At 72.9% G+C, this 54,924-nt stretch carries 52 protein-coding genes and 1 tRNA gene (1 of these 53 running past the window's edge); 38 read left to right on the top strand and 15 right to left on the bottom strand.

The window, feature by feature from the left end; translation table 11 throughout:
- The 3 genes from resB to ACZ4WV_RS04485 all read left to right on the top strand — a co-directional run.
- Window positions 1–1,655, top strand: the 3' portion of a protein-coding gene (resB, locus tag ACZ4WV_RS04495; protein WP_465742693.1) for a cytochrome c biogenesis protein ResB. It extends 124 nt beyond the left edge of the window; only the last 1,655 of its 1,779 coding nucleotides appear in the window; the start codon falls outside the window, past its left edge; it ends in the stop codon at window positions 1,653–1,655.
- 3 nt (window positions 1,656–1,658) lie between these two features.
- Entirely contained in the window at window positions 1,659–2,789 is a 1,131-nt protein-coding gene (gene ccsB, locus ACZ4WV_RS04490; RefSeq protein WP_465742640.1) for a c-type cytochrome biogenesis protein CcsB, read from the top strand.
- A 119-nt stretch (window positions 2,790–2,908) separates the two neighbouring features.
- On the top strand, window positions 2,909–3,313 hold the full coding sequence (locus tag ACZ4WV_RS04485; protein WP_465742638.1) for a hypothetical protein: 405 nt from the start codon (window positions 2,909–2,911) through the stop codon (window positions 3,311–3,313).
- Window positions 3,314–3,397: 84 nt separating this feature from the next.
- Here the strand turns inward: ACZ4WV_RS04485 and ACZ4WV_RS04480 are convergent, their stop codons facing one another.
- A complete protein-coding gene (locus ACZ4WV_RS04480) occupies window positions 3,398–4,486 on the bottom strand; it encodes a ScbA/BarX family gamma-butyrolactone biosynthesis protein (RefSeq protein ID WP_465742636.1) in 1,089 nt (362 codons plus the stop codon).
- Window positions 4,487–4,850: 364 nt separating this feature from the next.
- Here ACZ4WV_RS04480 and ACZ4WV_RS04475 point away from each other — a divergent pair, with 364 nt between their 5' ends.
- Window positions 4,851–5,510: a ScbR family autoregulator-binding transcription factor gene (locus ACZ4WV_RS04475; RefSeq protein WP_465742634.1), complete on the top strand. Its 660-nt coding sequence runs from the start codon at window positions 4,851–4,853 to the stop codon at window positions 5,508–5,510.
- 74 nt (window positions 5,511–5,584) lie between these two features.
- Here ACZ4WV_RS04475 and ACZ4WV_RS04470 read toward each other — a convergent pair whose 3' ends face one another.
- The 4 genes from ACZ4WV_RS04470 to ACZ4WV_RS04455 all read right to left on the bottom strand — a co-directional run bounded on the left by ACZ4WV_RS04470 (window position 5,585) and on the right by ACZ4WV_RS04455 (window position 9,261).
- Window positions 5,585–6,196 (bottom strand): ScbR family autoregulator-binding transcription factor, encoded by a 612-nt coding sequence (locus ACZ4WV_RS04470; protein ID WP_465742632.1) that lies wholly within the window; start codon window positions 6,194–6,196, stop codon window positions 5,585–5,587.
- A 215-nt stretch (window positions 6,197–6,411) separates the two neighbouring features.
- Window positions 6,412–6,621, bottom strand: coding sequence for an acyl-CoA carboxylase subunit epsilon (locus ACZ4WV_RS04465; protein WP_465742630.1), 210 nt, complete (start codon window positions 6,619–6,621; stop codon window positions 6,412–6,414).
- 94 nt (window positions 6,622–6,715) lie between these two features.
- Complete coding sequence (locus tag ACZ4WV_RS04460; protein WP_465742628.1) at window positions 6,716–8,317, bottom strand: acyl-CoA carboxylase subunit beta; 1,602 nt, start codon at window positions 8,315–8,317, stop codon at window positions 6,716–6,718.
- Window positions 8,318–8,766: 449 nt separating this feature from the next.
- On the bottom strand, window positions 8,767–9,261 hold the full coding sequence (locus ACZ4WV_RS04455; RefSeq protein WP_465742626.1) for a PLD nuclease N-terminal domain-containing protein: 495 nt from the start codon (window positions 9,259–9,261) through the stop codon (window positions 8,767–8,769).
- A gap of 95 nt (window positions 9,262–9,356) precedes the next feature.
- Here ACZ4WV_RS04455 and ACZ4WV_RS04450 point away from each other — a divergent pair, with 95 nt between their 5' ends.
- Genes ACZ4WV_RS04450 through ACZ4WV_RS04440 form a run of 3 tightly spaced genes read left to right on the top strand, consistent with a single transcriptional unit; the run spans window position 9,357 to window position 12,182 of the window.
- Entirely contained in the window at window positions 9,357–10,814 is a 1,458-nt protein-coding gene (locus ACZ4WV_RS04450) for a menaquinone biosynthesis decarboxylase (RefSeq protein ID WP_465742625.1), read from the top strand.
- Window positions 10,811–11,707, top strand: coding sequence for a menaquinone biosynthesis prenyltransferase MqnP (gene mqnP / locus ACZ4WV_RS04445; protein WP_465742623.1), 897 nt, complete (start codon window positions 10,811–10,813; stop codon window positions 11,705–11,707). The genes ACZ4WV_RS04450 and mqnP overlap by 4 nt, the downstream gene beginning before the upstream one ends.
- 4 nt (window positions 11,708–11,711) lie before the next feature.
- A complete protein-coding gene (locus tag ACZ4WV_RS04440; protein ID WP_465742621.1) occupies window positions 11,712–12,182 on the top strand; it encodes a diadenosine tetraphosphate hydrolase in 471 nt (156 codons plus the stop codon).
- A 153-nt stretch (window positions 12,183–12,335) separates the two neighbouring features.
- Here ACZ4WV_RS04440 and ACZ4WV_RS04435 read toward each other — a convergent pair whose 3' ends face one another.
- Entirely contained in the window at window positions 12,336–13,562 is a 1,227-nt protein-coding gene (locus ACZ4WV_RS04435) for an FAD-dependent oxidoreductase (protein WP_465742619.1), read from the bottom strand.
- Between the two features lie 111 nt (window positions 13,563–13,673).
- Here ACZ4WV_RS04435 and ACZ4WV_RS04430 point away from each other — a divergent pair, with 111 nt between their 5' ends.
- Both ACZ4WV_RS04430 and ACZ4WV_RS04425 read left to right on the top strand, forming a co-directional pair.
- Window positions 13,674–14,465, top strand: a complete 792-nt coding sequence (locus ACZ4WV_RS04430; RefSeq protein ID WP_465742617.1) for a TetR/AcrR family transcriptional regulator — start codon at window positions 13,674–13,676, stop codon at window positions 14,463–14,465.
- A gap of 8 nt (window positions 14,466–14,473) precedes the next feature.
- Complete coding sequence (locus ACZ4WV_RS04425) at window positions 14,474–14,863, top strand: VOC family protein (RefSeq protein ID WP_465742615.1); 390 nt, start codon at window positions 14,474–14,476, stop codon at window positions 14,861–14,863.
- Window positions 14,864–14,910: 47 nt separating this feature from the next.
- Here ACZ4WV_RS04425 and ACZ4WV_RS04420 read toward each other — a convergent pair whose 3' ends face one another.
- Both ACZ4WV_RS04420 and ACZ4WV_RS04415 read right to left on the bottom strand, forming a co-directional pair.
- The gene (locus tag ACZ4WV_RS04420) at window positions 14,911–15,627 is read right to left on the bottom strand and encodes an MOSC domain-containing protein (RefSeq protein WP_465742613.1); all 717 of its coding nucleotides are present in this window, start codon (window positions 15,625–15,627) and stop codon (window positions 14,911–14,913) included.
- Between the two features lie 106 nt (window positions 15,628–15,733).
- Window positions 15,734–16,474, bottom strand: coding sequence for a cyclase family protein (locus tag ACZ4WV_RS04415; RefSeq protein ID WP_465742611.1), 741 nt, complete (start codon window positions 16,472–16,474; stop codon window positions 15,734–15,736).
- A 176-nt stretch (window positions 16,475–16,650) separates the two neighbouring features.
- On the opposite strand from ACZ4WV_RS04415, the gene ACZ4WV_RS04410 reads away from it, so the two are divergent.
- The 6 genes from ACZ4WV_RS04410 to ACZ4WV_RS04385 all read left to right on the top strand — a co-directional run bounded on the left by ACZ4WV_RS04410 (window position 16,651) and on the right by ACZ4WV_RS04385 (window position 22,624).
- Entirely contained in the window at window positions 16,651–17,325 is a 675-nt protein-coding gene (locus tag ACZ4WV_RS04410; protein WP_465742609.1) for a UbiX family flavin prenyltransferase, read from the top strand.
- A 119-nt stretch (window positions 17,326–17,444) separates the two neighbouring features.
- Window positions 17,445–17,903, top strand: a complete 459-nt coding sequence (locus ACZ4WV_RS04405) for an Lrp/AsnC family transcriptional regulator (protein ID WP_030055719.1) — start codon at window positions 17,445–17,447, stop codon at window positions 17,901–17,903.
- Window positions 17,904–17,908: 5 nt separating this feature from the next.
- Window positions 17,909–18,871 (top strand): threonine ammonia-lyase, encoded by a 963-nt coding sequence (locus tag ACZ4WV_RS04400; protein WP_465742607.1) that lies wholly within the window; start codon window positions 17,909–17,911, stop codon window positions 18,869–18,871.
- Between the two features lie 52 nt (window positions 18,872–18,923).
- Complete coding sequence (gene mqnE / locus ACZ4WV_RS04395) at window positions 18,924–20,087, top strand: aminofutalosine synthase MqnE (protein ID WP_465742605.1); 1,164 nt, start codon at window positions 18,924–18,926, stop codon at window positions 20,085–20,087.
- Between the two features lie 114 nt (window positions 20,088–20,201).
- A complete protein-coding gene (locus tag ACZ4WV_RS04390) occupies window positions 20,202–21,569 on the top strand; it encodes a L,D-transpeptidase family protein (protein ID WP_465742603.1) in 1,368 nt (455 codons plus the stop codon).
- A gap of 110 nt (window positions 21,570–21,679) precedes the next feature.
- Complete coding sequence (locus tag ACZ4WV_RS04385; RefSeq protein ID WP_465742601.1) at window positions 21,680–22,624, top strand: beta-ketoacyl-ACP synthase III; 945 nt, start codon at window positions 21,680–21,682, stop codon at window positions 22,622–22,624.
- A 351-nt stretch (window positions 22,625–22,975) separates the two neighbouring features.
- Here the strand turns inward: ACZ4WV_RS04385 and ACZ4WV_RS04380 are convergent, their stop codons facing one another.
- Window positions 22,976–23,623, bottom strand: coding sequence for a TetR family transcriptional regulator (locus tag ACZ4WV_RS04380; RefSeq protein ID WP_350748046.1), 648 nt, complete (start codon window positions 23,621–23,623; stop codon window positions 22,976–22,978).
- A 411-nt stretch (window positions 23,624–24,034) separates the two neighbouring features.
- Between ACZ4WV_RS04380 and ACZ4WV_RS04375 the strand changes: the two genes are divergently transcribed.
- The gene (locus ACZ4WV_RS04375) at window positions 24,035–26,446 is read left to right on the top strand and encodes a serine/threonine-protein kinase (RefSeq protein WP_465742599.1); all 2,412 of its coding nucleotides are present in this window, start codon (window positions 24,035–24,037) and stop codon (window positions 26,444–26,446) included.
- A gap of 34 nt (window positions 26,447–26,480) precedes the next feature.
- Here the strand turns inward: ACZ4WV_RS04375 and galE are convergent, their stop codons facing one another.
- A complete protein-coding gene (galE, locus tag ACZ4WV_RS04370; protein ID WP_465742598.1) occupies window positions 26,481–27,473 on the bottom strand; it encodes a UDP-glucose 4-epimerase GalE in 993 nt (330 codons plus the stop codon).
- Between the two features lie 221 nt (window positions 27,474–27,694).
- On the opposite strand from galE, the gene ACZ4WV_RS04365 reads away from it, so the two are divergent.
- Entirely contained in the window at window positions 27,695–28,780 is a 1,086-nt protein-coding gene (locus ACZ4WV_RS04365) for a S1C family serine protease (RefSeq protein WP_465742691.1), read from the top strand.
- A 229-nt stretch (window positions 28,781–29,009) separates the two neighbouring features.
- Here the strand turns inward: ACZ4WV_RS04365 and ACZ4WV_RS04360 are convergent, their stop codons facing one another.
- Window positions 29,010–30,233: a sensor histidine kinase gene (locus ACZ4WV_RS04360; protein WP_465742596.1), complete on the bottom strand. Its 1,224-nt coding sequence runs from the start codon at window positions 30,231–30,233 to the stop codon at window positions 29,010–29,012.
- A 286-nt stretch (window positions 30,234–30,519) separates the two neighbouring features.
- Between ACZ4WV_RS04360 and ACZ4WV_RS04355 the strand changes: the two genes are divergently transcribed.
- The 11 genes from ACZ4WV_RS04355 (at window position 30,520) to htpX (ending at window position 41,780) form a co-directional block, all read left to right on the top strand.
- On the top strand, window positions 30,520–30,936 hold the full coding sequence (locus ACZ4WV_RS04355; RefSeq protein WP_465742594.1) for an NADH-quinone oxidoreductase subunit A: 417 nt from the start codon (window positions 30,520–30,522) through the stop codon (window positions 30,934–30,936).
- Window positions 30,927–31,565 (top strand): NADH-quinone oxidoreductase subunit B, encoded by a 639-nt coding sequence (locus ACZ4WV_RS04350; RefSeq protein ID WP_465742592.1) that lies wholly within the window; start codon window positions 30,927–30,929, stop codon window positions 31,563–31,565. The genes ACZ4WV_RS04355 and ACZ4WV_RS04350 overlap by 10 nt, the downstream gene beginning before the upstream one ends.
- Complete coding sequence (locus ACZ4WV_RS04345) at window positions 31,562–32,764, top strand: NADH-quinone oxidoreductase subunit C (protein ID WP_465742590.1); 1,203 nt, start codon at window positions 31,562–31,564, stop codon at window positions 32,762–32,764. The genes ACZ4WV_RS04350 and ACZ4WV_RS04345 overlap by 4 nt, the downstream gene beginning before the upstream one ends.
- The gene (gene nuoH / locus ACZ4WV_RS04340; RefSeq protein WP_465742588.1) at window positions 32,761–33,720 is read left to right on the top strand and encodes an NADH-quinone oxidoreductase subunit NuoH; all 960 of its coding nucleotides are present in this window, start codon (window positions 32,761–32,763) and stop codon (window positions 33,718–33,720) included. Before ACZ4WV_RS04345 ends, nuoH begins: the two co-directional genes overlap by 4 nt.
- Complete coding sequence (locus tag ACZ4WV_RS04335) at window positions 33,717–34,280, top strand: NuoI/complex I 23 kDa subunit family protein (RefSeq protein ID WP_465742586.1); 564 nt, start codon at window positions 33,717–33,719, stop codon at window positions 34,278–34,280. Before nuoH ends, ACZ4WV_RS04335 begins: the two co-directional genes overlap by 4 nt.
- Window positions 34,277–35,002 carry an NADH-quinone oxidoreductase subunit J family protein gene (locus ACZ4WV_RS04330; RefSeq protein WP_465742584.1) on the top strand — a complete coding sequence of 242 codons (726 nt, stop codon included), beginning with the start codon at window positions 34,277–34,279 and terminating at the stop codon, window positions 35,000–35,002. The genes ACZ4WV_RS04335 and ACZ4WV_RS04330 overlap by 4 nt, the downstream gene beginning before the upstream one ends.
- Window positions 35,002–35,376 (top strand): NADH-quinone oxidoreductase subunit NuoK, encoded by a 375-nt coding sequence (gene nuoK / locus ACZ4WV_RS04325; protein ID WP_465742582.1) that lies wholly within the window; start codon window positions 35,002–35,004, stop codon window positions 35,374–35,376. The genes ACZ4WV_RS04330 and nuoK overlap by 1 nt, the downstream gene beginning before the upstream one ends.
- Complete coding sequence (locus ACZ4WV_RS04320) at window positions 35,373–37,433, top strand: NADH-quinone oxidoreductase subunit 5 family protein (RefSeq protein WP_465742580.1); 2,061 nt, start codon at window positions 35,373–35,375, stop codon at window positions 37,431–37,433. Before nuoK ends, ACZ4WV_RS04320 begins: the two co-directional genes overlap by 4 nt.
- An 89-nt stretch (window positions 37,434–37,522) precedes the next feature.
- A complete protein-coding gene (locus tag ACZ4WV_RS04315; protein ID WP_465742578.1) occupies window positions 37,523–39,103 on the top strand; it encodes a complex I subunit 4 family protein in 1,581 nt (526 codons plus the stop codon).
- 56 nt (window positions 39,104–39,159) lie between these two features.
- Window positions 39,160–40,719, top strand: coding sequence for an NADH-quinone oxidoreductase subunit N (locus tag ACZ4WV_RS04310; protein WP_465742576.1), 1,560 nt, complete (start codon window positions 39,160–39,162; stop codon window positions 40,717–40,719).
- Window positions 40,720–40,916: 197 nt separating this feature from the next.
- The gene (gene htpX / locus ACZ4WV_RS04305) at window positions 40,917–41,780 is read left to right on the top strand and encodes a zinc metalloprotease HtpX (protein ID WP_465742574.1); all 864 of its coding nucleotides are present in this window, start codon (window positions 40,917–40,919) and stop codon (window positions 41,778–41,780) included.
- Between the two features lie 6 nt (window positions 41,781–41,786).
- Here htpX and ACZ4WV_RS04300 read toward each other — a convergent pair whose 3' ends face one another.
- Window positions 41,787–43,241, bottom strand: a complete 1,455-nt coding sequence (locus ACZ4WV_RS04300; protein WP_465742572.1) for an aminotransferase-like domain-containing protein — start codon at window positions 43,239–43,241, stop codon at window positions 41,787–41,789.
- Here ACZ4WV_RS04300 and ACZ4WV_RS04295 point away from each other — a divergent pair.
- From ACZ4WV_RS04295 to ACZ4WV_RS04285, 3 genes are all read left to right on the top strand, one after another.
- Complete coding sequence (locus ACZ4WV_RS04295; RefSeq protein ID WP_465742570.1) at window positions 43,240–44,148, top strand: DMT family transporter; 909 nt, start codon at window positions 43,240–43,242, stop codon at window positions 44,146–44,148. The two genes, ACZ4WV_RS04300 and ACZ4WV_RS04295, sit on opposite strands and share 2 nt — an antisense overlap.
- A gap of 119 nt (window positions 44,149–44,267) precedes the next feature.
- Window positions 44,268–44,693: a BlaI/MecI/CopY family transcriptional regulator gene (locus tag ACZ4WV_RS04290; protein ID WP_465742568.1), complete on the top strand. Its 426-nt coding sequence runs from the start codon at window positions 44,268–44,270 to the stop codon at window positions 44,691–44,693.
- A 3-nt stretch (window positions 44,694–44,696) separates the two neighbouring features.
- A complete protein-coding gene (locus tag ACZ4WV_RS04285) occupies window positions 44,697–45,653 on the top strand; it encodes a M48 family metalloprotease (protein ID WP_465742566.1) in 957 nt (318 codons plus the stop codon).
- Between the two features lie 35 nt (window positions 45,654–45,688).
- Here the strand turns inward: ACZ4WV_RS04285 and mug are convergent, their stop codons facing one another.
- Both mug and ACZ4WV_RS04275 read right to left on the bottom strand, forming a co-directional pair.
- The gene (mug, locus tag ACZ4WV_RS04280; RefSeq protein WP_465742689.1) at window positions 45,689–46,240 is read right to left on the bottom strand and encodes a G/U mismatch-specific DNA glycosylase; all 552 of its coding nucleotides are present in this window, start codon (window positions 46,238–46,240) and stop codon (window positions 45,689–45,691) included.
- Between the two features lie 29 nt (window positions 46,241–46,269).
- Window positions 46,270–47,268, bottom strand: a complete 999-nt coding sequence (locus tag ACZ4WV_RS04275; protein ID WP_465742564.1) for a phosphatase PAP2 family protein — start codon at window positions 47,266–47,268, stop codon at window positions 46,270–46,272.
- A 248-nt stretch (window positions 47,269–47,516) separates the two neighbouring features.
- On the opposite strand from ACZ4WV_RS04275, the gene ACZ4WV_RS04270 reads away from it, so the two are divergent.
- Both ACZ4WV_RS04270 and ACZ4WV_RS04265 read left to right on the top strand, forming a co-directional pair.
- Window positions 47,517–48,002 carry a hypothetical protein gene (locus tag ACZ4WV_RS04270; RefSeq protein ID WP_465742562.1) on the top strand — a complete coding sequence of 162 codons (486 nt, stop codon included), beginning with the start codon at window positions 47,517–47,519 and terminating at the stop codon, window positions 48,000–48,002.
- A gap of 123 nt (window positions 48,003–48,125) precedes the next feature.
- The gene (locus tag ACZ4WV_RS04265) at window positions 48,126–48,767 is read left to right on the top strand and encodes a hypothetical protein (protein ID WP_465742560.1); all 642 of its coding nucleotides are present in this window, start codon (window positions 48,126–48,128) and stop codon (window positions 48,765–48,767) included.
- Between the two features lie 86 nt (window positions 48,768–48,853).
- Here the strand turns inward: ACZ4WV_RS04265 and ACZ4WV_RS04260 are convergent, their stop codons facing one another.
- The gene (locus ACZ4WV_RS04260) at window positions 48,854–49,342 is read right to left on the bottom strand and encodes a YajQ family cyclic di-GMP-binding protein (protein WP_465742558.1); all 489 of its coding nucleotides are present in this window, start codon (window positions 49,340–49,342) and stop codon (window positions 48,854–48,856) included.
- Between the two features lie 215 nt (window positions 49,343–49,557).
- Here ACZ4WV_RS04260 and ACZ4WV_RS04255 point away from each other — a divergent pair.
- The 5 genes from ACZ4WV_RS04255 (at window position 49,558) to kdpC (ending at window position 54,787) form a co-directional block, all read left to right on the top strand.
- Window positions 49,558–49,638, top strand: a tRNA-Tyr gene (locus ACZ4WV_RS04255).
- Window positions 49,639–50,254: 616 nt separating this feature from the next.
- Entirely contained in the window at window positions 50,255–50,344 is a 90-nt protein-coding gene (gene kdpF / locus ACZ4WV_RS04250; protein WP_465742556.1) for a K(+)-transporting ATPase subunit F, read from the top strand.
- 1 nt (window position 50,345) lies between these two features.
- Window positions 50,346–52,010: a potassium-transporting ATPase subunit KdpA gene (gene kdpA / locus ACZ4WV_RS04245; protein WP_465742554.1), complete on the top strand. Its 1,665-nt coding sequence runs from the start codon at window positions 50,346–50,348 to the stop codon at window positions 52,008–52,010.
- A gap of 11 nt (window positions 52,011–52,021) precedes the next feature.
- Window positions 52,022–54,133, top strand: a complete 2,112-nt coding sequence (gene kdpB, locus ACZ4WV_RS04240; protein ID WP_465742687.1) for a potassium-transporting ATPase subunit KdpB — start codon at window positions 52,022–52,024, stop codon at window positions 54,131–54,133.
- 24 nt (window positions 54,134–54,157) lie between these two features.
- A complete protein-coding gene (kdpC, locus tag ACZ4WV_RS04235) occupies window positions 54,158–54,787 on the top strand; it encodes a potassium-transporting ATPase subunit KdpC (protein ID WP_465742552.1) in 630 nt (209 codons plus the stop codon).
- Window positions 54,788–54,924 lie beyond the last annotated feature (137 nt).

Raw genomic sequence — 54,924 nt, 5'->3', positions numbered from 1 at the left:
GGGCGCGCTGGATGTGGCGCCAGCTGACCTCGATGCGGGTCGCCCTGATCCTGCTGTTCCTGCTGTCGCTGGCCGCCATCCCCGGCTCGCTGATCCCGCAGAACGGCCAGAACCAGTTCAAGGTGCAGACCTGGAAGGCGCAGCACACCACGGTCGCGCCGATCTACGAGAAGCTCCAGCTGTTCGACGTCTACAGCTCGGTCTGGTTCTCCGCGATCTACATCCTGCTGTTCGTCTCGCTGGCCGGCTGCATCGTCCCGCGCACCTGGCAGTTCGTCGGCGTGCTGCGGGCCCAGCCGCCGGCGGCGCCGCGCAACCTGACCCGGATGCCGGTGTACGCGGCCTGGCGCACCGACGCGGACGCCGGCCGGGTGAACGCCGCCGCCCACCGCCTGCTGCGCAAGCGAGGCTTCCGAGCCCACCTGTCCGGCGACGCGGTGGCGGGCGAGAAGGGCTACCTGCGCGAGGTCGGCAACCTGCTGTTCCACCTGTCGCTGTTCGCGCTGCTCGGCGGCTTCGCCTGGGCGAGCCTGGCCTCCGGCACGGGCGGCAAGCTGATGGTCGAGGGCCAGGGCTACTCCAACACCATCACCCAGCTCGACGACTTCAGCGGCACGCGGTTCTACGGCAACCAGGACCTCGACCCGTTCTACCTGAAGCTCGACAGCTTCACCTCGAAGTTCCAGACCCAGGGCGACCAGATGGGCGCCGCCCGGCAGTTCACCGCGAACGTGGAGTACTACCAGGGCAGCGACGAGTCGAAGCTGAAGAAGGGCGCGATCGAGGTCAACCACCCGCTGGAGATCGGCGGCAGCAAGGTCTACCTGATCGGCCACGGCTACGCCCCGGTGATCACGGTCAGGAACGGCAACGGCGACGTCGTCTACCACGACGTGGTGCCCTTCCTGCCGCAGGACGCCAACCTGACCTCGACCGGTGTCGTGAAGGTCTCCGACTACGGCACGGGCCCGGACGGCAACCGGACCCAGCTGGGGTTCTCCGGCTTCTTCCTGCCCACCGCGCCGGTGAGCTTCGAAGGCACCGGCCCGATCTCGCTGTTCCCCGGTGACGCTGCCCCGGAGCTGGTGCTGAACGCCTTCTCGGGCGACCTGGGCACCGACTCCGGCCTGCCGCAGAACATCTACCAGCTGAACACCCGCAAGCTCACCCAGCTGACCCAGGACGGCCAGCCGGCCAAGGCGGCGCTCAAGCCCGGCCAGGGCTGGACGCTGCCGAACGGCTACGGCAGCGTCACCTTCGAGGGCTACAAGCAGTGGGCGAGCTTCAACGTCTCGCACCGCCCCGGCAACGCGATCGCGCTGACCGGCGCCGTGCTGGCGATCCTCGGCCTGATCGGCTCGCTGTTCATCCAGCGCCGCCGGATCTGGGTGCGCGCGGTGGCCCTGCCGGGCGGCGGCACCCAGGTGGAGCTTGCCGGTCTGGCCCGCAGCGAGTCGGCGAAGATCGCCGAGGAGCTGGCCGAACTCGCGGTGGACCTCCAGGACGACGCCCCGGCGTCCGAGGACGACCGGACACCGGAGGAACCCGCGTCGGAAGACCCGGCGCCGGAGGCATCCGCGCCGGAGGACCCCGCAGCAGCAGACCCCGCAGCAGAGGACCCCGCAGCCCCTGCCGACCAGGACTCCAAGGAGTAGACGGTGCATCTCGCCTCGGGGGTCGACCCACAGCTGGCCGACCTCTCCAACAAGCTGATCTATTCGGCGATGGCGGTCTACACGATCGCCATGTTCGCCCACATGTTCGAGTGGACGTTCGGCAGCAAGGGCGCGGTCGCCGTCCGCTCCAAGGAGCAGTCGGGCAACCTGGCCGAGACCGTCGCCGCCGCGGAGCCCAAGGCCGCCAAGAAGGTCACCGTCACCGTGGCCGGGGCCCAGGGCGGCACCACCACGCTGACCCGCACCGTCCTGGCGGGCGAGGGCGCGACGGTGGTCACCGGCGGTCGCGGCGACGACGAGGTGGACGGCCCGGGCGCGGCCGGCACCAGCGAGCGGGGCGACCTGGCCGGTCGCATCGCGATCTCGCTGACCGTCCTGGCGCTGCTGCTGCACGGCGGCGGCATCGTCGCCCGCGGCCTGTCGGTGTCCCGCTGGCCGTGGGGCAACATGTACGAGTTCTCCTGCGCCTTCGCCTTCGCCATGACGGCCGCGTACCTGGTGCTGCTGGCCGCGCGGAAGAACGTCCGCTGGCTCGGCCTGCCGGTCACCGTCGCCGTACTGCTGACGCTGGGCATCGCGACGCAGGTGCTGTACACCGACTCCGAGCAGCTCGTCCCGGCGCTGCACTCGTACTGGCTGGCGATCCACGTCTCCACCGCCATCCTGTGCGGCGGCGCCTTCTACGCGGCGTTCATCGCCACGCTGCTGTACCTCGGCAAGGACTCCTTCGACAAGCGCACGGCGGCCGGCCTGACCACCGGTCCGCTGGGCACCTCGGCCTCGATCTGGCGCCGGCTGCCCGCCGCCTCGACCTTCGACAAGCTGTCCTACCGGATCAACGCCCTGGTGTTCCCGCTCTGGACGTTCACCATCATCGCGGGTGCGATCTGGGCCGAGGCGGCCTGGGGCAAGTACTGGGAGTGGGACCCGAAGGAGACCTGGTCGTTCATCACCTGGGTCGCCTACGCCTGCTACCTGCACGCCCGCGCGACGGCCGGCTGGAAGGGCCGCAAGGCCGCGTACCTGGCGCTGGCGGCCTTCGCCTGCTGGCTCTTCAACTACTACGGCGTGAACATCTTCGTCACCGGCAAGCACTCCTACGCGGGGATCTGACCGGGGCGCGCACCCACCGGCCCGGCGTCCCGCGAGAGATGGCCGGGCCGAGGTGCAACAGGGGTAGTTCGTGTCGGCCGTCCGTGCCGGTACGGGGAGGAACGAGGAGGAATCGCGCAATGGAGTGCGACGAGGTCATGCTGACCGTCCGAATCACCGCCGCCGAGCGCATGTTGCTCCGCCGGCTCGCCCAGGGACACCGCAGCGACGTGTCCGAGGTGGTGGCCGACGCTCTGCTGGACATCATCCCCACGCTCAGCGCACCGGGGGACGCCCACCGGCTGCTGAGCGCCCTCGCCACGCCCGCGCCGTGCGCGCTGACGGTCTGGCTGCCGACGCCGCTGGCCGACCTGCTGGTGCCCGGAGCGGCCCGGATCGCCCAGATCACCGACGTCCGGATCGAGTCGGCCAGCGCGGCACTGGGCGCGGCGCTGCGGCTCTGGCTGGCCCAGGACCCGGTCCGGCTGGCGGCCAACCTCAGTGTGATGCACGCCGGCCGGCCGGCCGCCCTGGTGGCGGCCTGAGCCTTGGGCAGTGGGGCGGGGGCTCTGGGGCCCGGCGGGGACCCGCCGGGCCGGGGCCGGTGCCCGGCCCCGCGCCCGCCCGCGTCAACTCGCCAGCGGCAGCAGGCCGGGCGCGGCGGGGCGGCCGTCGAAGGCGTCCCGCCGCACCGGCATCCGCGGGCCGTCGACCGGTTCGGTGAGCAGCCGGCACTCGGCCGCCGTCCGCCCGTCCTGGACCAGTCGGACCTGGACGGGCGTGCGCCGGCCGTCCGGTGTCCGCTCGCGCACCGCCCGGACGAAGCAGGGGCGGTCCAACTCGATGTAGCGGTCGAAGGAGGTCACCAGCTCGACCGGGACCACCGGCTCCGGGTGGTGCAGCCGTTGGGCGGCCTGCCGGGCGGCCTCCAGCACCAGCATCCCGGGCACGTGGTCCGGCTCCTGGTCGAACAGCACCGGGTGCCCGGCGTCGGTCCGCAGCAGCCAGGTGTCCGGCCGCAGGGTCGGGCTGAGCACCACGTCCGCGGGATGCGCCCGGCCGACGAGCTCGGGCGCGGCGGGCTCCGGGGGCCGGGGCGGGGTGACGGCCTGCCGCCCGGGGCCGCGCAGCCGCTCGTACGAGGCGGGGCTGAGCACCCGCAGCTGGCCGGAGCCGTGGCCGATCCGCAGGCCGTCCCGGGTGATCTCGGCGTGCACCCGCAGGGAGGCCAGCCGGCCGTGCCGCATCCGGACCTCCTCGCAGTCGACCGCCAGCATCAGCGAGGTCGGCCCGGCGGTGACGCCGAGGCCCGGCAGGCCCGCCTCGCCGAGCACGTAGCCGAGGTCCTCCATGACGAAGTGGTGGCCGCGCGGCACCCCGAAGCCGGCGTGGCCGACCAGCAGGCCGGCCTGGCGGACGGTCTCGGCCATCAGCACCGGGTCGTGGTAGCGGTCGCCGGGCAGCCGGTAGAAGCCGTGGAGCCGGGGCCACTGGGCACCGAGCAGGAAGGCGTACGGGCCGGTGGCCTGCCAGCCGGTGAGGAGGACCTCGGAGACGGAGGTGCGGTGCACTAGGTGCCGGGAGACGGTCCGGTCGTGGAAGTCGTAAGCGGGGCCGGGGCGGCCGGCCGGGCCGGGGCGGGTGGCGGTGCCGGGCTGGGCGGTCATACCGGGCTGGGCGTACGGGCCGTCGGCGTCCGGCTCTACGGTCAATGGCATGGCTGGCCCGCTCCAGGGTGTCGGTCGAGCGGCCGCCACGGACGCCCACAGCAAAACATACATACCACCCGGTTTCTGTTCTGCGACCGGGGCCCATCCCTGCCGCCTCGCCGGTCCGACCACGCTACCGGGCCGCTGGTCTGGGGGAATGCCCGAAACGGGGGATGGCAGACCTTGGGCGGGGAGCCCTCCCCGCTGAACGGCGGGGTCGACAAGGGCGCTAGATTAGATACCAACCATGCGGTTTAGCGGTTGCGCTGTCCGCATGGCGCAGTCCGCCCACGAGGCGTCGCCTCCCACAGGGCGGATCGACAGCAGCCGGACGGGGCGGGGGAGCGCCGTCCGGCCGAGTCCGGAGGGGTCAGTGGTCAAGCAGGAACGCGCGGAGCGGACCAGGCAGGCCGTCCTGCTCGCCGCGGCGGACACCTTCGCGCGAGTCGGCTTCGAGGCCGCCAGTCTCGTCGACATCAGTCGCCGGGCCGGAGTGAGCAAGGGCGCCCTCTACTTCCACTTCGTCTCCAAGCGGGCCCTGGCCGACGGCGTACGGGCCGCCGCCGGGCGGGCGGTCGGCTCGGCCGCGCTGCGCGCCCTGCGCACGGAGGGCCCGGCCGTCCAGGGGCTGATCGACTTCTCGTACGAGCTGGCCCGGCTGCTGCGCGAGGACGTGGTGGTGCGGGCCGGCGTGCGGCTCGGTCGTCCCTGCCCGCGCCCGAGTGCCGCCGCTGCCGCTGCCGTGGACGGCGCTGCCGTGGACGGTGCCCACGCGCTGCCCGCCGGTGACGCCTGGCGCAGCCTCACCGCCGTCGTCCACCGGCTGCTGCACCGCGCCGTGGAAGGCGGCGAGCTACGCCCCGGGGTGGACCGGCGGGCCTGCGCCGAGCTGCTCGGCTCGGCGATGGCGGGCCAGGTGCTGCTGGCCGCGGAGGAGGCCGGCCGGCCCACCCCCGAAGCCGTGCGCCGGCTCTGGTCGGCCGCGCTGCCGGCGCTGGTGACGGCGGAGCGCTGCCCGGACTACCGGGTCTGATCCGCCGGGACCAGTGGGTGTGCTCGGCCCGGACTGCGCGGACCGCCAGGATCGCCCGGCCGGAGCCGCCGGGCTCAGACGCCCTCGGCCACGTTCAGCCGGGCGAGCGCGTGCGGCTGCACCAGCCCCGGCAGCAGCAGCGTCCAGAGGTCGGCCATCCGCTGGACCAGGTCCTGCCGACCGGCCAGCACCTGGGAGCTCAGCTGGATCCCGGTGACCGCCCCGGTGATCACCCCGGAGGCCGCCGCCAGGTCGATCCCGGGGTGGAGTTCCCCGGCGTCCCGGGCGCTCCGCAGCAGCTCGCGGACCAGGTCCATCCAGCCCTGGTAGGCGGCGATCTGCGGCTGGGTGAAGGTGCCGTGCTCGATCGTCAGCCGGATGCTGCCGCGCAGCAGCGGATCGTCCTGGAGGGCGTGGGCGAAGGCGTAGCCGAGGTCGATCAGGGTCTGTACCGGGCTGTCCGAGGAGGGCTCCCAGGAGGCGATCCAGGCGCCCTGGCCCTCGATCACGGCGAGCGCCAGCTCCTCCTTGGAGTGGAAGTGGAAGTACAGCGCGCCCTTGGTGACGCCCGCCCGGTCCAGGATCTCGGCCATGGTGGCGGCGGCGTAGCCCCGCTCGTCGAAGACCTCGGCCGCCGCGAGGAGCACCGCCTGGCGGGTCGCCAGCGCGCGGGCCTGTCTGGCCATCGCAGCCTCCCTGGATAGTTCTCTACCTCGGCAGCGGCCGATCCTATGGGGGCCGACGGGGCGACGGGCGCATACCGTCCAGTAGGTATCCTACCGAGCCGCTTCCGGCCGTCCGGCCGGGTCGGCGGGCCTTCGCGGCTGCGCGGACGGCTCGACGGCCGGCCCCCCGCATCGGGTGACCGGCCGTCGGAAGCCGTCGGAGAGCCGTCGGGCCGTCAGGCGGCCTGCTGCCAGCTGACCGGCGAGTAGTAGGCCGGGCGGCGCTCCAGCCGCTGCCAGTTGGCGATCGGCTCGACCGGCGCGATGGCGGCGGCCTGCTGGACCGTGGCCGCGCGGGCCATCAGAACGGCGGTCAGGGCGGCGAGTTCCTCGTCGGAGAGGCTGCCGCGGACGATGCGGACGAGGGGTTCGGCGGAAGCGGTCATGTCCTGGTTTCTCCCCCGGTGAAGTGGTGTGTGGTGTCGCTCGGTACGGCCTGCCGCGTGCCGCCTCGTGCGGGTGGCGCGCGTCGTGTGGGTGCTACATCGGCGGGTTGCCGTGCTTGCGGCTGGGCAGGTCGGCGTGCTTGGTGCGGAGCATCGCCAGGGAAGCGGCGATCACCTGCCGGGTCTCGGCCGGGTCGATGACGTCGTCCACGAGGCCGCGTTCGGCCGCGTAGTACGGGTGCATCAGCTCGCTCTTGTATTCCTTGATCTTCTGGGCGCGCATGGCGTCCGGGTCCTCGGCGGCGTTGATCTCGCGGCGGAAGATGACGTTGGCGGCGCCCTCGGCGCCCATCACCGCGATCTCGTTGGTCGGCCAGGCGTAGGACAGGTCCGCGCCGATGGAGCGGGAGTCCATGACGATGTAGGCGCCGCCGTAGGCCTTGCGCAGGATCAGCGAGATGCGCGGCACGGTGGCGTTGCAGTAGGCGTAGAGCAGCTTGGCGCCGTGCCGGATGATGCCGCCGTGCTCCTGGTCGACGCCGGGCAGGAAGCCCGGGACGTCCAGCAGGGTGAGCAGCGGGATGTTGAAGGCGTCGCACATCTGGACGAAGCGGGCGGCCTTCTCGCTGGCGTTGATGTCCAGCACGCCGGCCAGCGACTGCGGCTGGTTGGCGATGATGCCGGTCACGTGGCCGTCGATCCGCGCCAGCACGCACAGCACGTTGGTGGCCCAGCGCTCGTGGACCTCCAGGTACTCGCCGTGGTCGACGATCTCCTCGATCACCTTGCGCATGTCGTACGGACGGTTGCCGTCGGCGGGCACCAGGTCCAGCAGGCTGTCGTTGCGGCGCTCGACCGGGTCGTCGGTCACGACGGACGGCGGCATCTCGCGGTTGTTCTGCGGCAGCAGCGAGAGGAGGTAGCGGACCTCCTCGATGCAGGACTGCTCGTCGTCGTAGACGAAGTGGGAGACGCCCGAGACGCCGGCGTGGACGTCGGCGCCGCCCAGGCCGTTCTGGCTGATCTTCTCGCCGGTCACCGCCTGGACGACGTCCGGACCGGTGATGAACATCTGCGAGGTCTCGCGGACCATGAAGACGAAGTCGGTCAGCGCGGGGGAGTACGCGGCGCCGCCGGCGCACGGGCCGAGCATCACCGAGATCTGCGGGATGACGCCGGAGGCCTTGGTGTTGCGCTGGAAGATGCCGCCGTAGCCGGCGAGGGCGGTGACGCCCTCCTGGATGCGGGCGCCGGCGCCGTCGTTCAGCGACACCAGCGGGGCGCCGGCCGCGATGGCCATGTCCATGATCTTGTGGATCTTCTGCGCGTGGGCCTCGCCCAGCGCGCCGCCGAAGATCCGGAAGTCGTGCGCGTAGGTGAAGACGGTGCGCCCGTGCACGGTGCCCCAGCCGACGATCACGCCGTCGGTGTGCGGCTTCTTGGCCTCCAGGCCGAAGCCCTGGGCACGGTGCCGGCGCAGCGGCTCGACCTCGTGGAAGGAGCCTTCGTCCAGGAGCAGCTCGATGCGCTCCCGCGCGGTCAGCTTGCCCTTCGCGTGCTGGGCCTCGGTGGCCTTCTCGCTCGGGCCCCGCCGTACCTTCTCGCGGAGCTCGTGCAGCTCGGCGACCCGCCCGTGGGCGTCGGCCGGGACCTCGGGGACCTCGCCGCCTACCGGCGCCTCATGCACAACCGTCATCTCGAACCACTCCAAGGGTGAGGGAACTGTCCGACAGCCAACGTCTGCGTGCCCCCAGCTGCGAATCACTTTCTTCACTTATGACTGTACGAGGGGCCGTGCGCTGGTTTCGGCGTCGATTCCGTACAAGGTCGAGTTCGTTTAGCTGTGAGGGCTGGACAGAAAGGGCCGGGCCGAGGTCTCCGCGCTCAGTGCGGGGTCGAGTACGGAGAGTTGTCGTCGGGGCGATGCTCAGATGATCTGATCATGAAGAAAAGCGCAGGTCAGGGCTGTCTGTCACCAATGTAGGGCGGTCATCTCGGGCGGCGGTCAAGCGGCGCTCGAGTCCGGCGCCGCAGCGGGCCCGACGCGTGCTAGCGCCCTCCGAGTCGTAGGGAAGCGCCAAAAACACCGCAGCCCACCCGAGCGGCCCCGGGTGGGCTGTCCGAGGGAGCGTCCGACCGCTCCGATCAGCTCCTTCGACCGTCCTCCGGCTCGTCCCCGCCCCGCAGCTCCTCCTCGCGGCGGCGCAGATCGGCCTCCCACTGCCGGAGCATGTCCTCGTGCTCCTGGGCGCTCCCGTTGTCGTTCCCCTTCAACGGGTCGCCCGTGGGCCGGTCATTTGCGGGCCGGTCGCTCCCGGGTGCCTCGCTCTCGGGTGCCTGGGGCCTGAGCGAGGCGAGGAACTCCGGATCGTCGTCCGGTGCCAGCGGACGCCCGCGCCGCGCGGAGCCGGCGGCGGGCTGCCCCGGGTGGCCACCGGGCGCCCCCGCCCACAGGAAGCCGCGCCGCCTGCCGGCCACCAGCCAGGCGATCGGGCCCAGGGGCGGGAACAGCAGCACGACGATCAGCCAGATCGGCTTCGGCAGGTGCTTCACCTCGTCCTCGGGCGTGACCAGGCAGTCGATGAACGCCCACACCCACAGCGCGAGCGGAAGGACGATGGTCAGAAGAATCCTCAGCACGGCTGCGATCTCCCCCCGGCGACGGCGGTTGGCGGCGGGCGCCTTCCGGGGCCCTTGACGCAAGCCAGGCTATCGGGTGGCGGATACTGACAGGCATGGCATACGACGATCTCCGCTCGTTCCTCCGGGCCCTCGACCGTGAAGGCGACCTCAAGCGCATCAAGGTGGAAGTGGACCCCCACCTGGAGATCGGCGAGATCGTCGATCGCGTGCAGAAGGCCAAGGGCCCGGCGCTGCTGTTCGAGAACGTCAAGGGTTCGTCGATGCCGCTGGCGATGAACGTCTTCGGCACCGAACGCCGCCTGGCCAAGGCGCTCGGCCTCAAGGGCCCGGAGGACATCTCCGAGAAGATCGCCGGTCTGCTCAAGCCCGAGCTGCCGCAGGGCTTCACCGGCTTCCGGGACGCCTTCGGCAAGCTCGCCTCGATGGCGCACGTCCCGCCCCGGCACGTGAAGTCCGGCGACGCCCCGGTGCAGGAGGTCGTGCTCACCGGCGACGACGTCGACCTGGACTCGCTGCCCGCCCTGTTCACCTGGCCGCTGGACGGCGGCTCCTTCTTCAACCTGGGCCTCACCCACACCAAGGACCCGGACACCGGCATCCGCAACCTCGGCCTCTACCGGCTCCAGCGGCACGACCGCCGGACCATCGGCATGCACTGGCAGATCCACAAGGACAGCCGCAACCACGCCGCCGTCGCGGCCCAGCGTGGTGAGCGCCTCCCGGTCGCGATCGCCTTCGGCTGCCCGCCGGCCGTCACCTACGCGGCCACCGCGCCGCTGCCCGGGGACATCGACGAGTACCTCTTCGCCGGCTTCATCGCGGGGGAGCGGGTCCGGATGGTCGACTGCAAGACCGTCCCGCTACAGGTCCCGGCCGACGCCGAAGTGGTGCTGGAGGGCTGGCTGGAGCCCGGCGAACTGCTCCCCGAGGGGCCCTTCGGCGACCACACCGGCTTCTACACGCCGCAGGAGCCGTTCCCGGCGCTCACGATCGACTGCGTGACCATGCGCCGCCGTCCGATCCTGCAGTCCATCGTGGTCGGCCGCCCGCCGACGGAGGACGGCCCGCTGGGCAAGTTCACCGAGCGCTTCTTCCTGCCGCTGCTGAAGATCATCATCCCGGACATCGTCGACTACGACCTGCCCGAGGCCGGCGGCTTCCACAACTGCGTGATCGTCTCGATCGACAAGAAGTACCCCAAGCACGCCCAGAAGACGATGCACGCCATCTGGGGCGCCCACATGATGTCGCTGACCAAGCTGATCATCGTGGTGGACTCCGACTGCGACGTGCACGACTACCAGGAAGTCGCCTGGCGCGCCTTCGGCAACGTCGACTACAGCCGGGACCTCACGGTGGTGGAAGGCCCGGTCGACCACCTCGACCACGCCTCCTACCAGCAGTTCTGGGGCGGCAAGGCCGGCATCGACGCGACCAGGAAGCTGCCGGAGGAGGGCTACACCCGGGACGGCGGCTGGCCGGAGATGGTCTCCTCGGACCCGGCCACCGCCGCGCTGGTGTCCCGTCGCTGGAAGGAGTACGGCCTGTGAGCACGGCCGCGGTCGAGACCCCGGGGCGCACGAGGGCGTTCCTGCGCCTGGTGATGATCGAGCACTCGGTCTTCGCGCTGCCCTTCGCCTACACCGCCGCGCTGACGGCGATGTTCCTCGCCGACAAGCGGGTGCACTGGGGCGAGTTGTTCGTCGTCACGGTGTGCATGGTGGGCCTGCGCACCTTCGCGATGGCCGCCAACCGGATCATCGACCGCGAGATCGACGCCCGGAACCCGCGCACGGCATCGCGCGAACTCGTCACCGGGGCGGTCTCGTTGCGGACCGCGTACGTCGGCTCGGCCGTGGCGCTCGTGGTCTTCCTCGGGGCGGCGGCGATGCTCAACCCGCTGTGCCTGGCGCTCGCGCCGGTCGCGGTGGTGCCGATGGTGGTCTACCCGTACGGCAAGCGGTTCACGGACTTCCCCCAGGCGATCCTGGGCCTCGCCCAGGCGATGGGCCCGGTGGGCGCCTGGCTCGCCGTGACGGGCAGCTGGTCCTGGGAGGCCGTCGTCCTCGGCGTGGCGGTCGGCATCTGGATCGGCGGCTTCGACCTCATCTACGCCTGCCAGGACGTCGAGTCCGACCGGCACGGCAAGGTGCGGTCCGTCCCGGCGCGGTTCGGCATCCCGGCGGCGATCTGGGGCGCGCGGGTCTGCCACGTCCTCACGACGCTCCTGCTGGGCTGGTTCGCCGTCCTGACGCACGCGGGCGCGGCCTTCTGGACCGGCCTCGTGGTCGTCGCGGGCGCGTTCGTCTACGAGCACACCATCGTGAAGCCGAACGACCTGTCGAGGCTCAACCGGGCGTTCTTCCAGACCAACGGCTTCGTGGGCATCTCGCTGTTCTGCTTCGCGCTGCTGGACCTCATCCTGCGCGGCATCGGGATCTGATCCCGTGACGGCCGACTGGCGGGCCGACCGCATCGGTACCGCGCTGCGGGGTGCGAACCCCACCGTGCTGCGACGGCTGGATGCCGGCTTCGCGGTCATCGGGGACGTCCAGTTCCTGCCCGGCTACTCGGTCCTGCTCACCGACACGCCGGGCGCGGAACGGCTCACCGACCTGCCCCGCCCGCGCCGCCTCGCGTACCTCGCCGACCTCGACCGCCTCGCCGAGGCCGTCGAACGGGCCTGCCGCGCCGCCGATCCGGCCTTCCGCCGGGTCAACATCGAGATCCTCGGCAACAAGGACCCGTTCCTGCACGCCCACGTCTGGCCCCGCTACGACTGGGAGCCGGCCGAGATCGTCCAACGGGCCGTCTGGCTCTACCCGCCCACCCACTGGCAGGACCCGCGGCACGCCCTCGGCCCGGCCCACGACGCCCTCCGCGCCGCCCTCACCGCCGAACTGGGCGCGCCGGCCTGACCGCTCACCGCCGCTGCCCGGCTTTCCGCCGGAGCGCGCCGGCCGGATCCGGGCGGCGCGCACGGGAAGTCGGCCGAGTCGACTTCCCGTGCGGTGTCCCGGTGCCACGCGTTCCCGGCTTCCGGCCCTGTCCGCCGGCCCGGGGCCGTCCCCTTAAGCGGCCGGCCGCCGGGCGAAGTCCGGCGCGTGCTCCGGGCGCGGGCCGATCGCGATCATCCGGGAGAGGCCGAGCCGTACGGCCGGGACGTGGCGGGCGAGCAGCGCGAACCGGACGGGCGGTCCGATCCGGCGCCCGCTGATCACCGGGCTGAACATGACGCCGTGCAGGGTTCGCTGCATCCGCTGCAGGACCACGGTCGGCCACTGGCGCCGCCGCTGCACCCGGGCGAGGGCGGCGGGCGTCGGCCGGCCGTGGCGCAGCGGCTCGGCGAGCAGGGTGGCGGCGGCGACGGCGTCCTGGATGGCGAGGTTGATGCCCACGCCGCCGGCCGGGGACATCGCATGGGCGGCGTCGCCGATCAGCAGTAGCCCGTCCGTGTACCAGCGGTCGAGCCGGTTGAGCCTGACGTCGAGCAGGTGGACGTCGTCCAGGCCCGCCAACTGGTCCACGCGGTCGGCGTACTGGGGGAACAGCCGGGCGATCCGCTCGCGGAACCGCTCGATGCCCTCGGCGCGCCGCTGCGCGTCGGCCCCCTTGGGCAGGAAGTAGCCGATCTGGAAGTAGTCGTCGCGGGTCAGGCTGATGGCCATCTCCCCGTGTCCGAAGCCGGGGGTGAGGCTGGGCGGCACGGCCTGCTCGTCGGCGTGCCGGGGCAGCCGGAACCACCAGACGTCGAAGGGCACCGGGTACTCCTCGGGCACCAGCCCGGCCACCCGGCGCAGGGTGGAGTGCCGTCCGTCGGCGGCGACGGTCAGGGCGGCCCGGATCTCGCCCTCCTCGCCGTCCCGGGTGCGGTAGTGCACGCCGACCACCCGGCCGCCCTCCCGGATCAGGCCGGTCGCCTCGGTGTTCATCCGGATGGTGAAGGTGGGCTCCTGCTGCGCCTGCGTCACCAGGAAGTCGAGCAGGTCCCACTGCGGGATCATCGCGATGTAGTTGTACGGCGCGGGGAGCTTGTCGAAGGCGCTCAGCGCGACCGGTCCGACGCCGGGCACCGACACCACCAGGTTGCCGAGGCGGCTCTGCGGCAGCTCGGCGAACTTCCGGCCCAGGCCGAGTTCGTCCATCAGCCGCACGGTCGAGGCGTGGACGGTGTCGCCCCGGAAGTCCCGCAGGAAGTCGCCGTGCTTCTCCAGCACGGTCACCTCGACGCCCGCCCGGGCCAGCATCAGGCCCAGCACCATCCCGGCCGGTCCACCCCCGGAGATGACGACGCTCATGGCTCTCTCCCCTCGCTCCGTGAGTTCCCGATCGCCGGTGATTCCCGCTTGGAACTCGCATATACAGAATCTTTGGAACCGTCTCAGGTGTCAAGTTGTACGATGGCTCACATGGAGGATCTGGTCACGGCCGCGCTCAGAGCGGCGAAGGAGCGGAGCCAGGACGTCGCGGACGTCCCGCTGACGGCGATCGCGGCTGCGGCCGGCATCTCCCGCAGCACGCTGCTGCGGCGGCTCGGCGGTTCCCGGGCGTCCCTGGACGAGGCGGTGCGGGAGGCGGGCGTCGACCCGGGCGGACGGCCGCCGGTCCGGGAGCGCGCGATCGAGGCGGCGGCCCACCTGGTGGCCGAACGAGGCCTCGGCGGGATCACCCTGGACGCGGTCGCGGACCGCGCCGGGTGCTCGCTGCCCAGCCTCCACACCGTCTTCGAGGGCCGGGACGGCCTGCTCGCCGCCGTCTTCCTGCAGTACGGCCCGCTGCCCGACCTGGAGGCGCTGGCCGCCGACCCGCCCGAGCGGCTGGAGGACGCCGTCCGGGCGCTCCACCGCAACTTCCTGACCGCCTTCTGCGACGAACCGCGGATCATGCCGGCCGTCTTCGCCGACCTGCTCAGTCGCCCGGACGGCCCCGCCGCCCGGATGATGGCGGCCAACCTGCCGCGGATCGTCGACGGCCTCGGCCGGCTGCTGCTGCCGCACATCGAGGCCGGACGGCTACGGCCGCTGCCGCTGCCGGTGCTGGTGCAGCTGCTGCTCGGCCCGATGCTCAACCACGTCCTGCTGCGGCCGGTGCTCGAACCCGCCCTCGGGGCCGGACTGCCCTCGCTGGAAGAGACCTCCGCCCTCTTCGCCGAGGCCTACCTGCGGGCGGTCACCCCGTCCGGGGCGGACGGAACACCCTGAGGAGAAGCATGATCGGCAGACTGCAGTGCCTGGTGCTCGACTGCCCGGACCCGGCCGTACTCGCCCGCTTCTACGCCGCCGTGCTCGGCGGCGAGGTCGACCGCCCGGACCGGCGCTGGTCGCTCGGCGCCGACTGGTCCACCCTGCACCTGGACGACGGCACGGTGCTCTGCTTCCAGGCCGTCCCCGACCACCGCCCGCCGCGCTGGCCCGACCCGGCGCACCCGCAGCAGGCACACCTGGACATCGACGTGCCGGACCTCGACGCCGCCGAACCCCAGGTGCTCGCCCTGGGCGCCGTCCGCCTCCGCGACCTCGGCGGGTGGCGGGTCTACGCCGACCCGGCCGGCCACCCCTTCTGCCTGCTCGGCGGTCAGCCGCTCACCGTAGGCCCGTAGGCCCGTGAGCCCGTAAGCCCGCAGGCCCGGAAACGCGGGACCCCGGCTCAGTCCAGCAGCAGCCGGTCGCCCAGGCGGAGCCGGCCGGGGGCGGCCACCTCGGCCAGTGCGTCCAGGCGGCCGTCGTGGGCGTGGACGAGCGCTTTGAGGATCTCGGGAGCGTGGGGCAGTCCCGGCTGGGGGGCCGCGGTCATCGCGCAGCGCTCACTGGAGGTGACGAAGGTGAGGCCGGCGCCGCCGGGGGCCTCGGCGCGGGCCCGGTGGCCGAGCCAGCGGTCCTCGACGAAGGGCGGGGTGCCGGGCGGGGTGCGCAGCACGATGTTGGGGCGGAACCGCCGCTCGTCCACCACGGCGAAGGGGACGGTCTCGCGGACCCAGTCCAGGGTGGCGGTGGTGAGGAGGCTGACCGGCAGTCGGTCGAAGTGCGAGACGGCGTCCTCTCGGGCGAGTTCGACGTCCCCGCGCTGGAGGTAGGCGCGCAGGAAGGCGGCGGGCCGGTCGACCGGGCGGCCGAGGGGGTCGAACAGTTCGGGCCCGTCGATCCGGTGGCCGAGGCGGGCGGTGAGCCGGAGCAGGCCGTCCATCCGGCGGAAACGGCGGGTGGTCTTGCCCGAGCCGAGCCTGCCGGAGGAGTCGCGGACGGCGTAGAGGCGGTCGCCGGCCAGGCCGCGCCCGTCCACCTCGACGGAGTGGAGCCGCTCGCCGCCGGTGGATTTCACGGGGTAGCGCCAGAGTCGCTCGATCACTCCGATGATCTCAGCCATGGCCGGACAGCGTAGTGGCGCCACCCGGGGATGGTCTAGACCAAGTCCCGCGCCGGGGCGGCCCGGTGGCTCAGCAGGGCCGACCCCTCGACGAAGGCCCGTCGGCTCAGCCCAGCCGGGCCACCGCCCGCACCGGCGCGCCGTCCGCCGCCTGCAACCGCAGCGGGAACAGCGACACCTCCACCGGCCGCCCCGCCTCCTGCGCCTCCAGCAGGGCCCGCAGGTCGGTCAGGTTCTCGGCGATCACCCCGCCGCCGTCCGCCCCCAGCAGCACCCGGTGGGCGGCCAGCGTCGGCTCCTCGGCGGGCTGGTCGTGCTCGTCGGTGAGGTCGGCGAGCAGCGCCGCCACCGCGAGGTCGTCCGGGCCCGGGTCGGGCGTCGGGTCGACGCTCAGCGCGTCCACCCCGACCGTACGGACCCCCGAGGCGACGATCGCCTCGGCCGCCTCGGCGGTGAGGCTGGGGTGGGCGAGGTAGGCGTCGGTGCCCCAGTGCCGGACCCAGCCGGTGGCCAGCAGCAGCACCGAACCCTCGCCGCAGCGTTCCAGCGCGGGCGCCAGCAGCTCCGGGGTGATCGCCGCCCGGGGCTCCAGCCCGCGCAGGTCGGCCACCACGGCCGGCCCGGTGAAGCGCTCCAGCGGCAGCCCGTCCAGCGTCGGCCAGGTGACGTCCACGTGGTACGGCGCGTCCACGTGCGTCCCGGACTGCGAGCCGAGGTGCAGGGCCAGCACGTTCACCCCGGCCGTCGCGGTGGTGAGCGCGGGCTCCAGCAGGACGGTCGGATCGCCGGGGTAGACCGGCATCGCGGTGGTCACCTGATGGGTGAGGTCGACGAGGGTCGCTGCCATGCGCCCCATCCTCCCAGGACGTGCCCACTCCCGGGGCCGTTCCACCCCGGCCGTCCATCCCTCCCCGGCCACGCCCGCCGCTGTGGCTACTCCCGCCACTCCGGCCACTTCCGCCACCGCGGCCGTGCGGCGCCCTGGGGGCGAACCCCCAGGTGAAGGCGGGATAGAAATGCCCCATGGGAAATGCGAAGCGTCAGCCGTGGGTGGTCGGGGTCTCGGGAGCGTCGGGGACGCCGTACGCGGCCTCGGTGATCCGGGCGCTGCTCGCGGCCGGCGAGGCGGTGGACCTGATCGTCAGCCGGGCCGCCCGGCTCACCATCCTCGACGAGACCGGCATCTCCTTCCGGGACGCCCACTGGCGCACCGACCTCGCCGCCTGGCTGGGGACGGAACGGGGCCTGGACGACGTCCGCTACTGGCCCGCCGGCGACTTCGCGGCCGGCCCGTCCAGCGGCTCCTACCCCGCCAAGGGCATGCTGGTGGTGCCCGCGACCACCGGCGCGGTGGCCGGCATCGCCCTCGGCCTGAGCAAGGACCTGTTGCAGCGGGCCGCCAGCGTCACCCTGAAGGAGCGCAGGCCACTCGTCATCTGCGTGCGCGAGACACCACTCAACGGGGTGACGTTGAAGCACTTGGTGGAACTCGACGCGCAGGGCGCGGTCGTCCTGCCCGCTTCGCCCGGTTTCTACGCCGGCGGCTCCACCGTGCGCGAACTCGTGGATTTCGTGGCCGGGCGGGTGCTGGACGCCGTCGGTGTGCCGCATTCCCTGTACCTGCGCTGGGAAGGGGAGTTGGGGGCGGCGGCTCGCGCGGCCGACGCCGGCGGGGCCGCTCCGGCTGAGGGGGAGTAAGGAGAGCGAGGGCAGGAGAGTATGTTCTCTGCGATATCCGGGTCGGTCAGCGCACGTCGCCTTTGAATCCGGATAATGATCTGTGGGTCTGGTGAGGTTCGGAAGGACGCGGACGGTATATGGACACGGTGGACAGACAGCTCATCCAGGCGCTCCGGGAGAACGGCCGTGCGTCCTACGCCGAGCTGGGCCGGTTGGTCGGACTCTCCGGCCCGAGCGTCACGGACCGGATCAACCGCCTGGAGCAGGCCGGGGTGATCACCGGCTACCGCGCGACGGTCAACCCGGCCTCGCTCGGCTTCGGCGTCACGGCCCTGATCGGCCTTCAGCTGACCGACGCGGCCGACCACGAGGACGTCGCGTTCCGGCTGAAGGACCTCAACGAGGTCGAGGACTGCTGGTTCATCGCCGGCGACGACTCCTACATGCTCAAGGTCAGGGTGGCCGACGTGGCCGGCCTGGAATCGGTGGTCAAGCGGATCTCGGGCACGAAAGGCGTGGCCCGGACCCGCACCACCGTCGTACTCTCCACCAAGTGGGAAAATCGGGTGAGTGAGCTTCCTCCCGTAGGAGAGTGACGTACATGGCACTGGTCGGTCTGGAGGAGCTGCGCGCGGCCCGGCAGCGGATCGCGGGGGTGGCCGTGCGCACCCCGCTGGTCCCCGCCCCGTGGGCGGCCGAGGGGGAGCGGCGGCTCTGGCTCAAGCCCGAGAACCTCCAGCCGACCGGGGCCTTCAAGACCCGCGGCGCCTACAACCGGCTGGCCGCGCTCACCGCGGAGGAACGCTCCCGCGGCGTGGTCGCCCAGTCCAGCGGCAACCACGCGCAGGCGGTGGCGTACGCGGCCGGGCTGCTCGGCATCAAGGCCGTGATCGTGATGCCGGACACCTCGCCCGCGGTGAAGGTGGAGGCGACCCGCTCGTACGGCGCCGAGGTGATCGTGGTGCCGCCCGGCGAGCGGGACACCCTGCCCGGCGAACTGGCCGAGCGGCACGGCTATGTCTGGGTGCCCCCGTACGACGACCCGTTCATCCTCGCGGGCCAGGGCACGGTCGGCCTGGAGATCGCCGAGGACGCCCCGGCCGAGCTGGACACCGTCCTGGTGCCGGTCAGCGGCGGCGGCCTGATCGGCGGGACGGCGGCCGCACTCAAGCTCACCCGCCCGGGCATCCGGGTGATCGGCGTCGAACCGGAGCTGGCCGCCGACGCGCAGGCCAGCCTGCGGTCCGGGCGCCGGGTGGAGTGGCCGGTCGCCGACACCTACCGGACCATCGCGGACGGGCTGCGCACCCCCGCGGTCGGCGTGCTGCCGTACGAGCACCTCACCGCCTACGTGGACGACATCGTCACCGTCACCGAGGACGAGATCCGCGCCACCGTCGCCGTGCTGGCCCGCCGTGGCCGGCTGGTCGCCGAGCCCTCCGGCGCGGTCGCCCCGGCCGCGTACTTCCACCGCGCCGCCGAGACCGGCGGCCAGACGGTCGCGGCCGTGGTCAGCGGTGGCAACATCGACCCCGCACTGCTCGCAGAGCTGCTGTCGGCATAGGCGTAGGCTCATTCCGGCAAGGATTCGAATGTCGGAGGAGGCGGGTCACCGCATGGACGCAGGGCTCAAGCGCGAGCTGGAGGCGAAGGTCTACGCGGGTGAGCGGCTGACCCGCGAGGACGGGATCGCGCTCTACGAGAGCGACGACCTGGCCTGGCTGGGCGGACTGGCCCACCACGTGCGGACGAAGAAGAACGGCGACGTCGTCCACTTCAACGTCAACCGCCACCTCAACATGACCAACGTGTGCAGCGCGTCCTGCGCGTACTGCTCGTTCCAGCGCAAGCCGGGCGAGAAGGACGCCTACACGATGCGCATCGAGGAGGCCGTCCGCCTCGCCAAGGCGATGGAGAGCGAGTCCCTCACCGAGCTGCACATCGTCAACGGCCTGCACCCGACCCTGCCCTGGCGCTACTACCCGCGCTCGCTGCGGGAGCTGAAGGCGGCCCTGCCGAACGTCTCGCTGAAGGCCTTCACCGCCACCGAGATCCACTGGTTCGAGAAGATCAGCGGCCTGTCCGCCGACGAGATCCTGGACGAGCTGATCGACGCCGGCCTGGAGTCGCTGACCGGCGGTGGCGCGGAGATCTTCGACTGGGAGGTCCGCCGGCACATCGTCGACCACGACACCCACTGGGAGGACTGGTCGCGGATCCACCGCCTCGCGCACGCCAAGGGCCTCAAGACGCCCTGCACCATGCTGTACGGCCACATCGAGGAACCCCGCCACCGGGTGGACCACGTGCTGCGGCTGCGCGAGCTGCAGGACGAGACCGGCGGCTTCCAGGTCTTCATCCCGCTGCGCTACCAGCACGACTTCCACGACTCCAAGGACGGCGTCGTGCGCAACAAGCTGATGGCCCGTACCGAGATGGCCACCGGAGCGGAGGCGCTGAAGACCTTCGCGGTCTCCCGGCTGCTCTTCGACAACGTGCCGCACGTCAAGGTCTTCTGGGTGATGCACGGAGTGACCACCGCGCAGCTGGCGCTCAGCCACGGCGCGGACGACATGGACGGCTCGGTGGTCGAGTACAAGATCACCCATGACGCGGACAACTTCGGCACCCCGAACAAGCTGGGCCGCGAGGACCTGCTCGGCCTGATCCGCGACGCCGGCTTTCGCCCGGTGGAGCGCAACACCCGCTACCAGGTCATCCGCGAGTACGACGGCCCGGACCTGACGCGCCGCGAGACCCCGCAGACGATGCGTCTCTGACCTGCGAACACGCGCCGCCCGGACCGCACCCGCGGCCCGGGCGGCGGCGTCTTCACGGCCCCCGCACCGGGGCCGGGTTTACCAACGGGTACGGCGTTTGGCAGGATCGACGGCATGTCCGGTTCTCATCGCGCCACCGAGTACCCGCCGTACGAGCCGATGCAGGAGCCGGTGTACGGCGGGGTGCCGCCGCAGTCGCAGGAGGCGCCGTACCGCGCGTACGAGCCGTACCGGCAGCCCGCCCCGCAGGACCACCACGGCGAGTACCCGCGGGACCAGCACGCCCCGCAGACCGCTGACGGGTACTTCGCCGCGTACGACGAGCCGTTCCAGCCGTACGCCGCCGAGCCGGAGACGGTGTACCAGGAGCCGTTCCACGGGCAGCCGGAGTACGGGCAGCCGGAGTACGGACGGCCGACGTACGAGCAGCCGTCGTACGAGCAGCACGACCAGTACGAGCAGCACGGGCAGTCGGCGTACGGGCAGCCGGTCCACGAGGAGCCGGCATACGACGAGCCCGCATCGCTCGCGTCCGGCTACGAGCAGCCCGCCCACGAGCAGCCCGCCCCCCTCGCGTCCGTCATCCCGGCCGCGGCCCCCGTGCCCGGTGGCCGGGCCGCCGCGCGGGGCCGGAGGCGCAAGGCCAAGCAGAAACGTCACGGCAAGGCCGTGATGGCCGGCACCGCCCTGCTGGTCGCGGCCGCCGCCGGCTGGTACACCGTCGGCCAGGACGAGGCCAAGCCCGGCATCGCGGCCGCCGACGGCCCCGGCCCCGAGGGCGTCAGCAAGCCGGACCAGCCCGGGGCCGCCCCCGCCGCCGTCCAGGCCGCCACCGACCGGCAGTCCGCGCCCCAGGCCGCCGGCCGCGGCGAGGCCCGCCCGGACGCCTCGCTGGCCGCGATACCCGGCCTCGGCGCCGCCTTCACGGCGAAGATCCCCGCCGAGACCACCCAGGTCCTGGTCGCCTCGGGCGCCGACAAGAACACCGACAAGAACACCGTCGTCCTGTGGACCCGCACCCCCGAGGGCCGCTGGCTGGCCGGCGAGACCTGGAACGGCCACAACGGCAAGAACGGCTGGACCACCGACCACAACGAGGGCGACCTGCGCAGCCCGATCGGCGTCTTCTCGCTCACCGACGCGGGCGGTCACAACGCCGACCCGGGCAGCAAGCTCCCGTACGACAAGGACCCGAGTTTCGTCGTCTCCGGCACCGGCTTCTTCGGTGACCAGCTGGCCGGCTCCTTCGACTACGTGGTCGCGATCAACTACAACCGGGTCCCCGGCAACTCCCCGCTGGACCCGCGCCGCCCGATGGGCGCCAAGAAGGGCGGCGGCATCTGGCTCCACGTGGACCACGACGGCCCCACCCACGGCTGCGTGTCGATCCCCGAGGACAAGATGGCCCAGCTCATCCGGACCCTCGATCCGGCCGCCCACCCGGTCATCGTCATGGGCGACGCCACCACCCTGGCCGCCTGACCTCGGTGTACGGGGGGCGGGCCGCTTGTCGATCTCCTACAGATCGCCGGGGCGGATCCTGTAGCCGGTCATGCCCGGCTGACCAACCAGTAACCGGGTTCCATGGCAGTATGAGCGGTTCACGCATTGTGGCACTCGGCCACTACCAGCCCCCCAAGGTCCTCAGCAACGACGACCTGGCGGTGCTCGTCGACACCGACGACCAGTGGATCCGCACCCGGGTGGGCATCCGCACCCGGCATATCGCCGAGGGCGAGACCCTCGTCGACCTCGCCACCGAGGCCGCGCAGAAGGCGCTCGCCCACAGTGGCCGGACGGCCGACGACATCGACCTGGTCGTGGTGGCCACCTGCACCGCCGTCGAGCGCAGCCCCCACACCGCCGCCGCCGTGGCCGCCCGGCTGGGCGTGCGCTCGCCCGCCGCGTACGACATCAACACGGTCTGCTCGGGCTTCTCCTACGCGCTCGCCACCGCCGACCACGCGATCCGGGCCGGTGCGGCCCGCCGCGCGCTGGTGATCGGCGCCGAGCGGATGTCCGACACCCTCGACTGGACCGACCGCTCCACCTGCGTGATCTTCGGCGACGGGGCGGGCGCCGCGGTGGTCGAGGCCCAGGCGGAGGGCGCCGAGCCCGGCATCGGGCCGGTGGTCTGGGGCACCGAGCCGGAGAAGGGCGACGCCGTGGTGATCACCGGGTGGGACCCGGTGATCAGCCAGCAGGGCCAGTCGGTGTTCCGCTGGGCCACCACCCAGCTCGCCCCGCTCGCCCGGCAGGCCTGCGAGCGGGCCGGGATCGACCCCTCCGAGCTCAAGGGCTTCATCCCGCACCAGGCCAACCTGCGGATCATCGACGCGATCGCCGCGAAGCTGGGCCTCGGTGACGCCGTGGTGGCCCGGGACGTGATCGACTCCGGCAACACCTCGGCCGCCTCCATCCCGCTCGCCTTCTCCAAGCTGGTCGAGCGCGGCGAGCTCTCCCCGGGCGATCCGGTGCTGCTCTTCGGCTTCGGCGGCGGCCTCGCCTACGCCGGCCAGGTCGTCCGCTGCCCGTGATCCGCCCGCTCGTCTCCGGGCGCTCGTCTCCGGGCGCATGACCGCCCCGAGGGGCACAACCGCCCCGAGCCGAAGGGCGCGCCGGTGCCGAAAGGGAGACGCGACAAACGAGGTACGAGCGCCGGAGCGCCGACCGTAGGCACCGGGTCCGAGCGCCCCGGAGGCGAGCGGGCGAACAGCAGTCATGCCGGTGGGCGGGCACCCTGTGTGAGGGGTGCCCGCCCACCGGCATGTCTGGCGCGCGTGCGGTACGTCGGCGGACCTCCCCCGAGGACACGGCCGCCGTCCGTCGTACCCCGGACAGGAGGCCGGGGCTGCGCGCGGAGCGGATGGTGGATCGAACGGATGGTCCTACTTGGGCGCCTTCTTGCCGGTGACGCCCAGGTACACCAAGGGAGCGAGGTTGGGCTTGAGGTCCTTGACCTTGACGCCCCAGGAGGTGAAGGCCTTCTGGTGTTCCGCCGCCGAGGCGAGCAGGGAGACCAGGGCCCCGGAAACGGCGTTCGGATCGAGCGCCTTGTCGGCCTGACCCTTCGCCTGGAGATCCTTGACGGCTTCCGCGAGTGGCTTGGCGACCGCGTTGAGGACGGTCATGCGGATCTTGAAGAACCGCTTGTCCCCTTCCGCGGCACCGAGCGTGACCACTCGGAGAATGGCGTCGTTCTTGCGCCAGAAGGCGAGGAATCCGTCGACCAGTTCTTCCGAAGTGGTCGGTCCGGACTTCCCTGCCCAGGACTTTCCGGCCACCAGCTCTTTGAGGGTGTCGGCGTCCTTGGCCATTTCCTCGGCGATTTCGAGGACTGCGCCCTCGACATCCGGGAAGTACTGGTAGAAGGTCGCGGGGGAGGTACCCGCCATACGGGCGACGTCGATGACCTTGACGTCCCGATAGGGCGACGTGCTGAGCATCTCGCGGAGGCAGTCGAGCAGCTTCTGCCGCGTCTCCTGTCCGCGTCGCCCGGCGACGCGACCGTCGACGGTGCGAACTTGTCCTGTCATGCCGTCAGCTTACCGTGGCACGATCTTGGCGCGATTCGGTGATGCGACTATTACTCCGCACGGGGGTTGCTATAGCGGCAGGAACCACTTCGGACGGATATTCACGGTGCTCCGAGGTGCTGTTGTAGCCCCCCCGTGTGCTTATGACCTCATAGCGTGACGGCGAGTCCGCTGAGGGACGATCGGATGACAGAGCGTGACCATTCGTCCGGAGCGGAAATGGACGGTCCGGGCCCGCGAGCGCAAGTCCCGGCCGGAGCGGGCGTCAGAATCCGGCCGTTCCGTCGTCGCTGACCGGGCCCCGCCCTGCGGGCCGCTCCGAGCGGGGGAGGTTGGAGATGCGCCGGGCGGCATTGGAGAATCGGCACCGGCACCACGCGGCGGGTGCGGAAACGGGGAGGTGGCAGCGGAGTGGACCAGCTGACGGCGCACGATCCGAGGCGGATCGGGCCCTTCGAGGTGCTGGGGCGACTCGGCGCGGGTGGGATGGGGCTGGTCTACCTGGCGCGCTCAGCGTCCGGGCGCCGGGTGGCCATCAAGACCGTCCGGGGGGAGCTGGCCGAGGACGAGCTGTTCCGGGTCCGCTTCGCGCGGGAGATCGCGGCCGCCAAGACGGTCGGCGGTTTCTACACCGCGGCCGTGGTGGACGCCGACGCGGACGCCCGGGTGCCCTGGCTCGCCACCGCCTACATCCCGGCGCCCTCGCTGGAGGACCTGGTCGAGGAATGCGGCCCGCTGCCGGTGGACGCCACCCGCTGGCTGGTCGCGGGCATCGCCGAGGCGCTGCAGTCCATCCACGGCGCCGGGCTGATCCACCGCGACCTCAAGCCCTCCAACGTCCTGGTGGTCGAGGACGGCCCGAAGGTGATCGACTTCGGCATCGCCTCCGGGGTCTCCAGCACCCGGCTCACCATGACCAACGTCGCGGTCGGCACCCCGGCCTACATGTCCCCCGAGCAGGCCCGGGACAGCCGGACCGTCCGGGGCGCCAGCGACGTCTTCTCGCTCGGCTCGCTGATGGTCTTCTGCGCCACCGGGCACCCGCCGTACCGCGGCTCCAACCCGGTCGAGACGGTGTTCCAGCTGCTGCGCGAGGAGCCGGACCTGACCGGCATGCCGCCCGAGCTGATGGACCTCGTCCGCGCCTGCATGCAGCAGGCGCCCGAGCGCCGGCCGACCCCGGCGCAGATCCAGGCCGAGCTGGCCCCGCACCTGTTCTCCCGGGACGACGCCTCCGGCGAGGCCGGGGACTGGCTGCCCGCCAACGCGTTGGAGCTGATCGAGCGCAGGCGCGGCCGCCGCCCGAGCGCGCCGCCGCCCCGCCCGTACTCCGGTCCGGTCGAGCCCCAGCCGCCGCAGCCGCAGGCCCCGCCGCCGCAGCCGTCGCCGCACCCGTCGATCCCGCCGCAGCTCCCCGGGCCGGGCGACCCGAACCACCGTCCCGGCGGGGTGCAGGCACCGCCGGCCGGTCCGGTGCACAGCGCCCCGCGCCCCGGGCAGGCCTCGGACGGCGAGATCCCGACCGCGAAGATCGCCTCCAAGAACAAGCACCGGGCGCCCACCGGCGGGGGCGCGGTCGAAGTCCAGCTGTCCGGCGCCTCGGTACGGATAGGCCCGGGGCCGCGGGCCGAGCACGAGCAGCCCGGCCCGTCCACCGCCCCGGCCGAGACCGACTGGGTCCGCCGGACGGCGACGACCACCGGGGTGCCCAACCCGGCCCCGGCCCCGGCCGCACGCTGGCGCCCCTGGCGCTTCCGGATGTCCAACGACGTCTGGGGCACCCCGGTGGTCGCCGACGGCACGCTCTTCGTCTCCAGTTTCGAGGTGCACGCGCTGGACATCGCCTCAGGCGAGCGCCGCTACAAGACCCGGGACGTCGCCTGGGCGCTCGCGGTGGACGCCGGCCGGGTGCACGCCGCCGACGGCCCGCACCTGTACACCGTGGACGTCGCGGACGGCACCGAACGCTGGCGCACCTCGCTGGACGGCTGGGTCTACTCGCTCTCCGCCGCCGACGGCGTGCTCTGCTGCGGCGTCCGGGGCGGCGGCGTCCAGCTGCGCGCGGCCGCCACCGGCGCCGAGCTGTGGCGCGCGGACGACGCCCAGCAGGACTACGAGAACCCGCAGTCCGGCCCGGTCCTGGTGGCGGGCGCCGCCTACTACTACGGCGCCGGGCGGCTGCGCTGCGTGGACCCGCGCGGCACGGGCCTGCGGTGGTCGTTCCCGGTCGGCGAGGACGTGCCCTCGCACCCGGTCGAGCGCGGCGGCGTCCTGTACGTGACGGCCGGGACCCGGGTGTACGCGCTGGACGCGGCCAGCGGGGCCGAGCGCTGGCGCTTCGAGGCCCCGGTGGTGCTGTTCACCCCGCCGACGCTGGACGCCGACGCGGTCTACGTGGCCGACTACCTCGGCACGGTCTACGCGCTGGACGCGGCCACCGGCCTGGACCGCTGGCGCGGCGTCACCGGCAGCCGGCAGGGCGCCGAGCCGGTGGTGGTCGGGGACGGCATGGTGCTGCTGGGCAGCGGCGAGGTGCTGTACGCCTTCGAGGCGGCGGGCGGCCGGGAGCGCTGGCGCTACACCGCGCGCGGCGAGATCGTCGGCTCGCCGGCGGTGGCCGACGGCCTGGTGCACCTGGGCAGCCGGGACCACTCCCTGCACACCCTGGACCTGGCGACCGGTCAGCTGCGCTGGGAGCTCGGCACCAAGGGCGAGCTCACCGGCTCCCCGGTGGCGGTCGGCGGGCGGGTCTTCGTCGGCTCCAAGGACCGCTGCGTGTACGCGCTGGACGCCTACTACGGCACGGCGGTGCCCGCCCGCTGAGCGGGGCGGACACCGCCGTGCCGGTGGTCCAGGCTCAGGCCTGGGCCTTGCGGGCCTCGGGGTGGCGGCTGCACCAGCCCTCCCAGGCGGAGGAGACCATGTCCGCCACGTCGTGGACGGCGCTCCAGCCCAGCTCGCGCCGGATCAGCTCGGCGGAGGCCACCACCCGGGCCGGGTCGCCGGGGCGGCGCGGCGCCGTCTCGGGGGTGGTGTCGTACCCGGTGACCTTGCCGATCACCTCGATCATCTCCTTGACGCTGACGCCCTCGCCGCGGCCGATGTTGAGCACCAGCGAGGTCTCGCCGGCCGGGTCGGCGGCCAGCCGCTTGGCGGCCGCCACGTGGGCCGAGGCGATGTCGGAGACGTGGATGAAGTCGCGGACGCAGGTGCCGTCCGGGGTCTGGTAGTCGTCGCCGAAGACCAGCGGTGCCCGGCCGGCGGTGAGCCGCTCGAACACCATCGGGACCAGGTTGAACACCCCGGCGTCGGAGAGCTCCGGGGAGGCGGCGCCGGCCACGTTGAAGTAGCGCAGGGCCACGGTAGACATCCCGTGGGCCTTGCCCACGGCGGCGACCAGCCACTCGCCGGCCAGCTTGGTCTCGCCGTACGGGCTCATCGGGGCGCAGGGGGTCGACTCGGTGACCAGGTCCACGTCCGGCATGCCGTAGACGGCGGCGGAGGAGGAGAACAGGAAGCGCTTCACGCCGCCCTCGACCGCGGCCTCCAGGACCGTCTGCAGGCCGATCACGTTCTCGCGGTAGTAGCGGAACGGCTGCTCGACCGACTCGCCGACCTGCTTCTTGGCGGCGAAGTGCAGGATGCCCTCGATGCCGTGCTCGCGGATCGCGGCGTCCAGCACCGTGCGGTCCAGGGTGGAGCCCTCGATCAGCGGGACACCGGCCGGCAGCCGGGAGGCGTCGCCGGTGCTGAGGTCGTCCAGGACGGCGACGCGCTCGCCGGCGTCGAGCAGCTGACGGACGACGTGCCCGCCGATGTATCCGGCTCCGCCGGTGATCAACCAAGTCATGCGGCAATCCTAGGCGTTCGCATTCGGTCGGCCTTCTCGGGCGAGTCCAGCCGACAATCCGGACAAATCGGTGGAATGCTGACAAAGATTTCCGTGCTCTCATGCCCGCGCCCTCGGCGTGGTGACGAATCGGAGGCCGCCAGGTGAGCCGCAAGAAGGAACACAACCGCCCGCTGCCGGCCGGCCCGAGGCCGACCGGGCCCAAGGCGGCTCACCGGCGGCTGCTCCTGCCGGGCGCGGTCGCGGCACTGACGGCACTGGCACTGGTCGGGTGCAGCAGCTCGACCTCCTCGTCCTCCTCCACCGCCGCCTCCCCCTCCGCCGGCTCCAGCACACCCGCCTCCGCCGCCCCCAGCTCCCAGCCCGGCGGCGCGAACCAGCTGCAGGACGCGTACCAGACGGTGATCGCCAACGTGCTGCCCTCGGTGGTGCAGATCACCACCGGGGAGAGCCTCGGCTCCGGGATCGTCTACGACGACAAGGGCGACATCGTCACCAACGCCCACGTGGTCGGCTCGGCGAGCACCTTCACCGTCACCCTCGCCAACAGCACCAAGGCGCTGGACGCCTCCCTGGTCGCCAGCTACCCCGACTCCGACCTCGCGGTGATCAAACTCAGCAGCCCGCCGAGCGGCCTCAAACCGGCCACCTTCGGCGATTCGAGCAAGGTCGAGCTCGGTCAGATCACCCTCGCCATGGGCAGCCCGCTCGGCCTCTCCAGCAGCGTCACCCAGGGCATCGTCTCGGCGACCGGGCGGACCGTCACCGAACCCCAGGGCGGCGGCTCGCCGGGCGCCACCATCGGCAACATGGTGCAGACCTCCGCCGCGATCAACCCGGGCAACAGCGGCGGCGCGCTGGTCAACCTGAACAGTCAGGTGATCGGCATCAACACCCTCGCGGCGACCGAGCCGCAGGCGGGCGGCGCGGCCGCCCCCGGCATCGGCTTCGCCATCCCGGCGTCCACCATCACCAACATCACCGACCAGCTGATCAAGCAGGGCAAGGTCACCAACTCCGGCCGGGCCGCCCTCGGCATCACCGCGCGGACCAGCTTCAACCAGCAGTTCCAGCCGGCCGGCGCGGCGATCGTGGCGGTCACCCCGGGCGGTGCGGCCGCCGCCGCGGGCCTGCAGCCCGGCGACGTCATCACGAAGATCGGCGACACCCCGGTCGACTCGCTGAACGCGCTCACCACCGCGCTCGCCTCGCTCACCCCGGGCAGCAAGGTCACCGTCACCTACGTCCGGGACGGCAACACCAAGACCGCCGATGTCACCCTCGGCACCTTGGAGACCAGCCCCTAGCCCGCCCGAAGCTCCCGGCCTGCCCGAAGCCGCGAAACTCGCAGCCTGCCCGAAGCCCCGAAGCCCCGAAGCCCCGAAGCCCCGAAGCCCCGAAGCCCCGAAGCCCCGGCGCGCCGCCGGGCCCGCACGCCGCGCAAGGGTGCCGCGGGCCGGCCGCCGCGCCGGACCGGCGCCGGGACCCCGTCCGCTGCCTCGACGGGGTCCCGGCGCTTCGTCCCGTCCGGGGCGGTCAGCGGCGGGCGGTGCGGGTGCGCCAGGGCAGCTCGACGGTCACGGTGGTCGGTCCGCCCTCCGGGCTGTCCACCAGGAACACCCCGTCCACCGCTCGGATCCGCTCGGCCAGCCCGGCGAGTCCGCTGCCCGGGTACGGGGCGGCGCCGCCCCTGCCGTCGTCCTGGACCAGCACCATCAGCTGGTCGTCCGAGCGCCAGACCTCGACCGAGGCGGTGCGCGCACCCGCGTGCTTGGAGGCATTGGTCAGCAGCTCGCTGACCGTGAAGTAGGCGATGCCCTCGACCGCGGAGTCCGGGCGCTCGGGCTCCCCACCCCGCCCGGTCAGGTCGACGTGCACCCTGACCCCGCCGGGGACGGTGCAGCGGGCCGCGACCGCGGACAGCGCCGCGTCCAGGCCGCGGTCGGTGAGCACCGCCGGGTGGATGCCCCGGGCCAGGTCGCGCAGCTCCTGCAGCGCCAGCTTCACCTCGCCGTGCGCGTTGTCGACCATCCGGGCGGCGGCCGCCATGTCCTCCTCGGACTCCACCTCGCGCAGCCGCTCCTTGGCCATGCCGAGGTCCATCGCCAGCGCGACCAGCCGGGCCTGGGCGCCGTCGTGCAGGTCCCGCTCGATCCGGCGCAGGTCCGCGGCGGCGGTGTCGACCACGGTGCCGCGGTCGTCCTCCAGCTCGCGCACCCGCTCCGCCAGGGCGCCCGGGAAGAGCAGCGTCTCGATCAGGATCCGGTCGACCGCCACCAGCGCGCGCACCACCCAGGGCAGCACCGGCCACAGCACCACGACGGACACCAGGGACAGCGTGAAGCTGAGGATGCCCCACGGCAGCATCAGCACGTTGTAGAGCGTCGAGCGCCAGCTCAGCAGGTCGGTGAGGTGGGCGATGGTGAAGCCGCTCGTCCCCGGCCGGCGCGGCCGCACCGGCTCCGGGTCGTCGATCGCCGAGCCGTACGCCGCCCGCGCCCGGCGCCGGCCCAGCCCGCCCAGGGCGCGGGAGACGGCCAGCCCGCCGGCCAGCAGCGGCAGGCCGACCACCGTGACGGACAGGCCCAGGCCGACCGAGAGGGTGGTGACCGCCAGGACGAAGCCGGCGATGCCGAGCGGCAGGTTGAGCATCAGCCGACCGATCTGGTGCCACATCCGTGCGCCGTACAGCGGCGGGCGTTCCATCCGGGCCTCCTGCTCCTTGATGGCGTCCACGGCGCGGCGGTGCAGCGGCTTCATCGGATCATCCGTCCCTGTCGGTCGTGCTGGCGGACCAAGCTTCCCGAATGGGGGGCGGGCGGTGCCATGGGGGTGATACGTCTTCCCGGGCGGGGGTTATCCCCACCCCCTGCCCGGCTCCCGTGACGCACCGGGGTGTCCACCGGCCGTCTTGCGGAGCGGGCGGGGTTCGGACCGAGCCGAGCAATCCCCTTAGACTCACGCATTGGCCAGGGTTAAGCGCGTGCGAGGAAAGTCGTAGAACTGTCTTGAGGGGCGGATTCACGGCCGAGGTGGAGGCGAAGGCATGGAGGGGCAGCAGGCGGCTGCCGTCGCGGCCGACCCGGCGGTCGGCAGCGGCTACTTCGACGCGTACGCCGCGATGGGCCTGCTGGCCGTCATCGGCGTGCTCTTCGTCACCGTGGCGTTCACCGCCAACCGCCTGCTGCGGCCGGTGGTCTACTCACCCGAGAAACTCCTCGCCTACGAGTGCGGCGTGGACCCGGTGGGCGAGGACTGGGCGCACACCCAGGTCCGGTACTACGTGTACGCCTTCCTGTACGTGATCTTCGCGGTCGACGCGATCTACCTGTTCCCGTGGGCGACGGTCTTCGCCAGTGCCGGGTACGGCGCCGGAACGCTGATCGAGATGTTCCTCTTCATCGGGTTCCTCGCGGTCGGGCTGCTCTACGCCTGGAAGAAGGGCGTTCTGGAATGGACGTGACGCACACCCACTCGCACGGCGACCAGGGCGGCCCCGTCCCGCTCGGCCTGCCGGACCCGTCCCGGCCCGGCGCCGTCGAGCGCCGCGGCCTCGGCCCACTGGCGCGGCTCGCGCCCGACCCGGTCAAGGTCGTGCTGAACTGGGGCCGCCGCTACAGCCTCTGGTGCTTCAACTTCGGCCTCGCCTGCTGCGCGATCGAGTTCATCGCCGCGTCGATGGCCAAGCACGACTTCATCCGGATGGGTGTCATCCCGTTCGCGCCCGGGCCCCGTCAGGCGGACCTGATGATCGTCTCCGGCACCGTCACCGACAAGATGGCGCCCGCCGTCAAGCGCCTCTACGAGCAGATGCCCGAGCCGAAGTACGTCATCTCCTTCGGCGCCTGCTCCAACTCCGGCGGCCCCTACTGGGACTCCTACTCGGTGACCAAGGGCGTGGACCAGATCATCCCCGTCGACGTCTACGTGCCCGGCTGCCCGCCCCGGCCGGAGGCGCTGCTCCAGGGCATCCTCAAGCTGCAGGAGAAGATCGCCGCCGAGTCCCTGCCCGGCCGCTATGCCCCGCCCCCGGCGGCGCTGCGGCGTCCGCTGGTCGTGGGGCCGGGTTCGCCGGAAGGAGGAGCCTCGTGACGTCCGCCGAGCAGTACGCGGCGTCGGTCGGGGAGTGGGCGACCGGCGCCGAGGCGTACGGGCTGATCACCGTCGACGTTCCGGCCGAGCGCTGGATCGAGGCGCTCACCAACGCCCGGGACGTCCTTGGCCTGGCGTTCTTCGACTGGCTGAGCGCCGTCGACGAGCTCGCCGACGGCTTCTCGGTGGTCGCGCACCTGGCCGCCGCCGAGGCGCCCGGCGTGCGCCACCTCGCGCTGCGCACCCGGGTGCCGCGCGACGGGGCCGCGCTGCCGAGCGCCGTCACGGTGTACGCGGGCGCCGCGTGGCACGAGCGCGAGACCCACGAGATGTTCGGGATCGACTTCCCCGGGCACCCCCACCTGGTCACCCTGCTGCTGCCGGACGGCTTCGAGGGCCACCCGCTGCGCAAGGAGTTCGTGCTCGCGGCGCGGGTCGCCAAGGACTGGCCGGGCGCCAAGGAACCCGGCGAGTCCGACCACGGCGGCGGCCCGGCCCGGCGCAAGATGCAGCCGGCCGGTGTGCCGGACCCGAACGAGTGGGGGCCGCTCAAGGGCACCCTCCCGCCGGTCGCCGAGCGTCCGGCCCGCGGTGCGCGGGCGGCGGGCGCGGCGGGGCGGGCGCCCCGGGCGGCCGCCGCCGGTGCTGCTGGTGCGGCCGGTGCCGCTGCTGCGGGTGCTGCTGCCGGTGCTGCTGCCGGTGCCGAGGGCGCGCCCGCCGTGCGGGCGGACCGGCCGCGACGGACGCGGTCGGTGTCGGAGGGCTCGGCGAGCCAGGCGGGTGCCGGAGCCCCGGCGGCCGCTGACGCTCCGGCCGCTCCGGCTGCGCCGGCCGCCGAGGGCGCCCCGCCGGTGCGGGCGGACCGGCCGCGACGGACCCGTTCGGTGTCCGACGGGTCGGTCAGCCAGACGGCCGACGAGTCCGCTGAGCCCGCTGAGCCCGCTGAGCCTGCCGCGTCCGCTGAGCCCGCTGGGCCGGCGAAGCCCGCCGAGTCCCCGGCCGGGCCCAAGGCCCCCGCCCGGCCCCGCTCCTCCGACGCGCCCTGGCACAACCCGGTGCCCGCCCACGGCGAGAAGCCGTCGGGCGAGCAGCCGGGAGAGCCGGACGAGCGGGGCGAGCCGGACCAGCCGGGCGAGTCGGGCGGACAGCAGGACGGGAACGCGGCCGGAGCGGCCGACCAGGACGGAGACGGCACGTGAACCTGCTCGACACGGTGCTCCGCTGCGTCGCCACCCTCGTCGTCTTCCTGCTCTTCCCGCTGATCATCGGCCAGACCGAGCACAAGGTCATGGCGCACATGCAGGGCCGGCTCGGCCCGATGTACGCGGGCGGCTTCCACGGCTGGGCGCAGCTCGTCGCCGACGGCGTGAAGTTCGCGCAGAAGGAGGACATCGTCCCGGCCGGGGCGGACCGCCGGATCTTCCAGCTGGCGCCCGCCGTCTCGCTGCTGCCGTACCTGTTCGTGCTGCTGGCCGTCCCGGTCGGCCCGAACGGCTTCGTCGGCCAGGCGATCGACGCCGGTCTGTTCTTCGTGCTCGCCGTGATGGGCGTCGGCGTGATCGGCAAGCTGATGGCCGGGTGGGCCTCGGCGAACAAGTTCTCGCTGCTCGGCGGCCTGCGCACGGCCGCGCAGCTGATGTCGTACGAGCTGCCGATGGTGCTGGCGGCGGCCTCGGTGGCGATGGCCGCCGGCACGCTGTCGCTGCCCGGGATCCTGGACGCCTGGCAGTGGTACTGGCTGCCCTGGCAGGTCATCGGCGCCTTCGTCTTCTTCACGGCCGGTCTGGCCGAGCTCCAGCGGCCGCCGTTCGACATGCCGGTCGCCGACTCGGAGATCATCTTCGGCGCGTACACCGAGTACACCGGTCTGCGCTTCGCGCTGTTCCTGCTGTCCGAGTACGTGGGCATCCTGGTGGTGTCCGCGCTGACGGCGGTGCTCTTCCTGGGCGGCTGGCACGGGCCGATGGCCGACCAGCTCGGCTGGCTCTGGATGCTGCTCAAGACCTTCGCGCTGGCCTTCGTGGTCATCTGGCTGCGGGTCACCTACCCGCGTCTGCGCGAGGACCAGCTGATGCGCTTCGCCTGGGTGGGCCTGATCCCACTCGCGCTCGTTCAGCTGGCCCTCACCGGCATCATCAAGGTGGCGATCTCATGAGTTTTCCCGGTGTCGGCCTGGCCAAGGGGCTGGCCGTGACGCTGCGGACGATGACCAGGAAGAGCGTCACCGCGCAGTACCCCGACGTGCAGCCGGTGCTGCCGCCGCGGTCGCGCGGCGTCATCGCGCTGCTGGAGGAGAACTGCACGGTGTGCATGCTCTGCGCGCGCGAGTGCCCGGACTGGTGCATCTACATCGACTCCCACAAGGAGACGCTGCCGGCCGCCGAGCCGAACGCCCGGGCCCGCACCCGCAACGTGCTGGACCGCTTCGCCATCGACTTCTCGCTCTGCATGTACTGCGGGATCTGCATCGAGGTGTGCCCCTTCGACGCGCTGTTCTGGTCTCCGGAGTTCGAGTACGCGGAGACGGACATCCTCGAGCTGACCCATGAGCGGGACAAGCTCCGCGAGTGGATGTGGACCGTCCCGGCGCCGCCGGCCCTGGACCCGGCGGCCGAGGAGCCGAAGGAGATCGCCACCGCGCGCAAGGCCGCGGACAAGCTGGCCGCCGCGGCTGCCGCCGCCGCGGTGCCCGAGGAGGAGGGTGACGAGGCATGACCGCCGCTGCCACGCTCCTCGCGGCGACCGGCTCCTTGGAGCCGGCCGCCCGTTCCTTCCTGTCCCCGACCGGTCAGGAGATCGTCTTCCTGCTGGTCGGCATCGCGGTGCTCGGCTCGGCCGTCGTCGCCGTGACCACCAGGCAGCTGGTGCACGCCGCGCTCTGGCTGGTGGTCGCGCTCGGCGGGCTGGCGGTGGAGTTCCTGCTGCTCACGGCCGAGTTCATCGCCTGGGTGCAGGTACTGATCTACCTGGGCTCGGTAGTCGTCCTGGTGCTGTTCGGACTGATGCTCACCAAGGCGCCGATCGGGCGCTCGCCGGACGCCGACTCCAAGAACCGCTGGGTCGCCCTGGTGGTGGCGTTGGCCTCGGCCGGGACGCTGGTGACGCTGGTCGTCGACGCCTTCCGGACCTCCTGGATCGACCTCGGCCAGGGCGGCGGCTCCGCCTCCGTCACCGGGGCCAGCCTGTTCCGGCACTGGGTGCTGCCCTTCGAGGCGCTGTCCGTGCTGCTGCTGGCGGCGCTGGTCGGCGCGATCGTGCTGTCGCGCGGCTCCAAGCGGCGGGTGCCGGCGCCCCGGGCGGGCCGGGTGCGCGCCGGACGGCCGGTCGGGTCCAACGGGACGGTCGCCGCGACCGCGCCGCGCACCGCCGCCCCGGAGGCCGCCGATCCGTCCGCGTCCGCTGCCCCGCCCGCGTCCGCTGCGTCGGAGGAGAGCTGATGCACCTCGCCTACCCCGTCGTCCTCGCCGCGCTGCTGTTCAGCGTCGGCGTGTACGGCGTGCTCGCCCGGCGCAACGCCGTCCTGGTGCTGATGTCCGTCGAGCTGATGCTCAACGCCGTCAACCTCAACCTGGTCGCCTTCGACGCCTGGCTGCGCGACTCGCTGCACGCCGGGCAGGCGCTCACCCTGTTCACCATCACCGTCGCCGCCGCCGAGATCGGACTGGGGCTCGCCATCGTCCTGCTGCTGTTCCGCGCCCGGGGCACCTCCGACATCGACCGGGCCACCGCGCTCGGCGACCCGGCCGAGACGCTCCCCGTCGAGGAGGCGCCGAACGGAGCCGAGGCGCTGAAGGGCGGGGCCACCGCATGAACCTCGCCCTGCCCGCCCTCGTCCCCGCGCTGCCCGCGCTGGGCGCCGCCGCGACGCTGGCCGTCGGCAAGAAGGCACCCGGGCTGGCCCGACCGCTGGCGATCGTCCCGGTCGCCGTTTCGGCCGTGCTCGCCCTGGTCGTCGGCCTCCAGCTCGGCACCGGACAGACCCTGGACGCCGCCACCCGGCTCACCCCCACCGGCGGACCGGACATCGCGCTCGCCCTCCACCTGGACGGCTTCAGCTCGCTGATCTCCGTACTGGTCGGCGTGGTCGCCACCTGCGTCCAGGTCTACTCGACCGCCTACCTGAAGTCGGACCCCCGCTACCCCTCGTACGCGGCGCTGGTCTCGCTGTTCACCGCGGCGATGTTCCTGGTGGTCTACTCGGGCGACCTGATCGTGCTGCTGGTCGGCTGGGAGGTCATGGGCGTCTGCTCGTACTTCCTGATCGGCCACCACTGGGAGACGGCGGACGCCCGCTCGGCCTCGCTCAAGGCCTTCCTGGTCACCAAGCTCGGCGACGTGCCCTTCCTGTTCGGGATCTTCCTGCTCGGCGCCGACGCCGGCAGCTTCCGGGTCCCGGACGTGCTGGCGGCCGCGGGGGAGGGCAGGCTCAGCCACCCCACGCTGACCGCCTTGCTGCTGCTCGCCGGCGTGGCCGGGAAGAGCGCGCAGTTCCCGCTGCACACGTGGCTCCCCGACGCGATGGCCGGTCCGACGCCGGTCTCCGCGCTGATCCACGCCGCCACCATGGTCGCGGCCGGCATCTACCTGGTCGCCCGGCTCCTGCCGGTGTTCCTGCTGTCGGGCGCGGCGCTGGCCGTGCTCGCGGTGATGGCCGCCGTCACGATGATCGGCTCGGCGCTCTGCGCCCTCGCCCAGGACGACCTGAAACGCGTGCTCGCCTACTCCACCGTCGGCCAGCTCGGCTACATGGCCGGCGCGCTGGCCAGCGGCGACCGCGAAGCCTCGGTGTTCCACCTGGTCAGCCACGGCGCGTTCAAGGCGCTGTTGTTCCTGGCCGCCGGTGTGGTGATCCACGCCGCGCACACCAACTCGCTGTCCGCGATGTCCCGGATCCCGGGGCTGCGCAAGCGGGTGCCGGACGCCTACTGGACGATGGGCATCGCGCTCGTCGCCCTGGCCGGGCTGCCGCCGTTCTCCGGCTTCTTCAGCAAAGAGGCGGTGCTGACCGCCGCCGAGCACGCCGCCAACGGAGAGGCGCTGACCAACGGGCTCGGGCCGGCCTCGGCGGTGCCGGAGGCGGCCGGGTGGATCGTGCTGATCTCGGCCGCGCTCACCGCGCTGCTCACCGGCGCGTACGCGACCCGCCTGTTCCTGGTCGCCTTCCACAGCCCGACCGGCGCCGCGACGGCGGCTCCGGAGGTGCTGCCCGCCGCCGACCGGGCCACCGTGGTGGCCGACCACGAGGCCGACGCGCCGTACTCGCCCGAGCTGGACGAGGCCGACCCGGCCACCGCCGAACCGCCCGCGATGCGCTGGCCGCTCTGGGTGCTGGCCGTCCCGACCATGGGCTTCGGGGTCGCCGGGCTGCGCTCCGACTGGCTGCCCGCACTGCTGGATGGCGGCTCGCTGCGCCCCACCGGCGTCACCGCGGTGACCGGCACCGGGCTCGCCGTGGTCGGGGTGCTCGCGGCCTACGGAGCCTGGCGCTCCTCGACCGGGCGGCTGGCGGCCGGCCGGCCGGCCCCCGCCCCGGTCGGCCGGGTGCCCGAGCAGGCCGGAGCCCCGGCCGTCGAGGTGATCACCGCCGACCCCGGCCGCACCCTGCTGGGCCCGCTGTTCGGCCCGGCCCGGCACGGCTTCGGCGTGGACCGGCTGTACGACGCGCTGTTCGTCCGCCCGGTGGCCTCCGCCGCCCGGCTGGTCCGCTTCCTCGACCGCGAGGTCGTCGAGGGCTACGTGCAGGGCAGCGGGATCGGCGCCAACCTGCTCGGCCGGGCCGTCCGGCTCGCGCAGACCGGCAACGCGCAGACCTACCTCAGCGCCCTGCTGGCCGGAGTCGTCCTGCTGGCCGTCCTGGTGGCGGTGTAGCCGGTGTCGATCTCCTCCGTCTCCGCCTTCCGGTCCCGCTCCTCCCGCTCCCGCCCCTCCCGCTCCCGCACCGCCCCTAGGAGCCCCCGATGAACGCGGTCCTCATCGCCCTCCTGGTGCTGCCCCTGCTCGGCGCCGCGCTCACCCTGGCCCCGGTGTTCGGCCCGGACCGGGCCGTCGCCGACCGGCGGGCACTGCGGCTGAACTCCGTCGTCACACTCGCGGTGTTCCTGCTCGCCGTCGCCCTCGCGGCCGGCTTCGACCACGACCACCCGGCCCGGATGCAGGCCACCACCGACCTGTCCTGGATCCCGGCCCTGCACGTGCGCTTCCACCTCGGCGTGGACGGCGTCTCGCTGCCGCTGATCGTGCTGACCGCCCTGCTCACCTTCCTCTGCGCGCTGTACTCGGAGAAGCGGCTGCCGGGCGGGGAGACCGGGGGCACGGCCCCCGATGAGTCCCGCCCGTCCGCGCAGGCCTTCGTCGGCCTGTTCCTCCTGCTCGAAGTCGGCATGCTCGCCACCTTCGCGGTGCTGGACCTCCTGCTCTTCTTCCTGGCCTTCGAGATCGTGCTGATCCCGATGTACTTCCTGATCGCCCGCTGGGGGAGCGGCGCGAAGGTCCCGGCCGCCAACCGGTTCATCCTCTACACGCTGCTCGGCTCGGCCCTGATGCTGCTCGGCTTCCTGCTGGTCGGCAGCAAGGCCGGCACCTTCGACATGCAGGCCCTGGCCGCCGCGCACGGCAGCGGACTGAGCCACACCACCCAGGTGATCGCCGCCCTGGCGATCCTGGTCGGCCTAGCGGTCAAGGCCCCCGCCTGGCCGCTGCACAGCTGGCTCCCCGACGCGCACACCGCCGCCCCGACGGTGGGCTCGGTGCTGCTCGCCGGCGTGCTGCTCAAGATGGGTACCTACGGTCTGGTCCGCGTCCTCCTCCCGGTCGTGCCCGACGGCACCACCACGCTCGCCCCCTACCTGGGCGCCTTCGCGGCCGTCGGCATCGTCTACGGATCACTGGCCTGTCTGGCGCTCGCCCGCCCCGGATCCAAGGGCGACCTCAAGCGCCTGATCGCGTACTCCTCCGTCGGCCACATGGGCTTCGTGCTGCTCGGCATCGCCTCCCTCACCCCGGTGGGTGTCAACGGGGCGCTGTTCGCCAACATCGCCCACGGTCTCATCACCGGTCTGCTGTTCTTCGTCGTCGGCGCGCTCAAGGACCGCTACGGCACGGCCGACCTCGACACCCTCTCCGGCACCACCGGCGCGGCCCTCTACGGCCGGGCTCCCCGGATCGGCGCGCTGCTCGCCTTCGCCGCCGTCGCCAGCCTCGGCCTGCCCGGGCTGGCCGGCTTCTGGGGTGAGGTGCTCGCGATGTTCGGCGCCTTCCACCCCGCCGACGGGCTCTCGCGCCCCGCCTTCGTCACCTACATGGTCCTGGCCGGCCTCGGCACCCTCCTCACCGCCGCGTACCTGCTGATCGTGGTCAGGCGCGTCTGCATGGGCGACCCCCGGCAGCCCGCGCCGGTCGCCGACCTCGCCGACCTGCGCCGGTACGAGGCCGTCAGCTGGACACCGCTGGCCGCGCTCACCCTGCTCGCCGGTCTCTGGCCCGCGCTCCTGCTCGGCCTGTCCGACCCCGCGGTCAAGCACCTCCTCGGGGGTGGCTGACCGTGCTCGCAGCCCACACCGCCGCACTCGGACCTCACTCCACGGGGCAGCACACTGTGACCTCCCTCGCCGTAGCCAACCCGGGCAGCCTGATCCAGTCCGTGGACTGGGTGGCGATCGCGCCGCCGCTGATCGCCGCCGTGGCCGCCCTCGCCGTCCTGGTCACCGACCTGTTCCTGCCCGAGCGGCACAAGAAGTGGCTCGGCCGCCTCACCGCGGCCGGACTCGCCGTCGCCCTCATCGCGCTCCTTCCCCTCACCGGGGGATCACCCCGGGCGACCTTCTGCGTGCAGAACGTAACAGGAGGCACTGACAATCCGGCGGCCGGCGGCTGCTCGTACGTCGCCGACCACTTCGCGCTGGTGTTCCAGCTGCTCGCGCTCGGCGGCGCGTTGATCGCGGCGCTGCTGTCGGCTCACACGGTCGACGACGAGCGGTTGCCCCGCGGCGAGTACTGGTTCCTGCTGCTCTCCAGCGCCACCGGCGCCGCCCTGCTGCCCGCCTCCCGCGACCTCGCCACCATGGTGATCGCCCTGGAGGTCACCTCGCTGCCCGCCTTCGCGCTGGTGGCGCTGCGCCGGGACGGCCGGGGCGCGGAGGCGGCGCTCAAGTTCTTCGTCTCCTCGGTGACCGCGACCGCCGTGATGCTGCTCGGCATCGGCTTCGTCTACGCGGCGAGCGGCAGCCTGCACCTGGGCGCCGTCGCCCAGGGCCTGGAGCACGCGCCCGGCCAGCTCAGGCCGCTGGCCGAGGCGGGGGCCGTGCTGACGCTGGTCGGCTTCGCCTTCAAGGTCGCGGCCGTCCCGTTCCACTTCTGGCTGCCCGACACCTACACGGGTGCCCCGCTGCCGGTGGCGGGCTACCTGTCGGTGGTCGGCAAGGCGGCCGGTCTGTCCGGCCTCGCCCTCGCCACCACCATCGCCTTCCGCCCGTACGCCCACACCTGGGGCCTGGCGCTCGCCGTGCTGGCCGCCGTCACCATGACGGTCGGCAACGTCGGTGCGCTGCGGCAGCGCTTCGACACCCGGTACAGCGCGGTGCGGCTGCTCGCCTGGTCCTCGATCGGCCAGGCCGGCTACCTGCTGGTGCCGCTGGCCGCGGCCGGCTACGCACCGACCGGGGTCGCCCCGCTCGGCGCGACCGCCGCCTACGCGCTGATCTACGGCGTGGTGAACCTCGGCGCCTTCGCGGTGGTCGCCGCCGTCGGCCGCCGGGCCGGGACCAGCGTGGACGACTTCCGCGGCCTGTTCGCCCGCAACCGCTGGACGGCGCTGGCGCTGGCGTTCTTCCTGCTCTGCCTGGCCGGGCTGCCGCCGGGCGTGGTGGGTCTCTTCGGCAAGGTCGTGGTGTTCCGCGCCGCGGTGGACGCCGGGCTGGGCTGGCTGGCCGTGGTCATGGCCGTCAACGTGGTGGTCGCCCTGTACTACTACCTGCTCTGGACGGCCCGGCTGTTCGCCCCGACGGACGCCGCGCAGCAGGCCGGGACCGAGGACGGCGCCGGGCGCCGGCTTCCCCTCAGCCTGACCGCCACGCTGGGGCTGACCGCCTCGGCCGCCGTGGTGCTCTCGGTCGCGCCGCAGCTGGTCCTCCAGGTGACCGGCGGCACCCTGTTCTGAGCCGCCCGGGCGACGCCCGGAGGTGGTACGGACCGGGCCCCGGACGGCTTTGGGCCCCGACCGGTGCGGCGCGTAGGCAGGCCGCCGCCGGGTGTCACGTCGGTCACAAGGGAACAAGCTCCCGGGCCCCACCCGTTGAGCGGGCAAGAGGGACGAGGCAGAAAGGGCTTCCCCACCGCACCACTGGAGGGCCTGACGTGCACAGCCGGCACAACGGACTGAGGACCGCCGTCCTGCTCGGGGGCCTCTCGGCGCTGATCCTGGTGATCGGCGCCTTCTTCGGCCGGACCGGCCTCCTGATCGCCCTTCTGGTCGCGCTCGGGACCAACGCGTACGCCTACTGGAACAGCGACAAGCTCGCGCTGCGGGCCATGCGGGCCCGGCCGGTCAGCGAGTTCGAGGCGCCCGGGCTGTACCGGATCGTGCGCGAGCTCTCCACCTCCGCCCGCCAGCCGATGCCCCGCCTCTACATCTCCCCGACACCGGCCCCCAACGCGTTCGCCACCGGCCGCAACCCGCGCAACGCGGCGGTCTGCTGCACCGAGGGCATCCTGCAGATCCTGGACGAACGCGAGCTGCGGGGCGTGCTCGGGCACGAGCTGAGCCACGTCTACAACCGGGACATCCTGATCTCCTCGGTCGCCGGGGCTCTGGCCTCGGTGGTGATGTTCCTGGTGAACTTCGCCTGGCTGATCCCGTTCGGCCGGGAAGAGGACGACGACGGACCGGGGCTGTTCGGGACGCTCGCGATCATGATCCTCGGCCCGCTCGCCGCCGGGCTGATCCAGCTGGCGGTCAGCCGTTCCCGCGAGTACCAGGCCGATGCCGACGGGGCCCGCCTCACCGGCGACCCGCTCGCCCTCGCCGGCGCCCTGCGCAAGCTCGACGCCGGCACCCGCCGGCTGCCCCTCCCGCCCGAGCCCCAGCTGCAGACCGCCAGCCACATGATGATCGCCAGCCCGTTCCGCCCCGGCGAGGCCGGCGCCCGGCTGTTCTCCACCCATCCGCCGATGGCCGAGCGGATCGCCCGACTGGAGCAGCTGGCGGGCTACCGGGGCTGAGAGCGCTCAGCCCGCCATCCCCTCGTACGCCCTCCGCAGCCGGTGGACGCCCTCCACCACCGCCGCCGGGCTCTCGGCGGCGGCGTAGCTGAGGCGCAGGTGCGGGGCCGGGGGTTCGGCGGCGTGGTAGGGCCGACCGGGGGTGACCTGGACGCCGCTGCGCACGGCCGCGGCGGCGAGGGCGGTGTCGTCGGTGCCGTCCGGGAAGCGCAGCCAGAGGTGGTAGCCGCCGGGGCGGTAGTCGCCGAGCACGCCGGGGATCTCGCGGTGGAGCGCGGCGACGGCGGCGGTGCGCCGGTCGCGCAGTTCGGCGCCGAGCGTGCGCAGGTAGCGGGCCCAGGCCGGGTCGGAGACCAGTTCGAGGGTCGCCTCCTGGAGCGGCCGGGGCACGAAGAAGCTGTCCACCACCTGGGTGGCCCGCAGCCGGGCGAGCGCGGGGCCGCGCGCGGTGAGGGCGCCGACCCGCAGGTTGGGGGAGGCGGCCTTGGTCAGGGAGCGCAGGTGCACCACGACCCCGTCCTGGTCGTCGGCGGCCAGCGGGCGCGGCAGCGCCGGGGCGTCCGCGTGGACCAGCAGCCGGGCGAAGTCGTCCTCGACCACGAAGGCGCCGGCCGCCCGGGCGATCCGCAGCACCTCCGTCCGCCGCCCGGGGGAGAGCACCGCGCCGGTCGGGTTCTGGAACAGCGGCTGGCAGACGAACACCCGTGCCCGGGTGGCCTCGAAGGCGTCGGCCAGCAGGTCCGTCCGCACGCCGTCCGCGTCGGTCGGGACGGGCACCGGTCGCAGTCCGGCCGCCCGGACCACGGCGAGGATGCCCGAGTACGTCGGCGACTCGACCAGCACCGGGGAGCCCGGCGCGGCCAGCGAGCGCATCGCCACCGTCAGCCCGCCCTGCCCGCCGGAGGTGATCAGGACGTCCCCCGCGCCGACCGGCCCAGCCGGGCCGCCGATGTCGCGGGCGAACCAGCCGCGCAGCTCGGTGAGGCCGTCGGTGGGCGGGCGGTCCCAGGCGCCCGGGCGGCGGCCGGCCCGGGCGAGGGCTCCCGCGAGCAGCCGTTCGGGCAGCATCGAGGCGTGCGGGTAGCCGCTGTTGAGGTCGATGACGTCCGGCGGCGGCACCCGGAGGGTGGCGAAGACGGGGGCGGCCAGCAGGTCGCGCGGGCCGTGGTCGGCGCTGAGGGCGATCTGCTGCCAGGAGAGGTCGCCCGGCCGGGCGGCCGGTGCCGCCGGGGAGGCCGGCGCCGCGGCGAAGGCCGCCGCCCGGAACACCCCTGCGCCGGGCCGGGAGACCACCAGCCCCTCGGCCACCAGGACGGCGATGGCCCGGGAGACGGTCACGGGGCTGACCTGGTGGCGTTCCATCAGCACCCGGCTGGACGGGAGCTTTCGACCCTCGGGGTAGCGCTCGACCTCCCGCCGCAGACTGTCGGCGAGTTCGGCCACGCTGCTACGCTCGTTCATGACGGCACAAGATAGCGCTACCCTGCCGCGGGCGGTAGCACCTCAGCACAGCCCCGCCTCCGGCACCGCCCTCGCCGCCCTCGGGGTGGCCTCCTTCTCGCTCAGCTTCCCCGCCACCGCGTGGTGCCTGACCGGCTTCGGCCCGTGGACCTCGACCGGTCTGCGCGGCGCCCTGGCCGGGGTGCCGGCCGTGCTCTACCTGCTGGCCACCGCCGCCCCGCGGCCGACCCGACGGCAGTGGCCCGGCCTGCTGGCCGTCTCCGGCGGCTGCGTCCTCGGCTTCCCGCTGCTGACCACGCTCGCCCTGCGGACCTCCTCGACCGCCCACTCGGCGGTGGTCATCGGCGTGCTGCCGCTGGCCACCGCGGTGGTCGCGGCGCTGCGCACCGGGCGCCGGCCGTCCCGGGCGTTCTGGGCGGCGGCGCTGGCCGGGGCGGCGGCCGTGCTCGCCTTCACCCTGCTGCAGAGCCACGGCCGGCCGACCGTCGCCGACCTCTACCTGTTCGTCGGCGTGGTGGTCTGCGCGGTCGGCTACGCGGAGGGCGGCCGGCTCTCCCGGGCCATGCCGGGCGCCCGGGTGATCGCCTGGGCGGTGGTGGCCGCGCTGCCCGCGATGCTGCTGACCTCGGCGGTCGGCCTGGCCACCGAGCCGCTGCGGGTGGGGGCGAAGGCGCTGGTCGGGCTGGCGTACGTCGCCGCGGTCTCGCAGTTCGGCGGGTTCGTGCTCTGGTACCGGGGGATGGCCGGGATCGGTGTGCCGAGGGCCAGTCAACTGCAGCTCGCGCAGCCGCTGCTGACCCTGGTCTGGTCGGTGCTGCTGCTGGGCGAGGACCTGCCGGCGGCCGCGCCGGTGACGGCCGTGGTGGTGCTGGTCTGCATCGCGGTGACCCAACGGGCCCGCGCCTAGCGGCCCGCCGGTGCGTCCCGGGACCCTCGTCCGGAGCCGTTCGGGGCGATCCCCCGCTCGATAGGATGAGCCCCGCGCCCCGTCGGTCCGGGCGCGGCATCCGGAGGGAGTGGGCCGCCATGGCAGACGAGGGGCACGCTCCGGCGTCCGGGGACGCGCCGGCCCGACGGCGCGGGCAGGGCGAACTGGAGGCGCAGGTGCTGGAGGTGCTCCAGCAGGCGCCCGCCCCCGTCACCGCGGGCTGGGTCCAGGAACGTCTGGACGGCGACCTGGCGTACACCACGGTGATGACCATCCTGTCCCGGCTGCACGCCAAGAACGCCGTCTCCCGGAGCCGCTCCGGCCGCTCCTACCGCTGGCAGGCTTCCGCCGACGCCGCCGGACTGGCCGCGCTGCGGATGCGCCGGATGCTCGACGGCGAGGCGGACCGGGACGCCGTCCTGGCCAGCTTCGTCAGCGCGCTGCTGCCGCACGACGAGGAACTCCTGCGGGCGCTGCTGGACGCCGCGTCCGCCGATCCGGCAGTGGCCGACCGCGAGAGCTGACCCGTGGGCTTCTTCGTCTTCCTCCCGCTCGTCCTGCCGCTGACCGCGGTCCCGATCGCCCGGCTGACCGAGCAGCACCTGCACCCGCGCGGCGCGGCCCGGCTGATGACCGTGATCAGCGCGGTGATGGCGTTGTGCAGCGCGCTCTGCCTCGGGCTGATCGGCGTGGTCGGCACCGCGCAGATCCCCGGCAACCCGTTGCCGGACAGCTGGTCCGACCCGGAGGTGCGGCACGCGCTGCCGTACCCCGAGACGGTCGGCACGGCCGCGATGTGGCTGCTGGCGGTGGTCGGCCTCGCCTGCGCCCGGACGATCGTGCGGCACCTGCGGGTCCGCGCCCGGGGCCGGCGGGCGCTGGCCGGGCTGCCCGACGGACCGACCGGGGCCGGCGACCTCGCGGTGCTGCCGGACGCCAGCCCGTACGCCTACGCACTGCCCGGCTCGCCCGGGCGGGTGGTGGTCTCCACCGGCATGCTGGACGGGCTGGCCGAGGACGAGCGCGCGGCGCTGCTCGCGCACGAGCGGGCGCACCTGCGCCACCGGCACCACCGCTACCTGCTGACCACTCAGCTCGCGGCCTGCGTCAATCCCTTCCTGCGGCCGCTGCAAGCCGCGGTGGCGTTCAGCACGGAGCGCTGGGCGGACGAGGAGTCGGCCCGGGCGGTGGGGGACCGGCGGGTCACCGCGCGGGCGGTGGCCCGGGCCGCGCTGGTCTCGCACGCCGCCCCGGCGCCCGGCTTCGCGGCCTTCGCCGCCCCGGCCGCCGCGCCCGGCCCGGTGCCCCGGCGGGTGGCGGCACTGCTCGGCCCGGTGCCGACGGACCGCAACTGGCCGCCGGCCAAGTCCCCGGCCGGCCTGGCGGCGATGGTCGCCGCGGTCGGTACGGCGGCCTCGGCGCTGTGCGCGCTGAACGCGGCGGTGGCCCTGCTGGTGGTGCTGAAGGCCGTCACCCCGCTCTGAGACGGAGGCGCCCGCTCCGCGGCGGAGCCGGTGGCTCAGCCCCCGGAGGACTCCAGGCTCTCCCGGAGCTTGCGGAACTCCGCGGCCAGCGCGTCCAGCGGGTAGTGGGCGTTGAGCCCGCTCGGGTTGGGCAGCACCCACACCTCGGTGTCGCCGATGCCCTCCGGCTGGCGTCCGATCGTGACCTGCCGCCGGCCGAAGGCCGTCCGGTAGGCGCCGATGCCGAGCACCGCCAGGACCTTCGGCCGCAGCCGCAACACCCGCTCGGTGAGCGCCGCGCCGCCGGCCCGCAGTTCCTCGGCGGTGAGCTCCTCCGCCTTCGCGGTGGTGCGCGGGGCGACGTTGGTGATGCCGAGGCCGAGCGCGAGCAGTTCGCCCTGCTCGTCGGGCCGGAGGCGGCGCTCGGTGAAGCCGGAGCGGTGCAGGGCCGGCCAGAAGCGGTTGCCGGGGCGGGCGAAGTGGTGCCCGGTGGCGCCGGACCACAGGCCCGGGTTGATGCCGCAGAACAGCACCCGCAGGCCCGGTCCGGTGACGTCCGGGATGGTGGTGTCCTGGGCGGCCCGCAGTTGCTCGGGCGTGGGCCTCATCGGCGGCTGATTCGGCAGCGGCTGGGCGTTCACGCCGCCAAGTCTGCCCTGGGCGCGGACGGCGCCGTACGGCGGTCGCACAGCCACCGCAGCCCGAAGACCACCACGGCCGCGTACGCCCAGCCGGCGAAGACGTCCACGATGAAGTGCTCGGCGCCGTAGACCAGGGTGAACGCCATCGCGAGCGGATAGGCGACCAGCAGCGCCCGCAGCCAGGGCCGGGCGGTCGGCCAGAAGAAGAACAGCAGCATCGCCGGGTAGGCCGAGTGCAGCGAGGGCATCGCGGCGACGTCGTTGGCGAACTGGCTGCCGTTCTCCAGCAGCGAGTCGGCCTGCGGTAGCCCCAGGGCGGAGATGGTCTCCCAGACCACCCGGTGCAGCGGCGGCAGGTCGCCCTGCTGGGCGACCAGCCACGGCGGGTCCGCCGGGTAGAGCAGGTAGGTCGCGAAGCCGGCGAAGGTGAGCGTGAAGTAGCAGGCGAGCAGGTGCCGGAACCGGCGGTGGGCGCGCCGCCAGAGCACCGCGAGCAGCACGAAGACCACGAGGAAGTGCGAGAGGTAGACGGCCGTCGCCGCGTAGTCGTACCAGTGCGGTGAGCCGGGCGTGTAGAGCGCCTGTTGGAGCCGTACGGTCCAGGTTCCGCCGAATCCGAGCAGTTCGTCGGCGCGCAGTTGGGGCAGCCAGTGCGGGGCCCACGGGGTGTGCGCGCCGTAGCCGCGCAGCAGCGAGTACGCCCAGACCACGGCCATGACCGGTACCCAGTCGCGCAGCACCAGCAGGAAGCCGCGCCAGCCGTGCCCGCTGTGCACGGCGGCGGTGAGCAGCGCGCCGATCAGCCAGAGGAACACCACGTCGTTGGCGAAGGCCATGCCCTGGGTGCTGACGAACCAGACGAGGGCGGTCAGGTAGGCCGGCCACGCCAGGAGCCGGAGTCTCGCCAGCCCGCCGTGGCGGTTGCGATCGGTCAGGGGACGCAGTCGCCCGGCCCGTGCCGGTGACGGCGGGGCCGGGCTGAGCAGCTTGGTCATGCTCACCGAAACTACCAACGGAAGCTTGAAAGTCTCTGGGTGAACGATGACCGGCTCGTAAGAAAGACCCACGGTTGGGTCAATTCGCCCGGTTTCGGCCCCGACGCCAGGCTCCTGGGGAAGCCGGCGCGGAAGCCGCTCCGGCGGTGGGGCCGTTCGCGGGCTTCACCCTGCTCCACGGGCTCCGCACGGGCACGGAATCATAAATTCCGCGCGGACTGTCAGTGCGGTGGGACACCATGGCCGGCATGTCCTATGAACTCCAGGCGCTGATAGGCACGTTGGAGCTGCTGAGGGTAGCGGCGGCGGAAGTCCCGGTGGCCCGGGTGGTGCCACTGGCGCAGGGGCTGGCCCTGATCCCGGTCACCTCCGTCGTCCTGGCCGCGCTCCAGGGCGACGACGAGGTGGCCAAGGCCGGTGGCGGGGCGGGCTTCGGGTGGCACTCGGACGGCTTCGAGCTGCGGCTCGCCGCCTGGTCGAAGGCCGGGCCGATCGCCTGCGTCGATGCCGAGTACTCCGGCGGGAGCGGCACCCAGCGCGCCGCCGTCTGGGAGGACGGCCGGGTGGTCCTCGGCCCGCTCGCCGGCGGCGAAACCGAGCCGGGCCAAGAAGGCACCCCGATCTCGCGGGCGCTGCGGTGGCTCGGCGCGGACGTCACCCCGGGACGGGTGGACGAGTTCGACGCCGTCGGGCTGGCCGCCCACCGCAGCACGGCCGACTGGGCGGCGGCCTGAGGGCGCGCCACCGGACGACGCGCCACCGGACGGCGTATGTGCGGTGGCTGTGACCGCGTAGACGGCCGCACGGTGTGAGGAGGCGATCTCGCCCTGCCCCCGCACTGAGAGGAAGCAGCACTCATGCGTGCCACTCGGATGGGCCCCGTGCTGACCGCAGCGCTCGCGCTGACCATGGTCGCCACGGCGTCCGCCACTGCCGCAGGCTCTGCGGCCGCGGCCCCCCGTACCCCCGTCCCCGTCGTTCCGGCCTTCCCCGCCGTTCCCTCCGCGCCGGACACCCTGCCGATCACCGTCCCCGGTGCCATGCCGGCCGCCGTCCCGGCGCCACCGAGCACGCTGCCGGTCGCCGACCCGGCACTGCCGACCGTCCCCTCGCTGCCCGACGCCCCCACGGTGCCCGACGCCCCCGACGTCCCCGCCGCGCCGGACACGAGCGCAACCCTCGGGGCGGTGGACGACCTCGTCAAGCTGGTCACCGACCTGACCTCGACGGTGTCCTCCACCGTCCCCGACCTCGGCGGCGTCGTCCAGCAGCTGATCGCCACCCTGCAGTCCATCCTGCAGGGCCTGCTCGGCGGCCAGCTCTCCAGCCCGTCGTCGGCGGCCACCCAGGCCGCGCCCAAGGCCCCAGGCACCACGGGCACGTCCGCGACCAAGCCCGCCGACCCGGCCGCCGTGGCGAAGCTCCAGCAGCAGCTCGACACCCTGCGCGCCCAGGCGCAGGCCCTGGCCGCCGCCCACCCCCGCCCCGCCGCCGGCTGACCCCACCCGCGGACATCGAACGGCCCCGCCCCGAACCCGGGAGCGGGGCCGTTCGATGCCCGTCCGACCGTCCGACCGGGTGGACGTCAGCGGTAGTTCACGTACTGGATCGCGAAGTCCAGGTCCTTGCCCTTGAGGAGGGCCTGGACGGCCTGGAGGTCGTCGCGGCTCTTGGAGCTGACGCGCAGCTCGTCGCCCTGGACCTGCGCCTTGACGCCCTTCGGGCCCTCGTCCCGGATGATCTTCGCGACCTTCTTGGCATCCTCCGTGGAGATGCCCTCCTTCACGTTGGCGAAGATCTTGTACTCCTTGCCGGAGAGCTGCGGCTCGCCGGCGTCCAGAGCCTTCAGCGACAGGCCGCGCTTGATGAACTTCGTCTGCAGCACGTCGAGGATGGCCCGTACGCGCTCCTCGCCGTTGGCCTTCATCTCGATCTTCTCGCCGGAGCGGCTGATCTCGCCGCCGACGCCCTTGAAGTCGAAACGGGTGGCGATCTCACGGGAGGTCTGGTTGATCGCGTTGTCGACCTCCTGCCACTCGACCTTCGAGACGATGTCGAAACTGGAGTCGGCCATGGGTGTTGGTCTCCTTGATGCTCTGGCTTCACTTGCGCGGCCCGTCCCACCGGACGTCCGCCGCCCCAGCCTATCCAGCACCACCCCGGCGCGGCCCGTGACCGCCGCGCGGCGGTCCTTGATCGTCGGGCGCTTATCGAGTGGCGAACCACCCCCTGGCATCAGGTATGGTTTACCACGTCGAACGGGGCGATGCCCCGGGCGGCGAACATCCTGGCTGGTTGCCCGAGCGGCCAAAGGGAGCAGACTGTAAATCTGTCGCGCAAGCTACGCAGGTTCGAACCCTGCACCAGCCACAGGATAGAGAACAGCCCCTGATCTGCGGAAACGCGGATCAGGGGCTGTTCTGTTTGCCCGGGTGGTGCGGGGGTGGCGCTGGGCGGGGGCCCGGGCGGTGCCGGGGAGGCGGGTTATTGCGCATTGCTTGCAATTACGGTGGGCAGGCAGCAGAGTGGTGGGCCGGGGGGTGGGAGTCCTTCCATCGAGCTGATCGTCTTCCCAACCGGCGCCCGCCGGGACAACGGCTCGCCCCACCCCCGCCAGCAGCCCAGGCCGTGTGCCGTGACCGGGCCCCGGTGCGACCGTCTTGCGCCGGGGCCCGACGCATGTCCGGAGCGGCCTCGCCCCCCGGTCGGCCGCCGCGACGGCACGGCTCGCGTGCGGTGCACGTCAAGGTCCCGTCAACGCGGGGCCTTCCCCCGTATGGACGGCGTCAGGGCCCCCTGTACGCGCCCTTGACGGCTGATGTGCTGCCTGTGCCGGTCGTCCGCCGGTGCCGCGCGCAGCCCCTCGGCCCGTCCGCGGCTCTCCCGAAACCACGCTGGTGGAGCCCATGTCCGATCTCATCCACGTCGGTGTCACGGTCGCCGTGTTCGCCGTCATCGCCCTGATCGCACGGGGGGTGGAGAAGCTGTGAGCGCCGAGAACATCACAGGTCTGGTGGTGGCCGTCGCCCTCATCGGCTACCTCGTCGTCGCGCTGATCCACCCGGAGAAGTTCTGACATGAGCTCCCCTCTCGCGGGCTGGTTGCAGGCCCTGGCCCTGGTGGCCGCGCTGGTCCTGTGCTACCGCCCCCTGGGCGACCACATCGCCCGCGTCCTGACCAGCTCGAAGCACCTCAGAGCCGAGCGCGGCATCTACAGGCTGATCGGCGTCGACGGTGACGCCGATCAGCGCTGGCCGGTGTACCTGCGTTCGGTGCTGGCCTTCTCGGCGGTCTCCGTCCTCTTCCTGTACGGCCTGATCCGCCTCCAGGGCTACCTGCTGCTGAACCTGGGTGTTCCGCGGATGCCGGGGCACCAGGCCTGGAACACCGCGATCTCCTTCGTCACCAACACCAACTGGCAGTCCTACGGCGGCGAGTCCGCGATGGGCCACCTGGTGCAGATGGCGGGCCTGGCGGTGCAGAACTTCGTCTCCGCCGCCGTCGGCATCGCCGTCGTGGCGGCGCTGATCCGCGGGTTCACCCGGAACCGGACGGACCGGCTGGGCAACTTCTGGGTCGACCTGGTGCGGATCAACCTGCGGCTGCTGCTGCCGATCGCGATCGTGTTCGCGCTGGTCCTGGTGGCGAACGGCGTGATCCAGAACTTCCACGGCTTCCACGGGATCACGACGCTGGCCGGTGACCCGCAGAGCATCCCGGGTGGTCCGGTGGCCTCGCAGGAGGTCATCAAGGAGCTCGGTACCAACGGCGGCGGCTTCTTCAACGCGAACTCGGCGCACCCCTTCGAGAACCCGACCGGGTTCACGAACTGGCTGGAGATCTTCCTCATCCTGCTGATCCCGTTCGCCCTGCCGCGGACCTTCGGCCGGATGGTCGGCGACAACCGCCAGGGTTACGCCGTCGCGTCCGTGATGGCGGTCTTCTGGGTCGCGTCGGTGGCGCTGATCACGTTCTTCGAGTCGCAGCACCACGGCAGCGCGTTGCAGGCCGCCGGGGCCGCGATGGAGGGCAAGGAGCAGCGGTTCGGCATCGCCGCGAGTTCGCTGTTCGCGGCGTCGACGACGTTGACCTCGACGGGTGCGGTGGACGCTTTCCACGACTCGTTCACGCCGCTGGGCGGCGGGGTCACGGTCTTCAACATGATGCTGGGCGAGATCGCGCCGGGCGGTGTGGGCTCGGGCCTGTACGGGATGCTCGTGCTGGCGATCGTGGCGGTGTTCGTGGCCGGGCTGATGGTCGGCCGCACTCCGGAGTACCTGGGCAAGAAGCTCGGCGGGCGGGAGATGAAGTTCGCCTCGCTGTACATCCTGACGACGCCGGCGCTGGTGCTGGCCGGTACGGGTGTGGCGATGGCCCTGCGGGGTGAGCGGGCGGGGATGCTCAACTCGGGCGCCCACGGCTTCTCGGAGGTGCTGTACGCGTTCACCTCGGCCGCCAACAACAACGGTTCGGCGTTCGCGGGCATCACCGTGAACACCGACTGGTACGACACGGCGCTCGGTCTGGCGATGGTGTTCGGCCGCTTCCTGCCGATGGTGTTCGTGCTGGCGCTGGCGGGCTCGCTCGCCGGGCAGCAGCCCGTCCCGGCCACGCCGGGCACCCTGCCCACTCACAAGCCGCTGTTCGTGGGGCTGCTGTCGGGCGTCGTCCTGATCGTCGTCGGCCTCACCTACTTCCCGGCCCTGGCTCTCGGGCCGATCGCGGAAGGTCTCACCTCCTGATGTCCACCTCCATGCTCGATCCCGCACCGGCCGAGAAGGCCGAGGCCGAGACCGCCGCCATGCCGCACCGAGTCTCCGGCGGTCTGCTCGACCCGAAGCTGATCATCGCCTCGCTGCCGGACGCGGTGCGCAAGCTCGACCCCCGGGTGATGGTCAAGAATCCGGTGATGTTCGTGGTCGAGGTCGGCTCGGTCGTCACCACCGTCTCCGCGCTCGCGGATCCGTCCGTGTTCGCCTGGGCCATCACCGTGTGGCTCTGGCTCACCACGGTGTTCGCCAATCTGGCGGAGGCCGTCGCGGAGGGCCGGGGCAAGGCGCAGGCCGACACCCTGCGCAAGACCAAGACCGAGAGCGTCGCCCGGCGGCTGACGAACTGGCCCGCCACCCAGGACGAGGAGGAGGTCTCCGGGACGGCGCTGCGGCTCGGCGACCACGTCGTGGTGGAGGCCGGGCAGGTCATCCCGGGCGACGGTGACGTGGTCGAGGGTGTCGCGTCGGTGGACGAGTCGGCGATCACCGGTGAGTCCGCGCCGGTGATCCGGGAGTCCGGCGGCGACCGCTCCGCGGTGACGGGCGGCACGAAGGTGCTGTCCGACCGGATCGTGGTGAGGATCGCCTCGGAGCCCGGCAAGTCGTTCATCGACCGGATGATCGCCCTGGTCGAGGGCGCCGCCCGGCAGAAGACGCCGAACGAGATCGCGCTGAACATCCTGCTGGCCTCGCTGACCGTCGTCTTCCTGGTCGCGGTCGTCACGCTCCAGCCGATGGCCACCTACGCGGGCGCCCCGCAGCCGACGATCGTCCTGGTCGCCCTGATCGTGGCGCTCATCCCGACCACCATCGGCGCGCTGCTCTCCGCGATCGGCATCGCCGGCATGGACCGCCTGGTGCAGCGCAACGTGCTGGCGATGTCGGGGCGCGCGGTCGAGGCCGCCGGTGACGTCAACACCCTGCTGCTCGACAAGACCGGCACCATCACCCTGGGCAACCGCCAGGCCGCCGAGTTCCTGTCGGTGAGCGGCGTCTCCACGGACGAGTTGGCCAGTACCGCCCAGCTGTCCTCCCTCGCGGACGAGACGCCCGAGGGCCGCTCGATCGTCGTCCTGGCCAAGACGGAGTACGGTCTGCGGGCCCGCGTCCAGGGCGAGTTGACCCACGCCACCTGGGTGCCGTTCACCGCCCAGACCCGGATGTCGGGCGTGGACCTGGACGAGGCCGACGGGGTGCGCCAGGTCCGCAAGGGCGCGGCCGCCGCCGTGTCCGACTGGGTCACCGGCAACGGCGGCCGGGTCACCGACGAGATGTCCACCCTGGTCGACGGCATCTCCGCCGCCGGTGGCACCCCGCTCGTGGTGGCGACGAAGATCGGCGACGCTCCGGCCCGCGTCCTCGGGGTCATCCACCTGAAGGACGTGGTCAAGGAGGGCATGCGGGAGCGGTTCGACGAGCTGCGCCGGATGGGCATCAAGACCGTCATGATCACGGGCGACAACCCGCTGACCGCCAAGGCGATCGCGGAGGAGGCCGGCGTGGACGATTTCCTCGCCGAGGCCACGCCCGAGGACAAGATGGCCTTGATCAAGAAGGAGCAGGAGGGCGGCAAGCTCGTCGCGATGACCGGCGACGGCACCAACGACGCCCCCGCCCTCGCCCAGGCCGACGTCGGCGTCGCGATGAACACCGGGACCATGGCGGCCAAGGAGGCCGGCAACATGGTCGACCTCGACTCCAACCCGACCAAGCTGATCGAGATCGTCGAGATCGGCAAGCAGCTGCTGATCACCCGCGGGGCGCTGACCACCTTCTCCATCGCCAACGACGTGGCCAAGTACTTCGCGATCATCCCCGCGATGTTCGCCGGGGTGTACCCGGGCCTGAGCCACCTCAACGTCATGGGCCTGCACAGCCCGCAGTCCGCGATCACCTCGGCGGTGATCTTCAACGCCCTGGTCATCATCGGCCTGATCCCGCTCGCGCTGCGCGGCGTGAAGTACCGCCCCTCCGACGCCAGTTCGCTGCTGCGCCGGAACATCGGGGTGTACGGCTTCGGCGGCCTGGTGGTGCCGTTCGTCGGCATCAAGCTGATCGACCTGATCGTCCAGTTCATCCCCGGCCTCAGCTGACGCGCCGGAAGGAGGGAGAACACCATGTCCAAGCCCCTGCCGACGACCGTCCGCACCTACGTCACCGCGCTGCGCGCGCTGCTGGTGCTCACGGTGATCCTCGGTGTCGCCTACCCGCTGCTGGTCACCGGGATCAGCCAGGTCGCCTTCAGCGACCGGGCCAACGGCTCGATCGTGAAGTCCGACGGCAAGGAGGTCGGTTCCAGCCTGCTCGGCCAGAACTTCGACCTCCCGAAGAAGGACCCGGACGACCCGAAGGAGGAGGCCCGGCCGGACCCGAAGTGGTTCCAGCCCCGGCCGTCCGCCAACGACCACGCCGGCGACAACTCCGGTGCCTCCAACCTCGGCCCGAACAGCGACGACCTGCTGAAGGCCGTCGACGACCGCCGCGCCGCCGTCGCCGCCTTCGACGGCGTCGACCCCGCGAGCGTGCCGGCCGACGCGCTGACCGCCTCCGGCTCCGGCCTCGACCCGCACATCTCCGTCGCCTACGCCAAGGAGCAGGTCAACCGGGTCGCCAAGGAACGCGGCCTGCCGGCCGACACGCTGAACCGGCTGGTCGACACGCACACCGAGGGCCGCTCGCTCGGCTTCCTCGGCCAGGAGGGCGTCAACGTCGTCCTCCTCAACAGGGCACTCGCCGAGCAGAAGTGACCGGGCGGTGACACCACCGCGGACGCGCGGGTGACCGGCCCGGGGGGGGGGGGGGGGGGGGGGGGGGGGGGGGGGGGGGGGGGGGGGATGGGGGGGGGGGGGGGGAGGGGCAAGACGCCAGAGGACCCGACCAGAAG

The organism is Kitasatospora sp. NPDC029312 (assembly GCF_055569215.1).
This window is presented reverse-complemented; position numbering and strand designations above follow the sequence as displayed.

Excerpts from the sequence above, each read along its gene's own strand:
- ACZ4WV_RS04485 (WP_465742638.1), top strand. The coding sequence starts at position 2,909 with ATGGAGTGCGACGAGGTCATGCTGACCGTCCGAATCACCGCCGCCGAG.
- ACZ4WV_RS04480 (WP_465742636.1), bottom strand. The coding sequence starts at position 4,486 with ATGCCATTGACCGTAGAGCCGGACGCCGACGGCCCGTACGCCCAGCCC.
- ACZ4WV_RS04470 (WP_465742632.1), bottom strand. The coding sequence starts at position 6,196 with ATGGCCAGACAGGCCCGCGCGCTGGCGACCCGCCAGGCGGTGCTCCTC.
- ACZ4WV_RS04465 (WP_465742630.1), bottom strand. The coding sequence starts at position 6,621 with ATGACCGCTTCCGCCGAACCCCTCGTCCGCATCGTCCGCGGCAGCCTC.
- ACZ4WV_RS04460 (WP_465742628.1), bottom strand. The coding sequence starts at position 8,317 with ATGACGGTTGTGCATGAGGCGCCGGTAGGCGGCGAGGTCCCCGAGGTC.
- ACZ4WV_RS04450 (WP_465742625.1), top strand. The coding sequence starts at position 9,357 with ATGGCATACGACGATCTCCGCTCGTTCCTCCGGGCCCTCGACCGTGAA.
- ACZ4WV_RS04435 (WP_465742619.1), bottom strand. The coding sequence starts at position 13,562 with ATGAGCGTCGTCATCTCCGGGGGTGGACCGGCCGGGATGGTGCTGGGC.
- ACZ4WV_RS04430 (WP_465742617.1), top strand. The coding sequence starts at position 13,674 with ATGGAGGATCTGGTCACGGCCGCGCTCAGAGCGGCGAAGGAGCGGAGC.
- ACZ4WV_RS04425 (WP_465742615.1), top strand. The coding sequence starts at position 14,474 with ATGATCGGCAGACTGCAGTGCCTGGTGCTCGACTGCCCGGACCCGGCC.
- ACZ4WV_RS04420 (WP_465742613.1), bottom strand. The coding sequence starts at position 15,627 with ATGGCTGAGATCATCGGAGTGATCGAGCGACTCTGGCGCTACCCCGTG.
- ACZ4WV_RS04415 (WP_465742611.1), bottom strand. The coding sequence starts at position 16,474 with ATGGCAGCGACCCTCGTCGACCTCACCCATCAGGTGACCACCGCGATG.
- ACZ4WV_RS04410 (WP_465742609.1), top strand. The coding sequence starts at position 16,651 with ATGGGAAATGCGAAGCGTCAGCCGTGGGTGGTCGGGGTCTCGGGAGCG.
- ACZ4WV_RS04405 (WP_030055719.1), top strand. The coding sequence starts at position 17,445 with ATGGACACGGTGGACAGACAGCTCATCCAGGCGCTCCGGGAGAACGGC.
- ACZ4WV_RS04400 (WP_465742607.1), top strand. The coding sequence starts at position 17,909 with ATGGCACTGGTCGGTCTGGAGGAGCTGCGCGCGGCCCGGCAGCGGATC.
- mqnE (WP_465742605.1), top strand. The coding sequence starts at position 18,924 with ATGGACGCAGGGCTCAAGCGCGAGCTGGAGGCGAAGGTCTACGCGGGT.
- ACZ4WV_RS04390 (WP_465742603.1), top strand. The coding sequence starts at position 20,202 with ATGTCCGGTTCTCATCGCGCCACCGAGTACCCGCCGTACGAGCCGATG.
- ACZ4WV_RS04385 (WP_465742601.1), top strand. The coding sequence starts at position 21,680 with ATGAGCGGTTCACGCATTGTGGCACTCGGCCACTACCAGCCCCCCAAG.
- ACZ4WV_RS04380 (WP_350748046.1), bottom strand. The coding sequence starts at position 23,623 with ATGACAGGACAAGTTCGCACCGTCGACGGTCGCGTCGCCGGGCGACGC.
- galE (WP_465742598.1), bottom strand. The coding sequence starts at position 27,473 with ATGACTTGGTTGATCACCGGCGGAGCCGGATACATCGGCGGGCACGTC.
- ACZ4WV_RS04360 (WP_465742596.1), bottom strand. The coding sequence starts at position 30,233 with ATGAAGCCGCTGCACCGCCGCGCCGTGGACGCCATCAAGGAGCAGGAG.
- ACZ4WV_RS04355 (WP_465742594.1), top strand. The coding sequence starts at position 30,520 with ATGGAGGGGCAGCAGGCGGCTGCCGTCGCGGCCGACCCGGCGGTCGGC.
- ACZ4WV_RS04350 (WP_465742592.1), top strand. The coding sequence starts at position 30,927 with ATGGACGTGACGCACACCCACTCGCACGGCGACCAGGGCGGCCCCGTC.
- ACZ4WV_RS04335 (WP_465742586.1), top strand. The coding sequence starts at position 33,717 with ATGAGTTTTCCCGGTGTCGGCCTGGCCAAGGGGCTGGCCGTGACGCTG.
- ACZ4WV_RS04330 (WP_465742584.1), top strand. The coding sequence starts at position 34,277 with ATGACCGCCGCTGCCACGCTCCTCGCGGCGACCGGCTCCTTGGAGCCG.
- nuoK (WP_465742582.1), top strand. The coding sequence starts at position 35,002 with ATGCACCTCGCCTACCCCGTCGTCCTCGCCGCGCTGCTGTTCAGCGTC.
- ACZ4WV_RS04320 (WP_465742580.1), top strand. The coding sequence starts at position 35,373 with ATGAACCTCGCCCTGCCCGCCCTCGTCCCCGCGCTGCCCGCGCTGGGC.
- ACZ4WV_RS04315 (WP_465742578.1), top strand. The coding sequence starts at position 37,523 with ATGAACGCGGTCCTCATCGCCCTCCTGGTGCTGCCCCTGCTCGGCGCC.
- ACZ4WV_RS04295 (WP_465742570.1), top strand. The coding sequence starts at position 43,240 with ATGACGGCACAAGATAGCGCTACCCTGCCGCGGGCGGTAGCACCTCAG.
- ACZ4WV_RS04300 (WP_465742572.1), bottom strand. The coding sequence starts at position 43,241 with ATGAACGAGCGTAGCAGCGTGGCCGAACTCGCCGACAGTCTGCGGCGG.
- ACZ4WV_RS04290 (WP_465742568.1), top strand. The coding sequence starts at position 44,268 with ATGGCAGACGAGGGGCACGCTCCGGCGTCCGGGGACGCGCCGGCCCGA.
- mug (WP_465742689.1), bottom strand. The coding sequence starts at position 46,240 with ATGAGGCCCACGCCCGAGCAACTGCGGGCCGCCCAGGACACCACCATC.
- ACZ4WV_RS04275 (WP_465742564.1), bottom strand. The coding sequence starts at position 47,268 with ATGACCAAGCTGCTCAGCCCGGCCCCGCCGTCACCGGCACGGGCCGGG.
- ACZ4WV_RS04270 (WP_465742562.1), top strand. The coding sequence starts at position 47,517 with ATGTCCTATGAACTCCAGGCGCTGATAGGCACGTTGGAGCTGCTGAGG.
- ACZ4WV_RS04265 (WP_465742560.1), top strand. The coding sequence starts at position 48,126 with ATGCGTGCCACTCGGATGGGCCCCGTGCTGACCGCAGCGCTCGCGCTG.
- ACZ4WV_RS04260 (WP_465742558.1), bottom strand. The coding sequence starts at position 49,342 with ATGGCCGACTCCAGTTTCGACATCGTCTCGAAGGTCGAGTGGCAGGAG.
- kdpA (WP_465742554.1), top strand. The coding sequence starts at position 50,346 with ATGAGCTCCCCTCTCGCGGGCTGGTTGCAGGCCCTGGCCCTGGTGGCC.
- kdpB (WP_465742687.1), top strand. The coding sequence starts at position 52,022 with ATGCTCGATCCCGCACCGGCCGAGAAGGCCGAGGCCGAGACCGCCGCC.
- kdpC (WP_465742552.1), top strand. The coding sequence starts at position 54,158 with ATGTCCAAGCCCCTGCCGACGACCGTCCGCACCTACGTCACCGCGCTG.